The sequence below is a fragment of the Pseudoalteromonas sp. GW168-MNA-CIBAN-0100 genome (assembly GCF_040309225.1).
Taxonomy (GTDB): Bacteria; Pseudomonadota; Gammaproteobacteria; order Enterobacterales; family Alteromonadaceae; genus Pseudoalteromonas; species Pseudoalteromonas arctica.
The window spans coordinates 1-57671 of the sequence record NZ_JBEOOL010000004.1 but is presented as its reverse complement, the minus strand read 5'-3'; the positions used below and the strand labels follow the sequence as shown (position 1 = coordinate 57671).

Sequence of the window (57671 nt, the reverse complement as noted above, 5' to 3'; positions counted from 1 at the left end):
TAAAGTGCCGTCACTTAGTTCTGTACAACCATAAAACTGACAAGAGCCATGTAAACCTGCACGGTTAGTCGGTGCACGGTCACGGTAATTAATCGTTGTATTTAAATAACCGTCATCACCTAGCGCAAAGCCTTTATTAAAATCAAGGTTAATGGTTTCGCCATCGCCTTCAGAATATTGACCGTAGTTAATAGCCGCTTTGCCACCTTCGCTACCATCTTTAAGCACAATATTAATAACACCTGCAATTGCATCAGAACCATACTGAGCAGCAGCGCCATCACGTAATACTTCAATGCGTTTAATTGCAGAGGCTGGAATTGCATTCATGTCAGTACCTGCGGTACCACGCCCAACAGAGCCATTAATATGAATAATACTTGCTTGGTGACGACGTTTGCCGTTAATTAAAACCAATGTTTGATCGGGGCCCAAACCGCGAAGTGTCGCAGGTCTTAAAGCATCAGTACCGTCACTAATTGCAGAGCTTGAAAAGTTAAATGAAGGGGCGATAGACTGTAGCATACGACCAACTTCTGTTTGGCCTGTATTTTCAAGCGCTTCTGCACTTAAGATATCTACTGGAACGGGTAAATCTTCAACTGAACGTCCTGCTACACGGCTACCGACAATAGCAATTTTTTCAATTTTTTCTTGAGCGACTTCTTCTGCTGCGTTTACACCTTGCGAATTTACTGCAAGTAAAGCTGGTAATACTGCTGCACTGACCGCTGAAAGCTTCATCATGTTGTTATCATTCCTGTTGATTTGTTTGAGTTTTATACTCAGTAAACCATTTTGATCAACAACCGCATCGAGCTCAGTCCCACCTAATAATGCCTCTAGAGCATCTAGCTGAGTGTAAAATCCATAAACTGAATTTGCGTCATACTGCTTTGCCAACTCATAAGAAAACACCACGGTTTGCTCTGTTTGTTTAGCATATTCAATTAAGGCTTTGTCTGCTCGCTGCGCTTTTATATCAAATTGCACCATTTGCCCAGTGGTTTGAGTTGCTGCTTGCACACTCAAGCTAAAAATAGCCGGTACAAGCACACTAAATCCACTCAATAAATGCGTTTGGTTACTGCGCAACTTATATAAACAGCTGACAAACAAAAATCCTCTATGGTTTTGTTTCTTTTTTTTAATGTTTTTTTACGTTCAATCTTTATTGATGCAACTTTATCTAACATTAGTTTGATTTGCATAACGTCTACTTATGATTCTGTATGGTGTTTTAGCGTTACTACATGCTCACCTAAACGCTCATGATCAATCGAAAAATTAGTTTGTAAACTCTCAAGTAAACCTTCAACGTCACCCGCTTTAAATACCCCAGCTACTTTAATACTGGCAAGCTCGGCTGATGAAAGCTCAAAACGTGTGGCGGTATAGCGACTTACTTCATTTAAAGCATCGCTTAGCTCTTCTCCATTAAAAATAAGCATGCCATTTTGCCATGCCAAATCGCGTTGTACGTCGTTCATTGAAAGCTGGGTAATTGGCTTTGTAACACTCTGCTCTATAATTACTTTTTCGCCTGAGGTAACAATATTGGCATTAATTTGACGAATTTTTTGCGTGCTGTTATCTGCAAGCTGATAATCTTTAAAGTCATTTGCATCAACCGCTACACTAGGGTCGGTGATCATCACTTTGCCTTCGGTAACAACAAGCTCTAAATCTGATGAGGTATTACGCTGTACATTAAACACGGTACCGAGTGCGGTAAAGCTTTTGTCGCCGGCCATAACACTAAACGGACGCGTGGCATCTTTTGCTACATTAAAACGCCCTTCTCCACGACTAAGTAATAACTGCCTGCGGCCTTTGCTATAAGCAACTTCTAGCAAGCTATTAGTATTAAGCTGCACTATGGTGCCATCTGGCAACACATACGTTGCTTGCTCGCCTACTTTTGTTTTGTAAATTTTAGTGTAATTAACTTTTGCAAGCTCTTGGTTATAGCCATTTTCTAAATTAATTAATAAGTAGCTGCATACCATTAGTGCTGCAAATAAACTCGCTGCAATTGAGTAAGAAAACATCCACTTATTTTTTGATGCTTTAGTATTGTTACGCTGAGGAAATAAATGACTTAATTCATTTAATACCGAAAGCTCATCCCAAAGCTGAGCAAGCTCGTATATAGAGTCTTGATGGGCGATGCTTTGCATCATCCATAATTTAAATTGCTCTTTTTCATCATCAGTTAAACCACGATCAATCGCGCTTATCCAATCACATGACTTTTCTAAAATTAAATCTTTTGAATTAAATTGATGAACATTACTCATTCTGCGACCCTCTTAACTGAGATAGGGTGTGCTTGAGCTTTAGGGTTTGTTTGAGGGCTTTGCTCATGTTCACGCATGTACGACATGGTTTGTAACAACCCTTTGGCAATGTGTTTTTCAACAGTGCTTTGGCTTAACTGCATTTGGTCTGCGATCTCTTTTTGGCTCATGCCGTAAACTTTTTTTAATATAAAGCATTTACGAATCGATGAGCTTAGTTGCTCAGTAGCTCTACAAAAAAGTAAAAAGCGCTCTTTAGATGTGTATTCATCCTCAAGCTTCATTGATTTGAGTAATACCGGTAATTCGTTATCGTTTTCTAACGAATCATTAAATTTGTTGTCCCACTTAGCTATATGGTTAAGTGCTAAGTGTTTTGCTGTTTTAAGCATGTAACTGCGGGTAAACTGTATATCTTGCTTTAAATCAGCTTCGTAGCTTTTTACAAAGGTTTCTTGCACAATATCTTCTACATCGTCGGGTTGAACAATGCGCGATACAAAACGTTTGAGCTGTTTAGATATATCAACAAATGTTGACGTGAATTTTACTTTTTTCGTCATCCTTAACATCCACCTGTTGTTATTTTTATTACCGACAGGTTACGAGTTTTTGATATAAAAACAAGCTCAAATGTTAATTCTGGGTTATTTAAATGGATAGAAAGATAAATGAGTAAATTTTTAGATTACATCCGGCTTAGTTTCTTTGCATTCGGTTTACTACTTGGAGTGCAAATTCCTGCATTTGTAAGCGATTTTGGCCAAGCATTATCAGCCCAATTAATTGAAGCTAATAATGCTATTGCGCCTTTTAAAAGCGATGCAGCTAAGTATTTTAATAATGATTTAAATAAGCTAATTAAACACTATAAAAATATTGATGATGGGATTGTGAATAAAGGTGCAAGTAATATCAGTACACTTTACACACGACAACAAGACTTACAAATCGCTGTAAATAGGTTTGCGCAATCTCCATATATTTTTACTATGATCAGTGGCATGAGTGATGTAAAGCAACAAGTGTGGCAACGCTTCGAAGGTCAAATCATTTTAAAAAAAGACTCTATTATAGCCGCCATTGTTGCAGCTATTATAGTTGCCTTACTTGCCGAACTTACTGGTTATTTGTTTTTAACTGGAGTAAAACGCTCATTTAAACGCTTATTCGCAGCTCAAAAATAGTGATTTCATAAAGTCATAAAATACATCGGTTTTGCGGGTAGTTAAGCTATTTTGCGGACGCAAAAACCAAACTGGTGCATCATCTTGTGCCATGACACCGGGCATAACTTCAACTAAAATGCCATTTTTAATATCTTCATGAATAGCTATCATTGATTTAATTGCAATGCCATGACCTGCAATGGCTGCTTGAGTCATATTATCGGAATTAGAAATAGTAAAGCGTGTTCTTGCATTAAAAGTATGTGTTTTACCTTGTTCATCAAAAAGCTTTAATTGGCGCTGCCACGGCAGGCAAACCCAATAGTGTTCGCTCAATTGAGCTAAGCTTTTAGGCATGCCATATTTTTTTATGTAGCTAGGAGCTGCGCAAAGTATACGTTTGTTGTTTACTATTTTTCGTGACAGTAAACCGGAATCATTTAATTGTCCTACACGAATTGCCACATCTTGTGCGTCATCAACCACATTTACAAAATGATCAGTAATTAAAAAATCAAGTTTTAGTTCAGGATAGGCCTGCTCTAACTCATTAAGTCTTGGCATTACGTATTTTGAAAAAATCCAAGGGGGCATAGTCACGCGTAATAAACCACTCACAGATGAACTACGCGCACCAATACTATGCTCAGCGTCGTGCAGCGCCTCCATTATAGCGCCAACTCGCGTATAAAATATTTCACCTGCGGGAGATAACCGTACTCGTCGGCTATCTCTAAAAACAAGTACTGTTGCAAGCTCACGTTCTAATTTACTTAAGCGATGGCTTACCGTTGCAGGCGATAAACGCTGCTCGCGCGCAGCAGCAAGCACCCCTTTATTTTCAACTACTGCTATAAATGTTTCTAGGTCGCTTAAATTATACATAAAGATGCCATTGTGCACTTTTCAATGTTTAACATTTTCGAATGAAGCTTTCAGTTTTGCAATGTTTATTTAAATATGTAAAACACTATAATTGCAAATAGTCTAATTATTGAGGTTCAATCATGAGTTTAAAAGCGCAAATAGATGCCTATAACGTACAAAAAGATGCCAAGTTACCGGCTGACGTTTTAGCATTAATGAACACTACAAACGAAGAGCTTATTGCACAGCATATTAAAGACAATGCGTTGCAAATTGGTCAAAAGGTAGAAAACTTCAGCCTAGCCAACCATAACGGCGAAAACATTGAGCTTGCGGATTTATTAAAAAAAGGCCCGGTAATTATTAGCTTTTATCGTGGTGGCTGGTGCCCATATTGTAATTTAGAGCTAAAAGCACTTAATGACTACTTACCGCAATTTAAAACTCAAAATGCTCAGTTAGTCGCAATATCACCACAACTGCCTGATGAAACTCTCTCAACTGCACAAAAAAACGATCTTGAGTTTGACGTGCTTTCAGATGTTAGTAATAAAGTAGCTGAGCAATTTGGTTTATTGTTTACACTTGATGAGCGTATTCAAGCGTTATACACACAATTTGGTATTGATTTTGAACACTACTACGGCGATAAAAGCTTTAAATTGCCGCTACCGGCTACTTATGTGATAAACCAAGAAGGTGTTATTACATACGCATTTTTAAACGAAGACTACACCCTACGCGCAGAACCTACTGATATTATGGCAGCACTTGAATCGGAGAATAACTAATGTCTATTTTAAAATCGTTAAAAACACTTACTCTTTCACTACTTGTAGGCACAAGCCTTGTATCTGGTTATGCAGTCGCTGATGAACCAAAAGAACAAGTAAAGCCCAAAGTGCTTATTTTTGATGTAAACGAAACCCTACTTGATTTAACGTCAATGCGTACCTCTATTGGTAAAGCACTAGGCGGGCGTGAAGATTTATTACCACTATGGTTTTCGACTATGCTGCACCATTCATTAGTAGATACAGTAAGCGGTAGTTATCACGACTTTGGGCAAATTGGGGTGGCATCACTTCTTATGGTTGCTCAAAACAACAATATTGATATTACAAGTGAACAAGCTAAAACAGCTATTGTTACGCCTCTTTTAACGCTTCCTCCACACAGCGATGTTAAAGAAGGACTGGCAAAACTTAGAGCTCAGGGCTATAAATTAGTAAGCCTTACAAATTCTTCAAACAAAGGTGTAAAGGCACAGTTTGAAAGCGCTGGTTTAATGTCTTACTTTGATGCACGTTACAGCATTGAAGATATTAAAATTTACAAACCAGACTTACGTGCTTATGAATGGGTACTTAAAAAGCTAAATGTAGCACCAAATGAAGCTATGATGGTTGCAGCCCATGGCTGGGATGTTGCTGGCGCAAAAGAAGCAGGCTTACAAACCACTTTCATTGCACGCCCAGGTAAAGCACTTTACCCATTAGCTAAAAAACCAGATCACGTTGTGAAAGATTTACATGAATTAGCCGCTCTACTTAAATAAGTATGCGCTGATGAATCAATACCCAAGCGGCCAATGTTAGGATGACATTGGCCGCTTTTTTATAACTACCCCTAAATATGTCTTAGTGTATTTATTTTCATAATCAGTATGTTAAAAATTGAATGTAAACAAAGCATTTAGCCCACTATGAGTTATTTTATCTGCTAGCAATTTAGTACTCACAACGCTACTATTAAATAAATACGTGGTGGAGAACATAATGAATAGTGAAAGATTAGGTGAGTTTGAACAGTACTTTCAAATTAATGAAAGTATAAGAGTGAATTTATTCGCCGTATCGAACGGACAAGTTCCTAAATCGCAGCTTGAGCTAGAAGACGATATCCCCCCACTATTTAGATTAGCAAATGAAGTAAGTGAACTTGAGCAAAGCTCGTTACGACCACTGCGTAACTTGGGCGATATAGCACAAGAGCTAGCTACATTTTTACAAGCGCAGTCACGTAAAATAGATTTAATAATGAGCCATATTTTGGCCTCAGAACAAGCCCAAGATAATGCAATACAATGTGATAGCTACGGCGGTGGCGGTATTAGCTTTACATCACCCGAAGCACACTCAATTGGCCAAGCGTTTAGAACAAAACTGTTTTTGCACCACGAAGCCTCTGCGGTTTATTGTTACACCGAAGTTGTGGCAGTAGAAAAACAAGATAGCGAACATTATCAATACACCATGCTCTTTACTGCAATTAGAACCACTGACCAAGAACTTATTGTTAGAGCGAGTTTACATGCTCAAACCCGCCAACTTAAAAAACGTCAGGAACTTGATCAAAACCAAGCCAACCTAAACAGTGATAATTAGCTGACATCTTTATGTAAAATGCTAAACTAGCGTCATCTTAATTAGTATATAAACTTCATGAACTTTAGACTTTTACCAGAATGGGCCGAGCAAGACGCTGTTATGCTTACATGGCCTCATAAAGACACAGATTGGGCTGATAATTTAGCACGTGTAGAACCTGTATATATTGAGCTTGCTAAGCATATAACAATGCAGCAACAGCTTGTTATTGTGGCGCATAACAGTGCCTTAAAAATGCATATTACAGCATTGCTAAATAGCGCTAACATCTCTCTTAATCGTGTTCATTTTGTAGTAACGCCTACCAACGATACCTGGGCGCGCGATCATGGCCCGCTTACTTGCGCCGCTATTGATTCACCAGAACAACTAAAAGTATATGATTTTACTTTTAATGGTTGGGGCAATAAATTTGAAAGCGCATTAGACAATCAAATTAATCGTACTTTGGTAAAAGAGCTAAGTAGCATAAACAACCAATATCAAGCGCTCGATATGGTACTTGAAGGTGGCGGTATTGAAATAAACGAGCATGGTGTGTTGCTAACAACCAGCGAATGTTTGCTTAACAAAAACCGTAACCCAGATTTAAACCCTGCTGACATAGAAGTACTTTTAAAAGAGCACTTGGGCGCAACACGTTTTTTATGGGTTGATCATGGCTATTTAGCCGGTGATGACACCGACAGCCACATTGATACCTTAGTGCGCTTTGCTCCAAATAATACCCTTGTATATGTGCGGTGTGACGATAAAACTGATGAGCACTTTAGCGCACTTGATGCAATGGAAAAACAACTAAAAACCTTTAAAACTGCCGATAACACCCCATATAACTTAATTGAGTTACCGTGGCCAAAAGCCGCTTATGACGATGAGCAAACACGCTTACCGGCTACCTACGCTAACTACTTAATTATTAATAATGCTGTGCTTGTGCCAACGTATAATGATGCCAATGATGAACGTGCTCTTGCACAAGTTCAAAAAGCATACCCACAACACACTATTATTGGCGTTAATTGCCAACCAATAATTGAACAATTTGGCAGCCTGCACTGTATTACAATGCAATTACCTCGTGGATTTTTAGCTGGAGCAGCACAATGACAAGCCCTGCAAAATTAACCGTTGCGTTAGTGCAACAAAGCAATACCGATAACGCTCAGCACAATATGGCAAAATCAATGAGTGCCATTCGTGAAGCCGCTCAAAAAGGTGCAAAACTGGTTGTACTTCAAGAGCTACACCGAAGCCTCTATTTTTGCCAAACCGAAAATGTTGACGTATTTGATTTAGCCGAAACCATTCCAGGCCCTAGCAGTAACGCCTTAGGTGAGCTTGCTAAAGAGTTAAGCATTGTTATTGTGGCCTCTTTATTTGAAAAACGCGCTACGGGCCTTTATCACAACACCGCAGTTGTATTAGAACAAGATGGCAGTATTGCAGGTAAATACCGTAAAATGCATATTCCTGATGACCCAGGTTTTTACGAAAAATTTTACTTTACCCCAGGTGATATCGGTTTTGAGCCTATTCAAACCTCGGTGGGTAAATTAGGCGTGCTAGTATGTTGGGATCAATGGTTTCCTGAAGCTGCCCGCTTAATGGCAATGGCAGGCGCTGAAGTGTTAATTTACCCAACCGCTATTGGTTGGGATCCTAACGACGACATTGCTGAGCAAACTCGTCAAAAAGATGCGTGGGTTATTAGTCAGCGTGCCCATGCTGTTGCCAATGGTGTACCAGTAATTAGCTGTAACCGTGTCGGCCATGAAAGTGACCCAAGTGCGCAAAGCGATGGCATTGCGTTTTGGGGAAATTCGTTCATTGCAGGCCCACAAGGTGAATTATTAGCAGAGGCTAATAATACTGATGAGCAAATTTTAGTGGTAGATATTGATCAAAAACGCTCAGAAAACGTAAGACGTATCTGGCCGTTCTTGCGTGACCGTAGAATTGATCACTATAAAGACCTAACAAAAATATACCGAGACTAAGAAATCTTAACTCAAGATGGCTCTTACTTGCTAAGAGCCAACTATAAATGGAGTAATAAATGGCGTTTGAGCAATGGGCAGCCTTGCCTTGGGTAAAATCTCAAAAAGATAAAATTCAATGGGGCCAGCTAAGCGGAAGTGGTTTAAGTATTGCCATTGCTGAAGGCGTTAAACAACAAGACAACTTAGTCTTGATTGTTACTCCTGATACACCAAGCGCACTACGCCTTGAAACAGAATTAGAATATTTATTACCCGATAACCCAGTAATGGTATTTCCTGATTGGGAAACTCTGCCATACGATCACTTTTCTCCCCATCAAGATATTATTTCAGCCCGTTTAGCCACTTTAAACACCTTAAAAAAAGAACAACAAAGTGTGTTAATTGTGCCTGTATCTACCTTAATGTTGCGCACAGCCCCGGCCTCGTTTATTTACGGTTCAACAATAAACTTTAAAGTGGGCGACAAGCTAGACACACATAACTTTCGTGACAACTTAGAGCAAGCTGGTTATTTAAATGTTCAACAAGTAATGGAGCACGGCGAATACGCTATACGCGGCTCTATCGTTGACTTATATCCAATGGGTAGCCCGCATCCATTTAGACTCGATTTTTTTGATGACGAACTCGACACAATTCGCTTATTTGATGTAGAAACGCAGCGTTCTGATGAAAAAGTAGATAAAATTGAGCTACTTCCAGCGCATGAATTTCCTACTAACGACGCTGATATTGAACGTTTTAGAATAAGCTACCGCGAAAAATTTGGTGCAAGCTCGCAGCAAGACTCTGTATACATGCAAGTAAGCAAAGGTAACTGGCCTGCAGGTGTTGAATACTACATGCCGTTGTTTTTTGAAAAGCTAGCGACTATTTTTGACTACTTGCCAGATACGACAACTGTTATGCAGCTGGGTGATTTAGAGCACGCGGCAGACACCTTTTGGCACGATGTAAATGTACGCTATGAGAACCGCAGAGTTGACCCACTTCGTCCATTACTTGAACCCAATGCGCTTTATCAGCCTATTGAAGAGCTGTTTTCTAATTTAGGCAATTTTGCACGTATTCGTTTATCTCTTGCAAAGCTTGGTACTAAAGCGGGCAATAAAAACTTAAGCGTTAGCGAGCTACCAGCGATTAGAATTGATCATAAACAGCATGAACCTTATGCCGCGTTTATAAATTATGTAGCAGAGCAAAAAAAGAAAAAAGGCCGCATATTACTCAGTGTTGAATCCGATGGTCGTCGCGAATCATTACTGAGCATTCTAAAACCAAGCGGTTTAAAATTTAAAGAATTTGAAACACTCGAACAATTTACAAAAAGCGCGAGTGATGTAGGTTTAATAGTAAGCCCGCTTGAGCAAAGTGTAGTACTTGGTACTAAACCAAGCCTTTCTATTATTACCGAGCAAGAACTGCTAGGTATAAAAGTATCTCAGCGCAGACGCCGCAAGCACAAGTACGAAGCCAGCCAAGATGCGCTAATCCGTAATTTAGCTGAGCTTAAAGAAGGCCAACCTGTTGTGCATCTCGACCATGGTGTTGGGCGTTACCAAGGTTTGCAAACAATTGATGCCGCAGGTGTAATTACTGAGTTTGTTACGATTACTTACGCAAGTGAAGCTAAACTTTACGTGCCAGTGTCTGCACTGCATATGCTGAGTCGTTACTCTGGCGGTGAAGAAGCTAGCGCCCCTCTGCATAAGCTTGGCTCAGATGCATGGGAAAAAGCAAAAAAACGTGCGGCTGAAAAAGTTCGCGATGTAGCAGCCGAATTACTCGATATTTATGCTCAGCGCCAAGCAAAACCCGGTAATAAGTTTACTCTAGACGCCCCTGCATATCGCCAATTTAGCGATAGCTTCCCGTTTGAAGAAACTGACGATCAGCGCAACGCCATAGAAGCAGTGTTAGGCGATATGCAATCAAAACAAGCCATGGACCGCTTAGTGTGTGGTGACGTAGGCTTTGGTAAAACAGAAGTGGCCATGCGTGCTGCTTTTGTAGCGGTTAACGATGATAAACAGGTAGCCATTTTAGTGCCGACTACCTTGCTGGCTCAGCAGCACTATGAAAATTTTAAAGACCGTTTTGCTGATTTTCCTATTGAAGTTGGTGTACTTTCGCGCTTTAACTCCACTAAAGAGCAAAAAGACACACTTGAAAAAATGGCCAATGGTAAACTCGATATAGTTATTGGCACACATAAACTTATTCAGCATGACATTAAATTTAACGATTTAGGCTTACTCATTGTTGATGAAGAGCATCGCTTTGGTGTTCGTCAAAAAGAGAAAATTAAAGCCCTGCGTGCCGATGTAGACATACTCACACTAACTGCAACGCCAATACCGCGTACACTTAACATGGCCATGAGCGGCATGCGCGATTTATCAATAATCGCAACGCCACCGGCTAAACGTTTAGCGGTAAAAACCTTTGTACGCCAACGCGATGTAGAACTAATACGCGAAGCGGTACTGCGTGAAATTAAACGCGGTGGCCAAGTTTACTTTTTGCATAACAATGTGGAAACTATTGACCGTGTTGCGCAAGAAATTAGTGAATGGGTGCCTGAAGCAAGCGTCACCTCAGCCCATGGTCAAATGCGCGAGCAAGAGCTTGAGCAAATAATGACTGACTTTTATCATCAAAAATACAACGTGCTGGTATGTACCACGATTATCGAAACGGGTATTGATGTACCGACAGCCAACACCATTATTATGGATAGAGCAGATAAACTTGGCCTTGCGCAATTACACCAATTACGTGGACGAGTTGGTCGAAGCCATCATCAAGCGTATGCCTATTTACTCACAGGTGACCCTAAAGCACTGTCTAAAGACGCGAGTAAACGCTTACAAGCAATTGAATCGTTGGAAGATTTAGGCGCGGGTTTTGCCCTCGCTACACACGATTTAGAAATTCGTGGCGCTGGTGAGTTACTTGGCGACGATCAATCAGGTCAAATGCAAACTATAGGCTTTAGTTTGTACATGGAAATGCTTGAGCAAGCCGTAAATGCGCTACGTGAAGGAAAAGAGCCAACGCTTGAAAATCTACTTAAAAAACAAACCGAAGTAGATTTAAAACTGGCTGCACTATTACCTGATGATTACATACACGATGTCAATGCACGCTTAGGTATGTACAAGCGAGTTGCTAGTTGTGCTAACCTTGATGATATGGATGAACTACAGGTAGAACTTATAGACCGCTTTGGTTTACTGCCTGATGCCGCTAAAAACCTATTTAGCCTACAATTATTAAAAATGCAGGCAAGTAATTTAGGGATAACAAAAATTGAGGCAAATCCAAAAGGTGGTTACTTTGAGTTTAGCCAAGATACTAAGGTTAACCCTAGCTTCATCATTGGTTTGATACAAAGTGCGCCTAAGGTGTACAAAATGGATGGCGCAAATAAACTGCGCTTTGCAATTAGTGAAGCTAACGCTCGCGAACGCTTAAAAATGGTCACTGCAATGATTGCAGATTTCGAAAAAAAGGTTAGCCATTAATGTTGCTAAAAAAATCGCTAGTTATTTTATGCTGCTTGTTTAGCAGCACTGCATTTGCAGAACGCTGGTTTGAGGTTGAGGTGCTTGTATTTAAGCAGCGCCCTGCTCCGTATTTGCAAGAAGATTTTACACTTAAGCACAAAGCTATTGAGGATAAAAACTCTCTAGATTTAATGACCCCTCTTTATACAGAGCAAGCAATGCAAGCCTGTATAGATGGTGATGAGCGTTTTCAAAAACGCTCTTTTACCGATTCATTAGTTAATTCAAACCCGCAATCGGGTGTATGCGGTGACAGTACAAACTACCTACAAAGCTATGATGAGCTACCTGTAACACCTCTAGCACCCGCTAAAGATGATATGCAGCAAACTTATTTATTAGCGCCAGAACAACTGCAATTTAAAGCGCAGTACCGACAGCTAGATCGCAAAGGATTAACACCTATTCTACATACTGGGTGGCGCTTTGAAGGCGCAAGTAAGTCGCGTGCTCCAAGTATGCATTTAATAGCAGGTAAACACCTTAAAAGTGATTCCAACGTAACCCCTAGCTATTCAAATCCTGATCTTATGAGTTTATTAAATTCACAACCTGAATTATTTAACGACCCAAACCAATCAAAAGCAGAATGGGAACTAGACGGTTTATTCAAAATACACTTACGACATTATTTATACATTACAGCTAATTTTGATATTAGCCAAAAACTAGAAAATGGCGATATAGAGTCAGCCCGCTTTTCTCAGTTTAGACGTGTAATAAGTGGTGAAGTACATTACTTTGACCACCCACGAATGGGCATGATCGTCCAAATCAGAAAATTCAAACATTAATACTAAGTAGGATATAACAATGAAAAAACTCCTTATCATCGCAGCTACACTAAGCCTTGCGGCTTGTTCTAAGGTAAGTCTTGAGAGTTACGAAAAAATCAAAGTAGGTATGGACAAGACTGAAGTTGAAACCATTTTGGGAAGTGCAGATAATTGTGTTGAAAAAACACTGCATACTAATTGTGTGTGGGGCGACGAAGCAAAAAATATCGAGATCACGCTAGTATCAAACAAAGTAACTTTATATAGTAAACATGGTTTAGCTAATAAATAAATTTAAAAAAGGGACTGATTTTATCAGTCCCTTTTTTAATTACTAAAATTCATTTTTTGGAGTAGATAAGCTCAATATTAACGATTTTACTACGATTTAACGTTATTTTATAGCGTTGGTAGAGTGTTCTATCTTCCTCAGTTAGCACAAGCACCATGTTAAGTTGATAGCGCCGTTCAACCGCCTGCTTAGAAATTTTATTACTATCTAAATGATATAACTTCCCTTCACCACGCTTTAAATAACGCGCAAATGGTGCAAGACTAAATTGCAGTGTTTGTTGCAGTGTATCGTAACCGGGTAAAAATTCTTTTGCACTAACACGTGTCTCACTTGCAAAGTGTAACCACTGCGCGGCTTGTTTATTTTGCTGACGACGCTTTGAAAAAATAGATCTAACTTCTTTAGGTATTTTTTTAAAGCGTGTGTATTCAAGCCAAATTAGCTGACTCGCTATTTTGTCTTTGGTAATACTATTTTTAAAACTAAATCGCCACTTAGGTCGCCCTTGTACAATAGCTCGCCAGATCATACGTGTAATGTCTTCTTTGAATATTTCACGTAGCCCGTAAATGACCCCTAAAATTAAAATAAGCGTCGCGGTGACTTCAGTAAACGTTGAGCGGGCATTAAGTATCACAACCATCACAAATGCCATGATAACAGCTGTTACAGTGCCTTTAACTAATCGTTTAAGGTAGCTGTTAAGAAAACGCGTTTGGCGCTGTAATATAACGCCATGCTCAATTAAACGTTGTAACAAGCGCATTTTATTTGTTATTCGATTTGCGTCTTGCATGGTGGTTTCAGAATTGTAGCTTTTCTCTGCTCGGTACGTATTTTCGTTTTTACAAAACTGCAGTAAATCGTTACGCTCTTTTGCATAATCGCTACTACGTGGGCCTTCATCTAAAAGCTTTAAAAATGATTGCTCAACATGCCAACTTAAATAGTTGTCAGCATTGGTAAAAAATGGAAGTAGTTTTTCGTCATCTGGTGTGTAGCGACGCAGCTTTTTTAAAAGCCCTTCACTTTGTTCATATACTTCGTTAGCGCGTTTATAAAAGTCTTCTGCTTCATCAATTTTTAACGCGTCTTTAATGTCGGCATCAAGGGCTAAACGCACTTGGTAACAAAATAAATTAAGGTTTTGACGGTAATCTTGCTGCTCACCTTTGTTTTTACTAACAAAACGGCTTCGTACTAATGGCAAGTGTATATTGTTAGCGTTGTATGCTAAATGTGATTTAAAGTGGTTATTAAAGTAAGATTCTTCGGTAAGCGTTTGCGGATTAATCCCCATTTCATTAGGGATAGAAAAATACAGATCTATGCGCTGTTCAGAACGAGGAGTTAGCTCTGGTTCAATGACAAAAGATAAGTTTTCATCTTGTTTTAACAATCAGTTCTCCTTCTAAAATATCTTTTTAGTGTACTTGTCTCCTTTGTTTTGTTCAATAAAAAAGGCTCAGTAAATACTGAGCCTTAATACGATTAATGTGCTAGTTAAAACTTGTAGTTTACACTTGCAAAAACACGTGAACCAATTACATCATAAACTTCTGGAACAGTACCCATATCGTTACCACCTAATACTTTCTCAGGCTCTTTATCGAAAATGTTGTTCATGCCACCAGTAAATCGTAATGCATCATTCAAGTTGTAGCTCATTGAAATATCGTGGTAAATAACGTTGTCAGTACTAAAGTTTTCACCGTAGTAGTCACCATCCATTCCACGAAGGAATCTTGCGTTATAAAGGATATTTAATGAATCAGTTAGATCGTAATTAACTGAAAGGTTAGACTTTATTTTAGAGTAACCACCGATGTTGCCATCAATAGTACCTGTGTAATTAATGTCATCTTCTTCAAACTTAATTAAATAAGTTGTATCAAGGTTTATACGGTAGTTATCTGCAGAGTAGCTAATATTCCAATCAACACCTGACGTTTCTTGAGAACCTACGTTAGTTAGTGCTGAACTTAGGTTAGATAAGTCACCAGATTGTGTAATGTTTACTGATGAACATGATTCTGAGTCACCTGCAAAACAGCTATTCATTTCGTTTTGAACATCTAAGCGAGTAATCGCATTAGTAATATCAAACTTCCAGTAATCTAGAGTTGTTGATAAACCGTCAGCTACTTCCCAAACCATACCAAAAGTGAAAGAGCGACTTTCTTCGGCTTTAAGATCGTTATCACTTGTGTAGTTTACAAGTATTTGAGCATCTTGTTCGTTGCCCCATGGATCAGCTAGGTAATCGTACGAACCTGAGTTACCACCAAACAGTTCTGATACGTTTGGTGCTCTAAAGCCAGTAGCTAATACAGAACGAACCATAAACTCTTCAGTTACATTCCACGTTGCACCAAGTTTCCACGTTGTTTCGCCACCAAAGGTAGAGTAGTTATCGTAGCGAGCAGCACCTTCAAGGGTAACAGTCTCTAATACCGGCATAGATGTTTCAAAGTAGATAGACTGTACTGAGAAATCACCTTCAGTTGGATCTTGTTGTGCAGCTGTGCTCTCACCAAGCTGAGTAATTAGATCTGGTGTGTAGTAACCACTTTCAAAGCGGTTTTCTACACCGATTGCGTAACCAATATCACTTTCTGTTACTGCGCTGTAACCAGCTGAAAGAATAAATTGCTCGTTACCACCTTCGTTTGACTCAGTATAAATTGAATCGTTAGATGTTAATAAGCTACGATCTAAAGAATCACCGCTGAACCAAAGAGCTTGGTTTGCATAAATGCTTTCTTCAACTCGACTTGCATTAATTGAGTTTTGAACTTTATCTTTTGAGTCATTACGACCGTAAGTTGCACTTACATCCCAGCTTGCATCGTTATCTAATAAACCTTGTAATGCAACAGATACACGGTAAGTGTCAGTTTCTTGCTCATAAATACGAGGACCAGCATCAACCATTCTTCTTCTGTACTCTAAAGAGTCAGCAAGATCGCCTGTATCTGCGTCACGGAAGCTATCTGTGTAAGTTGAATCCAAGCTAGAAGTACTTAAATCAATACTTGCTGGTTGTGGTGCAAGTTGTTGATTAGATTCACGACGTGTATACATCAAATCAACATTAAATGTAGTGTCTGAGTCTAGCTCTTTGTCAAAACTAGTAAATAAGCTGTATAGCTCATTAGGTGTTTGAGCATAGCTTGATGTTGTGAAGTCGTATGAAGTAGTTCTATCTGCAAAAACACCATTACCCTGGTAAGTTCTGCCGCCCAGTGTTCCTTCAGGGATAAATGAAGACTCGCCAGGCTCTACAAAACGACGATCCGACTGAATTACTTCACCACGGTTTGAGTATTGAGCACCAACAACTAAGTTGCCATCGGCAATATTCATTCCGTGTAATAAACTAACACCGTAGTTATTGCCATCACCTTTTGTAGTGCGGCTTCCTTCAACGTTTAGCTCTGAACCTTCAAAATCTTTCTTTGTTATAATGTTAACAACACCAGCAATAGCATCAGAGCCATATACTGCAGACGCGCCGTCTTTTAAGATTTCGATAGATTTGATCATTGCTACAGGAATGGTATTTAAATCAACAGAAGAATCTGCGCCGGTACCTGAAGAAACCATACGACGACCATTTAATAATACCAGTGTACGTTGCGAACCCATACCACGTAAGTTAACTGTCGCAGAACCACCTGAACCATTATTACTTGAAGCGCCTAAGCTAATACCAGCAGCTGATGGCTGAGTAGAAAGTATGTCAGCAACAGATGTGAAACCACTTTTTGCAATGAAGTCATCACCGATAACTGTGATTGGGCTTGCTGTTTCCATATCAGTACGGTTAATACGAGAGCCCGTCACCTGAATTTTTTCAATTGATGTAGCTGCTTCGTCAGCCGCTAAAACTTGCACACTTGAGAACATTGGTATTGCTGCAATTACAGCTAAGCCAAGAGTTGATTTTTTCATGAAAGAACCCTACTTGTTGAAGTTTACCTTTATTGGTAATGCTCACTTGTTATAAGAATAGTGAGTCAGATGGGCAACTTAGGCGCTTTTAACTGAACGAAAACTTAACGCCAGTACGCTTTTTATCAACCAACAAAATAGAACAACTCTTTTGGGGACATACGTTACAACTTGTTTCATTGTTAACGAATAAATACACTTAAATATCAATAGCATAAACAATTTAAGATACTTAAATAACACAGTTGAAACCAAACTGGTCAACTTTGTAATTCAATGTAACTAATCGAATTGTGTACCAAATTCAGATAAATTAACAAGTTAATCACAGCAAATTATTAAAACCGCAAAACTAAATGTTAATTACTAACCGAATTTACGCATGTTTGGTGCTTAAATAGCTTTATCTGACTACTTTGCGGTTTTTTTGATTAGACTTTTTGTTCAGCCACAATTAAAACTGTGTCTTTATTGAATTAGTTTCATATTATAAAAACTTATATTGGCTACTTGATTCAAATAGCAGTTTTAGTGATCTTCTCGCTTAAATAATCGTATGGATAACAATGCAAATTGCTAATGGTAAATGGATTGCATGAAAGTTAGGTATTAAGCCTAATACGTTACATAAAAAGAGTAATTTAGTGTTTGTATTAAAGAGGTTGTATTATCTTTGACTGTTAGCTCTAAATTCCAGAGCATATTTTGCTCAGAACAAATGCCAACCATGGTATTACTCTGCCACAGGCCATTATGTTTTTTAAATTGCTGAGGAATGTAACCCATATACATAGTAATGCCTTTAAGCTTGGCATCTTCAATTGTAAGGTTTGTTGGCAAATCACTAAAAATAGTAAATGGAGTTTCGGGAGAAAGAGTTTTCTCGCTTAACCATACTTTAACATCATTTGAAAAAGTACAAGGCAAATTGGCTGTGCATGTGGCATTTTCTAGAAACTTTTCATCTGTATTTTTGGAAAAATCACATGCTGTTAATAAAAAAAATACCGCCGTGAATAAACTTAATCTATATATAAGCATAACAATTTCGCACTAAAGAAAAACAAATACTAATAATCGCGACTGCAAATAACAAGTGCGAGTGTTACTATTAAGCCAAATTAGGCACAAACTGTATCAAAAAATAAACAACAAGCTCACAAACATTGATTGATGTCATAATTTTATGTAATTGACCTATCTTTTTTAGGCCAAAAAATTTATCATTTCACCCGCAAAAAATAAGGGTTTCTCAAGTTTTTTTTCTGAAGCTTTCATGTATTGAAAGTTTTAGATAACACGCTTGAGAAAATAGTAGGCCCCACTTTTAAAGGTGGGTAATTCATTTCTAAACGCATTTATTGCAGCGGAAGCCAGAAAATGAGCCAAACAGTAGCATCACAAACTGAGTATAACTATAAGGTTGTACGCCAATTCGCTATTATGACAGTGATTTGGGGCATCGTTGGCATGAGTATTGGGGTTCTGATTGCTGCCCAATTAGCTTGGCCAGCACTTAACTTTGATACACCATGGTTAACTTACTCTCGACTACGTCCGTTACACACGAACGCAGTAATTTTCGCATTTGGTACCAGTGCACTTTTTGCGACGTCTTATTACGTCGTACAACGTACTTGTCAAACGCGTCTTTTCTCAGACAAACTCGCCGCCTTTTCTTTTTGGGGCTGGCAGCTAGTTATTGTATTAGCAGTAATTACATTACCACTTGGTATTACTAGCTCAAAAGAATACGCAGAACTTGAATGGCCAATCGATATTTTAATCGCTGTGGTTTGGATTGTTTACGCTATTGTATTCTTTGGTACTTTAATCAAGCGTAAAGTGTCGCACATTTATGTTGCTAACTGGTTCTATGCTGGCTTTATTATTACTGTTGCAGTACTACACATTGTAAACAGCATGGCAGTGCCTGTATCGTTAACTAAATCATATTCAATCTACGCTGGTGCGGTAGATGCTATGGTTCAGTGGTGGTACGGTCATAACGCTGTAGGTTTCCTACTTACTGCTGGTTTCTTGGGTATGATGTATTACTTTGTACCTAAACAAGCAGGTCGTCCAGTGTACTCATACCGTTTATCGGTAGTTCACTTTTGGGCTCTAATTTCATTATATATCTGGGCTGGTCCTCATCACCTTCACTACACAGCGCTTCCTGATTGGACGCAAAGTTTAGGTATGGTTATGTCTATTATCCTATTCGTACCGTCTTGGGGTGGTATGATTAACGGTATTATGACGCTATCTGGCGCGTGGCATAAACTACGTACTGATCCAGTACTACGCTTCTTAGTTGTTTCGTTGTCTTTCTACGGTATGTCTACGTTTGAAGGTCCAATGATGGCAATTAAATCTGTAAATGCGTTATCTCACTACACAGATTGGACAATCGGCCACGTACACTCAGGTGCACTAGGTTGGGTTGCTATGATTTCAATTGGTGCTATTTACCACTTAATTCCTGCGTTATTCGCGCAAGGTCGTATGTATAGCGTTAAATTGGTTAATACCCACTTCTGGTTACACACTGTAGGTGTTGTTTTATACATTGTTGCAATGTGGATTTCAGGTGTAATGCAAGGTCTAATGTGGCGTGCAGTAAATGCTGACGGTACATTAATGTACAGCTTTGTGCAGTCTTTAGAAGCGTCGCATCCTTTCTATATCATGCGCTTTGTAGGCGGTGTATTCATCGTAACGGGTATGTTAGTTATGGCTTATAACGTTTACCGCACTATTTCAGCTGAGAAAGAATCTCTGAAACTAGACGCGCAAGCACAATTAGCATAACGGAGTGAGATGATGAGCAAGAAAAATTCACAAAACAAACATGAGATAGTAGAAAAGAACGTTGGCCTTATGGCTATTCTGACTGTTTTTGCTATTAGCTTTGGCGCGTTAGTTGAGATCACTCCGCTAATGTTTCAAGACGATACAACTAAACCAGTGGAGGGTTTACGCCCTCTTAACGCTTTAGAAATGGAAGGCCGCGACCTTTACGTGCGTGAAGGTTGTTCTAACTGTCACTCACAAATGATTCGTCCTTTTCGTGATGAAGTTGAGCGTTATGGTCACTACTCTGTAGCAGGCGAATCAGTATGGGATCATCCGTTTTTATGGGGTTCTAAACGTACTGGTCCTGACTTGGCTCGTGTTGGTAAGCGCTACTCGGACGATTGGCATTATGCTCACTTAGTTGATCCACGTGCTGTGGTTCCTGAGTCAAACATGCCAGGCTTTCCTTGGTTAGCAGAGAATACGGTTGATACAAGCCTTACTCTGAAAAAACTACAACTTTTCCGTGATACTTTTGCTATTAACCCAGAAAACCCAAAACATCCGGGTTTAGGTTATGGCGATGATGCAGAGCTTCAAGCAGATGTTGATAAAGTTAATGCTATGAATGATGGCAAAGGCGCAACAGAAATCCAAGCTCTCATCGCGTATTTACAGCAACTTGGTACCCACTTGAAGTAAAAAATTATGGATTACGGAACATACAGAGGTATTTTGACTCTGGTAATTTTAGTATTGTTTATTGTGATTGTTGCATGGGCATATAGCAAGCGAAGCAAAACTCGTTTCGACAGCGCAGCTAATGCCATTTTTGAAGATGAAAAAAAACATGACAACACGCTCTCTAACGAGGAAAAGGAGTCTGAAAAATGACTAGCTTTTGGAGTATTTGGGTTATTGTATTAACCCTTGCATGCTTATGCATCATCTTTGGCTTATTAGTTTGGAACTTAAAAAACTATGCAGGCGTAGAAGAAGGTGAAAGCTGTGGACATGAATTTGACGGTATTGAAGAGCTAAATAATCCACTACCAAAATGGTGGACTTACATGTTTTTCGCAACTTTTGCTTGGTCGGTATATTACCTTGCAGCTTTCCCAGGTTTAGGTAACTGGGAAGGTTTTGGTAAATGGACTAGCTCTAACCAAGGTATTACGTCTTTAGCTGAATCTAAAAAAGCAGTTGCAGAGGCAAAAGCGGATGGTCGCTTTGTAAAACTTGATAAAGAGTACGAAGCTGCAGAAGAGCGCTTTGGTCCTATTTTTAATAAACTTGCACAAGTACCCGTTTTAGATTTAGTTAGTTCTAAATTTGAAGGTGATGCAGCGCAGCAAATAGCACTTGATAATGATAATAAACATGAGCAAACAGATGGCCAAGTCGCCATTGAAATTGGTCAGCGTTTATTCTCACAAAACTGCGCGCAATGCCATGGCTCTGATGCACGTGGTGGTACTGGCTTCCCTAACCTAACTGATAAAGATTGGTTATATGGCGGAACACCTGACAAAATTAAAGAAACACTTCTTTATGGTCGTATTGCAGCAATGCCAGCTTGGGGTCCTGCTCTTGGCGAACAAGGCGTTAAAGAAATGACAGCACATGTGCTGAGCCTTTCTGGTCGTACTGTTAACCAAAAAGACGCAGACGCAGGTGCCGCTAAGTTTGCAATGTGTGCCGCATGTCATGGTGCTGACGGTAAAGGGTCGGTTGCACATAACCTACCATTTGGCGCGCCTAACCTGACTGATAACATTTGGTTATATGGTGGTTCTCAACGTGCTGTTGAAGAAACTCTTAACCACGGCCGTGCCGGTGTAATGCCTGCATGGAAAGACATTTTAGGTGAAGATAAGATTCACTTATTAACTGCCTATGTTTACAGTTTATCGCAAGATAAATAAGCACGCGGTTAATAAAATGTTTATAAATTAATTTATTTAATTCAATAGATTAATCCAGATCAAAAAAGCCTCCACTGTGAGGCTTTTTTTTAGTCTTTTACGTATAATTCCTATAAAATAACGCTTCCTAAACTAATTTTAGAGACACTATGCAACCTACTCCGTGGTATAAAAATTTTTGGCCTTGGTTTTTAATCTTTTTTCCGTTAGTTGCCATTATTGGCTGTATTAGCTTATTTATTACGGCAATAGGTAACGGTCCAGATATGGTTGTTGACGACTACTACAAAAAAGGTAAAGCAATAAACTTAGAACTGACTAAGTTTGAAAAAGCAAAAGCACTTTATTTACATGGCGAATTGAATGTAACCAACGAGCGTGTAAGCTTTAAGTTTACAAAAGGCGACAGCAGTAACGTGCATGTATTAAAGCTCTCGTTTTACCATCGCACCATTAAAGCGCATGACTTTGAAGCAACACTTACTCCTAATGCCAATCAGGAATTTACTGCATTACTTAATGAGTATACACAAGGCGCCTACTCAGTATTTATTGAGCCAATAGATGGCAGTTGGAAAATGAAAGAAAATATAACGTTACCAACTGAACAAACCGTTTTAGTTACTCCTAATTATAAGTAGTAATAACTATGTCTAACTCTTGCTTTCATTGCCTTGAAAGTGTGCCAAACGGATTTAGCGCAAACGTTATAATTGACGATATTGCCCAGCCAATGTGTTGCATTGGCTGCCAAGCTGTTGCGCAAAATATTGTTGTTCAAGGTATGACCGATTATTATAAATACCGAACGGTTCGTGCTGGAAAGGTCGAACAGCTGGTACCTGAGCAACTCGCATTTATAAAAAGTTATGACAACGAAGACATTCAAGACGAATTTATAGCCACTAGCGATAATATCTCAGAGGTATTATTAAGCGTTGAAGGTATAACCTGCGCCGCTTGTGCATGGCTTATCGAAAAACAACTCTTAAATTTAACCTCAGTTAAGCGTGTTGATGTAAATACATCTACCAACCGCGCGATGATTCAATGGGATAAAACCAGCACCCCGTTGAGTGAGGTTATTACTTCCTTAGCTAAAATTGGTTATAAAGCCTACCCATTTCAATCAGATATTGAAGCTAAGCAAAAACAACAAACTGCCAAAGCCTATATTCGCCGTTTAGGTGTTGCAGGCTTAATGACCATGCAAGTAATGATGTTTGCGTTCGCCATGTACTTTGGCATGTTTTCAGGCATGGACAGTAACTTTGAGCAGTATTTTAGATGGATCAGCTTGGTACTGGCCTCTCCGGTTATTTTATATAGCGCACTGCCCTTTTTAACCAATGCTATAAATGGCTTAAAAGCAAAACAGCTCAATATGGATTTACCCGTATCGCTGGCTATTTTTGGTGCGTTTGGCGCAAGTTGTTACGCCACATTTATGCAAGTCGGCGAAGTGTATTTTGAATCTGTGTGCATGTTTACCTTTTTACTTTTATTAGGTAAGTACCTTGAATTTAGAGCGCGTTTAAAAGCGAGCGAATTTACTGCCAACTTACAAAAATTATTGCCATTAACAGCCCGCACTATTAACGAAAGTGGCGAAGAGCTTATAATAGCAGCCAAAAAACTAAAACTTAATGACGTAGTACTCATTAAAGCCGGCGAAACAATTCCTGCCGATGGCGAATTAATTAAAGGTAAAACTACGGTTGATGAATCAATGATGACGGGGGAACATCAACCCGTTACAAAATTTATTGGCCACAATGTCTACGCCGGCTGCGTTAACCACGACGGCGTTATTGAAATAAAAATTAATAAAATTGGCCAAAATACGCTTTTAAATCAAATTATACGCTTGCAACATAATGCATTAACTAAACGCCCTAAACTGGTTGAAATTACAGATAAAGTTGCGCAATGGTTTATAGCGTGCCTGCTTATATTTGCTTCACTTACAGCCATTGGCTGGTACCAAATTGATCCTGAACACGCATTTTGGATTACCATTTCGGTTTTAGTTGCTACCTGCCCGTGTGCCCTGAGCTTAGCTATACCTACCGCGCTTACATGTGCGGTGGCAACGCTTACTCGCAAAGGTGTATTGATAAAACAAGCGCATGTGCTCGAAACCCTCTCTCAAATTACTTTATTTGCATTTGATAAAACGGGCACGCTTACGCAAGGTAAATTTAGCCTTGATGAAGTAGATATAATCGATAAACAGTATACAAAAGCGCAAGTGCTAGATATGGCAGCCATGCTAGAGCGTTATTCTGAGCACCCTATCGCCAGTGCATTTGATGAGTTTACGCCAGCTCACCGCAGTCTTAATAACGTTGAAGTACATCCAGGGCTGGGAATTAGCGCACAAGATGCAACTAATCATTACGCAATTGGTAAAAGTGGTTGGTTTAATAGCAAAAAATCAAATGCACAAGCGAGCTTGTATATAAATAAGCAAGTTGTTGCACGTTTTTACTTTGTTGATAAAGTGAAAAGCGATGCTAAAAAGCTTATAGACTCACTTCAATCGCAAAACTTAACGTGTCACATGTTAACCGGTGACGCGTCAGATGCTGGGCAAAAAGTAGCTAAGCAACTTAAACTTGAAAGTGTGCAATTTGGATGTTCTCCACAAGATAAACAAACCGCCGTTGAGCAATGGTCTTCACAAAATGAAGTCGTTGCAATGGTAGGTGATGGTGTAAACGACAGCCCGGTATTTGCTAGTGCGCACTTATCTATTGCTATGGAAACCGGTGCAGACATATCAAAAAATAGCGCCGATGTAGTACTTCTTAATAGCGATTTAGCCTCCATTGGTCACTTACTTAATGTAGCAAAACAAACCAGACGTATTATTAAGCAAAATCTTGCGCTGTCTTTATTGTATAATGCTTCAATATTACCACTGGCAGCGTTGGGCTTAGTTGCTCCTTGGATGGCTGTTATTGGCATGTCTGCCAGCTCAATTATTGTGATTAGTAATTCACTAAGGCTATTAAAGTTATGAGCATAATTTACATTTTGATCCCTATCGCCATTTTGTTCGTCATTATTGCTATTGGTGTTTTCTTTTGGGCAGTGAAAAGCGAGCAGTTTTCTGACTTAAACAAGCAAGGTCATAGTATTTTGTTTGAAGATGACAAAGAGCAACATAACAAAAGTAATGATTGACCCTCTTTATACCAGCGCTTTTTTAATGGGGCTAATAGGTAGCGGTCATTGCATTGCTATGTGTGGCGGTATTGCAAGCTCATTACAACTAGCAAGTGACAAACGCAAAACATTTACCTATTCATTTGCTTATAATATTGGACGTGCTCTGAGCTACATGGCAGCAGGCGCACTTGTTGCTGGTATTAGCAGCCAATTTGCAAGGCAAAACACCTCCTTCTCTTTAGTACTTTCGTTCATTGCAGCTATTTTTATGCTCCTCGTTGGTGTGTATATAATGCGCTTGGGCCCTACTTTGCAATGGTTAGAGAAAATTGGTAAAACCTTGGTGTGGCAACATATTGTTAAGCTAAATAAATATTTAATGCCTATTAACTCTCCTTTTAAAGCCCTAGGTTACGGTGCGTTGTGGGGATGGCTACCTTGTGGGCTTGTATACTCAGCGCTTACATGGGCGATGACTAGCCCAAGTGCCCTAGACGGTGCCTTAGTTATGCTTTGCTTCGCTTTGGGTACTTTTCCCGCGATGATCACATTAGGCATTACCGCGCAAAAACTAAATACTATTATTAACCATCCATGGACCCGAATTGTATTAGGCAGTGTTATAATTTGGTATGGTATCTACTTATTGATTATTGCAACTGACAAACTGGTACATTAATCTATTCGCATTATTAACCTTTATGGTTATTTTGCAGTCGTGTATAAAAATTTAAACGGATTAAATTATGGATTTCTCTCAAAGTCGCGCTAAAGGTAATTGTGCTATTAGCTGTAATAACTGCAGTATTAGTCAATTGTGTTTGCCATTTTCACTTAATGGCCAAGAAATGGACAAGCTTGACGAAATTATTGAGCGAAAAAAACCACTCCATAAAGGCGACTATCTATTTGAATCAGGTGCACCTTTACAGGCTATTTATGCGGTTCGTTCTGGTTCATTTAAATCGTACACGCTATCGGAGCGAGGTGATGAGCAAATTACCGGCTTTCATTTAGCGGGCGACCTAGTTGGTTTTGACGCAATAAGTAAAATGACTCATCCCAGTTTTTCGCAAGCACTTGAAACGTCAATGGTGTGCGAAATCCCATTCGATACTCTTGATGAACTATCAGGAAAATTACCAAAGCTTCGCCAACAAATAATGCGCTTAATGAGCAGTGAAATTACATACGATCAAGAAATGCTGCTATTACTCAATAAAAAATCAGCAGAGGAACGCTTAGCTAGTTTCATTTATAACCTGTCAGAGCGTTTTGGTGAGCGTGGTTTTTCGCGTAAAGAATTTAGATTTACAATGACTCGTGGCGAAATAGGCAATTACTTAGGCCTAACAGTAGAAACCATTAGCCGTTTATTAAGTCGTTTTCAAAAAGCTGACTTAATTAAAGTAGAGGGTAAATTTATTACAATTTTAGATAATGATGCCTTGGCTAAAACCGCAGCAATAGTAAAACCTCGTTAGTACCTGCCTCGAATAACAATCCTTTACTCGTAATTGTTATGTAAATAAAGTGTAATTATTGCAATTACACTTACCTTCGACTAATACTTTAGAAGTGGGCTTAATTAAAGTTCTACAAATAAAGAACTTCATTTAACTCAGTACCATTATTTGGCGCAGCGCATTTTACAAAAGCAATAATGCAATTTTATCATCGTTAAAAACTTCTATTTTATTCACTAAATGAAAGGAAATATTATGCGTAATATTTTATGTCTCTTGTTTATTTTTTCTTTAGGTATATTCAGTGCTCAAGCATTAAGTTTCATGATTCCAGATGATGGGGCCGATGACTCTCAATCGTTAAAAGAATTAATTTTGAACACTGAGGAGAATGGTGAATTAATTATTGAACAACCAGGCGTTTATGATATTTGCTCAGCTATAATTTTTAAAAACATCAGTAATGTTGTTATCTCTGCAAAAAAGGGAGTAGTGCTGAGAAAGTGTGATAGATTTGAAGGTGAATATATTTTAGCTTTCTATAACTCACATTTTGTAACTATTGAAGGCTTCATCTTTGAAGGGCTAACAAAAGATAAGGTTAATTACGCTTGGGGCGAGCAAGGTTTACTTTTAGCTGGTTCTTCTGATATTTCAGTGCATCATAATCAATTTTTTAACTTCGGAGATGCAGCAATTAGAGCTACTTCTTCTCACTTATCTTCTTTCGAAGGACCTATTAATTCTTTCAGAATCAAGATTAGTAATAATTACTTTGAAAATATCACGCAAGTTACGACAACTCACCCTTGGAATAATAACTTTGGTGGTACGCATGATATTAGAGTTGAAAATAATACTTTCGAAGGCATGAAAGGCTCTTTAAAATTCGCCTCTGTAAAGCCAGTGTCTAAGGCTTTAGTAAGATATAATACGTTTAGAAATACAAAAGGTACTGCTATCGAGCTGACCTATTATTCAAATGTTAAAATCATTGCGAATACTTTTTTAGACACAAAAAAATTTATACTCAATGCTTATCCAAACAAGCCAAAAAGTGTGACAATTCCTTTTAATTGGGGGAGTATTTATTTTACGCATAACAGTATTATACGTTCGAAAGGGGGTATTAGAATACAATCTGATGTGACGGGAGAGCTCATTGACGATAATTACGTAAGAGGCATTTATATCAATAATAATCACTTTCTTGATATTGATATGACCGTTTACCCAGAAAAAAAATACTGGGATCTAATTAACTTATTTACTCGCGGTGGGAAAAATTATTTATTTTCTACAATTAAAGACAATACCTATAACCTACTCCCAGGGGTAAGCTTTGTAAAAGAAACTTACGGATTTTCCCAAGAAAATAATATATTACTGGAATCTAAGAATAATTAAAAAGTATAATTTTTTAGTTTAAAGTAACTTTTCAGTATATTTCACAGCCTTTGAGTTACTAAATTTTAGATATCCTTATGAGTTAAGGCTTCTTCAGTCTATTTTGGCCTTAGGTGAGACTGAGTCGATGCAACTTACGTACTACCAATGAATAGGAAATGGAAATCTATAAAAGGCAAACATGCACCGCAATTAAATCGCTATAAATTAAAAAAGAGCAAAAAAACATCAAGTATATTTAAAACTTGGAACGAAAATATTTTTTGATTTAGAACAACAATTTATATGCTACCCCTTTAACTGTTTTATATTTACGTTACACTAAATGTACACCCGTTAGGTAAATGGAGTAGCATATGAACACTATTAAACGCATTATTGCGGTTATTGACCCCACCAAAGATGATCAACACGGTTTAGCACGTTCAATAGATTTAGCTAAAAAATCTGGCGCAAGTATTACCGCCTTTATGACGGTTTACGACTTCTCTTACGAAATGACGACTATGCTATCTGGCGATGAACGCGAAGCAATGCGCGATGCCGTACTAAAAGATCGCCAGCTATGGCTAAACGATTTAGTTTCCCCTTACAAAGATATAAATATTGAAACCCAAGTGGTTTGGCATAACCGCCCTTACGAAGCCATAATCGATACTGTAATTGATGAAAAGTACGATTTAGTAATTAAAGGCACACATCAACATGGTGCACTTAAATCAGTTATTTTTACCCCGACCGATTGGCACTTAGTACGCAAATGCCCCGCTCCGGTATTATTTGTAAAAGAAATGGCATGGCCAGCAAACGGTAATATTTTAGCTGCTGTAAATGCGGTTAGTGAAAATGAAGAACATGTAGCACTTAATAAACGCGTTATTAAAGACGCACAATATTTATGTGAACTTGCCAACGCAAAACTTAATTTAGTTAATGCCTACCCTGCAACTCCTATTAATATTGCCATCGAAATTCCTGAGTTTAACCCAGGACTTTATAACGAATCAGTTAAAAAGCATCATCATGAATCAACCAATGCACTTGCTGCAGAGTTTAATTTAAACCCAGAGCAATGTTTTATTGAAGAAGGCCTGCCGGAGGATGTAATCCCTGATGTAGCGAAGCGGTTAAATAGCGAATTAGTTGTTATTGGTACTGTAGGCCGCACGGGCTTAAGTGCCGCTCTTGTAGGTAATACAGCAGAGCATGTAATTGATAGCCTAGACTGTGATGTACTGGCACTCAAACCCGATGGTTACGTGAGCCCTATGGCAAAGGATTAATTTTAAGCTTTATGTGCAAGTTATAAGCGAGTTATTTTTACGTGTTAATAAGGCACGTTTAAATCAATTTTAATTACATCCTAAACTCGCATATTCAGGTGGTTTGGGTATAATACGCCCCTTTATTTTTAGCAAATAACTTTGCTGTATTGTTTTACTAGGGGGCGTAATTGTCACACTCAGATCAAGCTAAAGCTCAATTTAACTTAAATAAGCTGCAAAAGCGTTTACGTCGCCAAACTGGTCAAGCCGTTATGGACTTCAATATGATTGAAGAAGGTGACCGTATAATGGTATGCCTTTCTGGCGGCAAAGATAGCTACACAATGCTTGAAATGCTTCAACATTTAAAACGTGTAGCACCTATAAAGTTTGACCTAGTTGTTGTAAATCTTGATCAAAAACAACCTGATTTTCCTGAGCATGTTTTACCCCAGTATCTTGATAAATTAAATGTTGAATACAAAATTGTAGAAGAAGATACTTACAGTATTGTTACCGATATTATCCCTGAAGGTAAAACAACGTGTTCACTTTGCTCACGCTTACGTCGTGGTATTTTATACCGCACAGCAAAAGAACTAGGCGCTACTAAAATAGCCCTTGGTCATCACCGTGACGACATGATTGAAACATTGTTTTTAAATATGTTTTACGGCGGAAAGCTAAAAAGTATGCCGGCTAAATTAATGAGTGATAACGGCGAGCATATGGTTATTCGCCCACTTGCATACTGTAAAGAAAGCGACATAAGCCAATACGCATTTGTACAAGGTTACCCTATCATTCCGTGTAACCTATGTGGCTCGCAAGAAAACTTACAGCGTAAACATACAAAAACAATGCTCGCTAAATGGGATGCGGAGCACCCAGGTCGTATTGAAAGCATTTTTACGGCAATGCAAAACATAGTGCCTTCACATTTAGCTGACGCCGACTTGTTTGATTTTAAAAACTTACAAACCGGTGAAGTAATTGATGGTGGCGATATAGCCCTTGATAAACCAGATATTCCTAAAGTGCCTGTTGCTAATGAGCTTGATGAACAAGAAGCGCCAAGTGTAGTTACTATAAATCTAAGCTAACAAATTTAAGGGGGTTGTATTTATGTACAACCCCCTTAAATTTACCAATTCAGCATTGCGTTCTATTTTTAACTCTCAGCTAAGCCTTGTAAAAATTCCAAACTTAACTTTTCTTGTGCATTAGCCTGATATGGTAATTGCTGCAAGCTATCGTACGAAAAATCGTTAATATCAAAGTGACTTATTTCACTATTCCCAAAGCTATTTCGCTCACCTGGGCTTGGCGACATTCTCTCAATAACAAAGTCGCTTAAGCGCATATCTGTAATGCCTTGTGGTAGCACCGACCAATGAGCTTTCAAATTAAGAGTTTGGCTTCCCTTCGTTAACCGCTCTTTAGATACTAAATGAGCAAGTGGTGTATCGCCACTGTATAAATTAGCCCTAACACGATACAAACCACTTTTTACTACCACTATGTTAGCTGGCAAAATCATGTTTTCGTTTTGTGCATAAGCAGTTTCAAAACCTGTTAAAGTTGCACTCGGCGGCATATATTGAATTTGCGCAACTACGGGAACTTTTTTACCCGCAACATCACCCTCTACAAACACTTGTAAGCTACGAGGGTAATCTTCATCCTCTTCAAATGTAATAATTGCTTCACCGTCACGCGCATTGCCTGTATGGGTATTTAACACTTCTTTTGTATCAGTATTTGCAAGCTCAACGACCACTTTTCCAAGCCCTTGGGCGCTTATCTTTATTGTTATTTCTTCTGGGTATACAAAACGATATTGTTTAAGACTTAACGTTAAAGCATCGCCACTTTCATCAATAGGGCTCGATACCGGGTAGAATTGATTTGGCTTTAATCGATCTTCATCTAATGGACTCAATGGCTGAGAATAAGGAGGAAATTTAAGTGCACTTTCATATTGCATAACCACTTGCTGCGCTGCTTTTGTTAAGTCTTCATTAAACGCGATTTGTTTTTTTGATTGTGTTTTTTTTGCTGTAGGTACGTCTATAGGGATCACTTTTACAGGCGATAAATCAGCTACGCTCGCACTGTGTTTAACCTGAGGTGTTATTGGCTCAACAACTTTATGAGCATCATTTTTACCTGTAAACCATAGCGAGAATAAAATAGTGCTAATAATTAAAGCAACGGCATAAAATTTTTTCATTTTTATATTTCAATCTTTTATAAGGCGTATAGTTTTTAACTACACGCCTTGTATGTTATGGAATCACATTATAAATAAGTGCTGATGCGCTTAAATTATTTGAATCCTTAATATAACGATATTGTTTTTTCCAAAACCAACTACCTGTAGTTTTATCAAACGTATTAAAACCTACATTGTCACCTTCCACATTTACGTTATTCATGGCTATTGTTACATTACCTTTTCGCTGCGCGTTATGTATTTCGTTATGGCTATAACTGTCACTCATCATCATTGGATAATGGTTTGGCATAAAGCTACTTACTGCATCACCTTGCGATTTTAAATGGCCATTTGTATCAATACTGCTGCTACAACTTCCAAACGAGCCAGCCGAACTGGCACCACATGAAGAGTGCGATGCAACAACCGAATCATCATTGCCTTTTAAAAAACCACCCGTTAAACCCAAATATGCATTTCCATCGGCAACAAAGCGTAAACGAGGTGTACGTGCATCAGGAAATGGAGATATTTTACGTGCATTATTCACTTTTAAATCGTGTAATACACCAACGGCCTCGGTTACATCACTTCCTAGCCACCATTTGAGTGCTGCATCGACCGCAAAGTTCCATGATGCGCCAGTTAAAGCACTAACAGCTACGTCAGCCAGCTCACTTCCACCACCCGCGCCTGCTAAATCAAACGTAGCAACAATATTAAGCGGCTCTAAGCCTTCGTTTTCTAACCAGTTTTCTTGATTATCAATAATATGGCGTGCAACTAAGTCTCCTGTTGAATGTGTTACAAATACACAGCCATCACTGCATAAATTAGAGCGTGAAATTTGCTTTAGCTTTGGCCACACCCAATCGGTAGCAATTTTACCTTCAATACGCTCATAAGCAGGCCAATCAATTCGCTCATCTGCACGATTATTCCAGTACGATTGCCAATATGTTTCACCATCATTGATTACATCACTACCCGACTTATTTGTTATTTGCGAAGTTTGTAACCCATGAATTAATATAATTTTGTAGTCTTTACTCGCTGCAGAAAAGCTCATTAACATAGCTAACCCCGCACCAATTAGGTGGCTTGGCTTAATTAATTTGTGTGTACGCTTTGTGTTGTTCATACAATTCCTTAATGTTGTGTACTTAATATTTTATTATCATTTAAGGTATTCATGTTGGTTTACATAAGCTTGTCAGCTTAGGTGTTCACTAGGGTCTGTTGTTCTTTGCGGATTAAAATTTGTTCAAACTAGAGGCTATTTAATCACGGCGCGAGATTTGTAACCTAGTGGGCTAAGTAAAAACCGAGCAACAAAGAGTAAATAGCCTCTAGGAAGTATCCTTTGGGCAGCGTCTGTTTGGCATTAATGCTACGTTATCGCCTATTTATGGGGAACAACCACACTACTTAGGCTCTGCCTTGCCTAAATACCAAACAGACTGCTGCAAATTTAACCTTGAAAGATCAACAGACTCTAGTATTAGGAACAACGAACAAAAATGCAACAACTTATTATCATTTAGGGAAGAGAAGAAACTTATTTCATACTGATTAATGAGTTAATAGAGGTATAGTTGTTATATTTGAAATTATTAGATGGGTTTCAAGGGGTATATTGAGGGTAGTAAGATTAAAGCGGATACCATTGAAAGTGCCCGCTTTAGAATAAGGACGAAGCTAATCTAACCGTTAGCTTTAAGTTCACTGGTAAATTGCCCAATTGCATTTACAACTTCTTGTGCACCTTGTTGGATCTCTTGCATCACTTCACCAGATTCTTTAGATAACGCCAAGCCTTGCTCTGCCTTCTCTTTACCTTTTTCTATTACAGCCACCGTATTTTGGGTTTGTGATTGGTTGCGCTGTACAACTTCTACAATTTCTTCTGTTGCTTTTGAGGTACGCGATGCAAGCAATCGCACTTCATCTGCAACCACAGCAAAGCCTCGCCCCTGCTCGCCAGCTCTTGCCGCTTCAATTGCGGCATTTAATGCTAATAAATTTGTTTGCTCAGCAATACTACTAATGCTTTGTACAATACTCGATATTTGTTGCGACTGCTGATCAAGCGCTGAAATTTCATTTGCAGCTTGCTCCATGTTAATAGCCAGCTCAGTCATTACTGCGACTGTATCTTGTATAACGCTCGCGCCTTGCTCTGCTTTTTTATCAGTTTGGGTTGAGGTGCTATAAGCAATTTCGGCAGCTTGTGATATCGCAATTTCTTGATTTACTTGATCAGTGATAACAGTTGCAAACTTCATTACTTTATAAAGCTCATTCGCGTCATTTGAGATTGGGTTATATGACGCTTCTAGCCAAACAATGTTGCCATGTTTATCTACGCGCTTAAAGCGCTCAGCAATAAACTTACCTTCTCTTAATTTAGCCCAAAATTGCAGATATTCTTGGGAGTTGTACTCTGAAGCCTCACAAAATGTGCGATGGTGCTTTCCTATTAATTCACTTTCTTGATAACCCATTGCAGCTAAAAACTGATCATTTGCTTTTAACACATGGCCCTCTAAATCAAATTCAATTACCGCCATAGAGCGATATATCGCTTTAATAGTGTCGCTTTGCTCGCGAGAAGCCGTAATTGTTTTTGTAAGCACACTCCCGAATATAGAAAAATAGAGCAACTGATCTTGCTCCCCTTTTACAGGATGTACTATTAAACGTAACCATTCAGCTTTGCCATCGCTGCGCATAACTTGTAATGCACCGCCCCAATGCCCTTCTTTTTTTATAGCTTGCTGTAGGCTTTTAAATTCTGAAGATTGACGAGACGAATCTGTAATAAAATCATCAAAAGAATTATTAGTTAGATCGTCTTCACTGTAGCCTAGGTTTTCTAAAAATCTATCGTTGGCGTGCGAAATTCGGCCATCATAAAGAATGTTCAGTACTAACATCTCTCGGTAAAGCCCTTCCCACACTTGTTGTAATGGGTAAAGTTCAGCTTTTAGAGAAGCTATTTCGTTTTGTTTATTTTTAGAAAAAAACATTAATATCCCTACCAATACATTCGATATGAAATGAAATTAATTTTATTATAGAAGATATTATTTATAACGCGATAAATAATAAGAGCTTTAATTACTAGATTCAGAAAGTTTTAAAATAGCCAATACATAAACACTGGTATCTACAAATATGTGGATACATCAATAAAATAACTTCTATGCCCCAGCAGAACCTTTAATTCTCAAACTTTAATCTTTCATACAATCCAGACGCTCTCGATACGCTTTTATTCATTGCTAATTGCAGTACTTTTTTGTCAGCCACCAGCTCAAACTTATTTTTAGCGCGGGTTATTCCCGTATACACTAATTGCCTGTTAATACCCATGCGCGCTTGTTTTAGCGGTGGCAGTACCATGGCTGTGTAGCTAAACTCTGAACCTTGTGATTTATGAATAGTCATTACATAGACTTTATCGTGCGCAGGGAGTCGTGCTGGCGAAAATGCTCGTTGATTACCTTGCTCATCAATAAATATGGCTTTGAGCTGCCCACTTTCATCGGGCATTAAAATACCAATATCGCCGTTAAATAACTTAAGCTGGTAGTCGTTTTGGCTCACCATAATAGGCATGCCCGTATAGTGATGAGTATTAGGGCTAACTGTTATTAAACCTTGCTGTTGCAACACACGCTCTATTCGTTGATTTAGGCTATTAACGCCATAATCGCCCTCTCGTACTGCTGCTAAAAGCTGATAACTAGCAAAAGCGGCATGTACCTGTGCAACACTTGCACCTTGGGCTATTAAGTTGAGGTATTTTGCATAATGACTCGCTGCACTTTTAACGAGCTTTTCAATTGATTTTGCTACAAAGTCGTAATCTAAAATCACATCGTTAAAACGCCCTTCACTACTTTCTTGCTCTACGTAATTTAAAATACCGGTGTTATTAGTGTTTACCGCAAGTGCGAGTTGACCAATACCGCTTTGTGCGTCAAATCGATAACTGTGCTGTAAAAAAGCAATGCAATCTGCGAGTTTAAATTCACTCGCGCTTTGCGCTGCGAGCTTTGGCTCATTATTAAAACATAAATTATTTAGCTCATCGCAACGCGATGGCGAATAGCGTGGCGTTTGCCCAAGTGTTAAACCTTGGCATAAATCGCTCATTACGCTGCCGGTATCCACCGAGGCAAGTTGGTCTTTGTCACCTAAAAGTATTAATCGCGCGTGCGCAGGCAGCGCTTCTATTAATTTAGCCATCAGCGATAAATCGACCATACTGGCTTCATCAATAATCAGCACATCTAAATGCAGCGGATTGCTTTTGTTATGCCTAAATTTATTAGTAAACGGTTTTACGCCCAATAAGCGATGAATAGTTTGAGCGTTTTGTGGTATCAGCGTTTTAATATTATCAGGAATAATTGTTAGTTTATTTTTAGCACCCAAGACTGACTCACTCAAGCGTGCAGCGGCTTTACCTGTAGGGGCCACAAGTTTAATGCTAAGGGGTGCTGTTTCATAAAGTGACTGTAAAATAGCCAACAACTTAGTCACTGTAGTGGTTTTACCTGTGCCAGGCCCACCCGTGATCACACTAAAGCCTTTGGTTGCAGCAATCGCGCACGCCACTTTTTGCCAATCAGTTTCAATTGTTGAATCAGCAGGAAAATAGGTATTTAAAAGTTCAGCCAATACTTCATTATTAATATTGAGCTTTCGCTCGCTCATGCTTAATAATCTATCTGCGAGTGTTTGCTCATAACCTGCAAGGCGCGCAAAATAAAGTCGCTCGTTAAACAATTGTAGTGGTTTACTCTCGCCTACGCTTTCATGGCTTTGTAAATAACTAAGCGCTGTGCGCACATTAAAATTATCACTAAACGGGCTTAGCGTACTGGGTACATTGCCATCGAGTTTATTAAAGTCACTTTTGCGCAAGTTAAAAGGATTACTCCAATCAACTTCATTTAAGGTTAGGCAGCTATGTTGGCTTTGCTGCGATAAGCACAGCAATAAAATAATATAAAACAGTTCATTGTGAGTTTGCTCAATGTCATTAGCACACAGTAATTCGGCAAGCTTTACATCAACCACACGTAGTCGATTTTGCGCTAATAAATACTCAAGTAACGGGACCTCTGTAATCGTATTGTTTAACACAATGTCCTCTAATGGGGCATCTTGTGCTACATTTTTTGAGGTAATAGGCTCTGCTGCTTCATTATTAAGTGTCTCGTCTATATCGTCAAACAAGCCAGGTTGCTCATTTAAATCGCTCATAGCATAGCTCCTTGGCTAAATAAGCCATCTAAAATAGTTACTTGCTCTACAGTTAGCTTTTTAAAGTACACGCCTTGCCCTGCCGGCATCCCACGTAAAAACGTGTAATACACGCCGCCTAAATGGGTTTCTATTGAGTAATCAGCTATACGTTGTTTTAATAAACGATGCAGTGCTACGGTGTAAATTAAATACTGTAAATGGTACTGATGACTGCTCATCGCTTGCTCAAGCATGTCGCTCTCGTAATCAGCTGGCGTGCTACCTAAATAATTAGACTTATAATCTAAAATATAATACTTACCTTGGTAGCAAAATATTAAATCGACAAAGCCTTTTAACAAGCCTTTTACTTGTGAAAATTCAAGCTTACTTTGCGTAAAGCCAAAATGTTTAACCAACATTTCGTTTAGCTTAGGTGCACTTAAGCTCTCAAGTGGTAAATTAAATTCCATTTCGACTAGGCAATCATTGGGTGTAAGCACACCCAATGAAAGAAGGCTGTTTTCTTGAGAGCTGTTATCTAGGGGACACGCAAGAACATCAAGTACCCACTTTTCAGCCACTTCTCGCCATTGCTCACCTATGTGGTACTTTTCAAGGCTGCGCTTAACTACCTCAGATAAGTTTTGCTCGGTATTAGTTGGGTGAACTATTGGGCTAGTAAAATCTATTTGTTCAAATATTTCGTGTAAACAGCTACCAGGCTTTGGCCCTTTAGGAAAACTATAAGGTGATGGTAGTTCGTCCTCTTGCACTGCAAACTCGTCTTTTTCGTGATCTTCATCACTTCGCCCTGGTGCTAATTGGTCGCTGTGCTTTTTAAAGCTCAACGCACTAAAGCTGGTTGCTCGCCAGTTACGCTCAATATTTACTGTTACTCTATTAACACTTAATGTTTGCTGGGCAATTTTGCTATTACTAAAACAAAGTGTTCCCTGCTCTAATAACGTTTGTGAGGTAAATTGCTGATAGCTCATCGCGCTGTTAGCGTCGCAAAACTCACTTAAATGCGTGCGCCATGTTTGGCTACTGGCAAGTTCAAGCCCTGCAAATAACACGTGTCCTAGTGCACTACTTTGCATAGCTAAGCGGCTACTTTGCCCTTGCCCAATGTTATAAACACCAAGCGCACAAAAATGCACAGCGCGAGTAAGTGCTACATACAGCAGGCGTAAATCTTCAGCTAGGCGCTCTTGCTCTGCTTTTTGCAGTGCATCTTCGTCTTTACTTAAATCGTAAACTAGCTTGCCATTATTATGATAAAGCGCTTCTTTTGTTTCGCGATAGCCACTGGCAAACGGCATAAATACCAAAGGGTATTCAAGCCCCTTTGAGGCATGCATAGTGACAATTTTAACCAAGTTGGCGTCACTTTCTAGGCGCACTTGTACTGTTTCACCGTCTTGTTGGCTTACCTTTTGTGCAAACCAGCGCAGTAAACGTAGCGTGCCTTCAAGCTCTATTTGTTTTTGCTGAAGTATTTCGCCCAAGTGCCTAAAGTCTGTCAGCCAACGCTCAACGTTATATCCCAATCCCTGCCATTTAGCGCTAAGCTGGTTATGGCTCATTAAGCGCTCAAGCATTGCCATAGCGCCTTGCTTGTTCCAAATGTGGCTAAGTTGTGCAAAAAAGTTTAAGTAGTCTTGCCATTTATTTTCATCATCGGCGAGTGCATGTATTTCGTTATAACTTAAACAAAATAGTGGACCAGCTAAAACACCGCGCAGCAATGACTCGTCATATTGACCATGTAGCGCCGTTAAAAAGTTAAGTAGGTGATGGCTAAGCTCTTGGCTAAAAACGCTTTCTCGCGATAAATACACGCTGGAAATTTTGGCATCATCTAGCGCTTTTTTCATTATTTGCGCTTCAACACGGTCGCGCACTAATATACAAATATCAGCGGCACTTACTGGGTTATTGCCAATACACGCGTCCCCCTGTTTAGCTTTTTCAAGCAGGGTCACTATTTTATTAGCAAAGTGAGTGGCTAAATGCGCTTGCCCTACACCTTTGTTAGTTGGTTTGTTCTTTTCATCGGCGGCTTCATCTACAAATACATTAAATTCGAATGCGGTAGCGGGTTTGCCATCAATTAAAAAAGAATCATCTGCTTTTTTGCCTTTAGCAGCCACTGCGTTAAAGGGTATGGCGTCGTTATAAATAAAGCTGTTAGCGTGTTTGCCAAATAAACTATTAACGCTATTGACTATATCGGTGCTTGAGCGAAAGTTAGTCCCCAGCGTAAATTGCTGATCAGTCTGCACTGCCTCTTTTGCGCCAATATACGTAAAAATATCCGCCCCCCTAAAGCCATAAATAGCCTGTTTGGGGTCGCCTATCATGGCAAGCGTGGTATTTTGTTGCCCATAAATTTTACTAAAAATACCGTACTGAATCGGATCGGTATCTTGGAATTCATCAATCATGGCAACCGGAAACAACTGCGCAATTTTTTGCGCTAGTACGTCGCCTTGCTCGTTATTAAGCGCACTGTGTAAATTGGTCAGTAAGTCATCTGGGGTGATCACGCTTTGCTCTTGCTTGCGCTTAACTATTGCGGCTTTTACCCAGCGTGCTGCATGTTGTATAACTGCTATTTTAAGCCCTTGGTCTATGGTGTTGTTAAGGGCGGCAAGCTCGTCAAATTGACTCAGTAATGGATGCACAAATAATGGCTGATTCTTTTTATAGTTGCCTGCATCGCTTAAGTTTTCTGTACTCCACACTTCAAACGAATACTTGTTAGTGCCAAATTCAAAAAACAAATCGCCGCCTAAACAAAATGCTTCAAGCGCACTCAGGCTGCCTTTTCGTGCTGGCGTTTTAGACCCGCTCAAACCCGAGCTTTTAATAGCACCTATAAACTCTTGCTCTAACACCGCTTTTTTAAATGCAGGCACACGGGTTATGTACTCGTCACGCGCCTTCCACACATCGTCTAAATTTATTTGTGGCGTAATGTGCGCATTGGCTTTATTTAAAATGCTCGCCACTTGAGCGAATAAAGCCTCTGGTGCGGCAAATACATCTAAAATAGCATCGGTGCGCTCTTTGTTAAGTGGGTATACAAACGCACGCCAAAAATCTTTAATGGTTTCGAGTAATATGTCGCGCTCATCTAAAATAAATTCGAGATTAAACGCCACTCCCGACTCAAACGCATGTTGTTTTAGCATCCGCTGACAAAAGCCATGAATAGTAAAAATAGCCGCTTCGTCCATTGATTTAGCAGCTGCATCGAGTAAATCAAAGGCGCGGTGCTTATCATCAATTTTGGCAATTACGCCTTCAATGAGTTCGTCGTTTGGGTCTTGCCCAAGCAATGCGTCGCGCGCAGCAATAATTCGGCTGCGTACGCGGTCTTTAATTTCTTGGGTGGCAGCGTCGGTAAAGGTTACTACCAAAATTTGCTCAACACTGAGCGGCGTATTTAACTCACCCTCTATTTGCATACCTAGTAAGTAACGTAAATACAGCCCCGTAATTGTATAAGTTTTACCAGTACCCGCACTGGCTTCTATTAAACTTTGACCAATGAGCGGCATAGTAAGAGGATTAAGCGCTTGCATGGTCACTCTCCTTTGCGTGTTCAAATAAAGGCGTGAGCAATTTATCACTCCATTTTATAAATTCGTCTTGGCAATCGTTTAGCGATTGCACCGTTAAGCGAATATACGGATTTTCGCCCTCGCCTCGCCCTATGTATTGCGGGCTAAATTTGCTCATTGCTTTTGTTATATCGCCGCCGCTTTTAACGTACTCATAACCACTTACCGGAAAAAACGGCACAGGCTCTGCGCGCAGCGCTTTGTATAACTCAAACCAATCGGCTAATAGTGCATCGGCATCAGCTTTATTAATTGGCGCAAAGGTAATTTGCTTATCAAGCCCAAGTAACAATGTTTCTACTTGTTGATCCATACTTTGCGCTGCGAGGTGATAAATAAAGCCTTTAATTAAATCTTTCGCTTTAATACTCGCACTGCGATAAAACACTTGTTTTTGCAAATAAACATGATTGAGCCAGCCCTCTATTTTGGTGCCTTCAATAGTAAGTAAAACTTCTATTGGCTCACTTTTCCCACCTTTAATGTGCTCTTTTACTTGCCCTGCAAGCGCATCAACTCGGTGCTCCATACTTTCAAATATGAGGCTGCCTACATTGGCTTGAGGTAACTCACCTCGTTGCAGTATTTGCTCGGTACTCAGTGGTTGCTCGTTTATATTGGCTTTAAGTATTTCATCAAGGTAAAAATAACGGCGCAGCGCATCTAGGCTAAAGGGTTCTTCGTCTTTTGCTACTTCGTTAAATTGTGGCAGGCGTAAACCTAATGTTTGTTGATAAAAGCTCTCTTGTGCGCTGCACACACTTCTAATAAACACATCAAGATCTAACTGATCTGGCACAGTCACATCAAGTGCAATAACTGGCTCTGGTTTAATTGACTCACTTGGCAGCCAAATTGGATTGTAACTGTGGTTGCTCAGCACAGTATTGGCTTGCTCATCGGCTAAATAATAATGGCTATTAAAAGGCTGTAAATGCTGCTGATTAATTAGACATGCGGGCAGCGTTTTTTCGCTTTTATCGCTTAATTCAAAACTACGCCCAATATATTCTAACAGCTCGCTTACAAGGGTTGATGGCATACGCGGTTGGTTATCAAAACACGAGCGACCAATGTAACTCATGTATAAATTGTCGCGGGCACTCAGTAGCGCTTCTAAAAATAAGTAACGGTCATCTAATTTACGTGATCGGTCACCTTTTTGCTTTTTAGAATAAGGCACTAAATCAAAACCAATAGGTTGTACGTTACGCGGGTAGTCGGCATCGTTTAAGCCCAGCATGCATACCACTTTGAATGGTACGGCGCGCATGGGCATAAGCGTACAAAAGTTTACTTGCCCAACCAAAAATCGCTGCCCTACGCCTTTTTCTTGAATGCCTTGTTTAACTAAGTAACTAACAATACGCTGCGAAACCGCTTTGCTGTAATCGCCGTTGTCGTGGTGCTTTTGTAACTCTTCGAGCACGTTTTGAAGTACTAATAAATCCCAGCTGTCGTCACTTTCACTTTCGTATATGGCGTTTAATAGCTCGCTTAAAATATGCGCTTTATTAGTGAGCGTGTCATCAGGCGTTAGCTGCTCTTTAAAGCTTTGCAGTACATCAATAAAGTGCACGAGCTTATTGAGTGTATCAAGCGCCATGCCTTCTACTTCGTCAGCGCTGTAAATACCGTTAAACGGGCATTGTTCGTCGCGCATAGCAATACCAAGCAGTAAACGGTTAAGCCCATGTTGCCAGGTATTTAAATCGATAGCGGGTAAATCAAAGCTTCTTTTATGCGCTGCGTTTATACCCCATTTAACCCCAACACGTTCAAGCCAGTATTGAATTTGCTCGTATTCGTGTGCTTCAAGCCCAAATTTTTCGGCTATTTGCGTCACTTGTAATAAATCGAGAATATCCGACACACCAAAGCGCGAAAACGGTAAGTTAGCTAAACTCGCAAATGAACTAAGGACAGGCTTTTCTTGCTCTATGGCTAAATCGGCCAATGCGTAAGGAATAAAGCGGCTGCCTTGTGCCCCGCCAAATACGGCTTCAATATAAGGGCTGTAAGTGCCTACATCGGGCATCATGACAATTATGTCTTTGGGGGTAAGCGTTGGGTTTTGATTAAACAAGTTAAGTAAGTAGTCGTGCAAGCGCTCAACTTCTCTGAGCGGTGTATGGCAATCGCTGAGCGTAATACTGGTGTCGGTTGCGCTGATTGGTAATTTACCTTCGTCGTTTATAAACCACTCTTTGTTATCGGTCAGTGATTCGCCTTTAAACGCAAGCTGATAAATCTCGCTTTGTACTTGCCCTAGTAAGGTGTCGTCAAACACATCAATAAAACCATCAATCCAACGGGCATCTAACTGTACAAGTTGTTCAAAATAGTCGCGACCTAATTTACCCCACGACGATAACAACGGATTACCTATAAAGTAGTATTCTTCATCTGGGTTGGTTTGTTTTTTTTGTTGCGCTTCCACCAGCGGCATTTTGGCGTATTTAGCGCTTATTTTAGCTGCTGTTTTTTCATCTATAATATCGCCCCAGTAATGCTCACTCGGGTTAAAAAAGAATAATATAACCTCAGTTTTTTTACTCAGCGCTTCAAACACCTCTAGCTGGGAACTGGCAATCGCCGATATACCAAATAAGCTAATGCGTTGTGGCAGTAAGCTATTATCCATCGTCTCAAGGGCTGCAAGTAGCTGCCCTTGCATGTTAGCGCGATGAAATTGGCTTTGCCCAAGATCTTGACTTAGCTTTACAATGCGTCGCCATAAGTCAGGTTGCCATGGGGCAATGGTTACATCTACGTCATCAAGCTCATCTTTGCCACTACCCCATGTGGCTATCCAGTGCGGTCGGTACATTAAATATTGGTCGTACACATCGGCTATTTTTTCGCACAGCGCAAAGGTTTTTTGCCCGTCGATATCGCCTTCTAAATAGGTTTTTAGCGGCAAATATAATGGCTCATCAATACAGTTAGGTAAAATTGCAAACAGTTTCCAAGCAAGGTTAGGTTTATTAAATGCCGACTCTTTAGGGACATTTGGCAGTAATTGCTGATACAACTGCCAAATAAAGCTCGACGGCAGCGGAAAATCTACCTGCGCCGCAACCCCTAAGTTTTCGCTCAAACCTATTTTTAACCACTGCGACATACCCGGCGATTGCACTAGCACTACTTCTTTGTCGAACGGGCTTTGCAATGGGTTTACTTTTAACAGCTGGTGGAACTGCGCTTGCAGGGCTTCCATCCGGTTTGATTGAATAATATTTAGCATATAACACTGACCTTGCTTGAGATAAAACCAGTGTAAGATATTTTCAATATTAGGGGTAGCGCAAACGGGTAATTGGCTTTAATAAATCAGAGGGTTAAGAACTAACTTACAGATTTTATACGCACAGCATCTATTTTATATACTGTGCGTAGTAGTGAGTTTATTTATAAGGGCTAATACTTGATAAACTAAAGTCACTTTGCATTATTACTTCGCCATCAATGCCTTTTAATTTAAGTGAAATAGTGGGGTCAATTTGCTGCCAGTCTATGCTTAAATCACCATAATTTACGTTATGAGTAAAATTCCCTACTCGGTGTTTGTTAGGGCTTACATCTTTCCACTTTTCAGTTAAGCCAGAGCTGGTCATCTCAATTAATGGGTAATCAAGGTTTTGCTGATACTTTGATATTTCACCCCAGTGCGTATCGCCGCTGATGATCACTACCCCATTTACCTTATGCTTTTTAATCAATGCAAATAAACGGTTTCTATCTTCAGGAAAGTTTGCCCATGACTCCCAACCTGTAAAATTGGGTAAAAGCTGTAAGCTTGAGGCAATCAATTTTATTGCAGCAGGCTTTTTAAGCTCTTGTTCAAGCCATTGCCACTGGGCTTCACCTAGCATTGATGCGCCCTTCACTTCACTAGGACTATACGGTCCTTGGTTATTAAATTTGCGCTTAGTGTAGTATTCAAGCTCACCTACATGGTTTAGCGCATCACGGTTCCAACGTAAATCAGGCATTATTACTTGTATGGTTTGCTCATTTTCACCATACATGTACGAGGTATAAATTCCATCAGGACGAGTGCGACGCGCTGAGTTTACAGGTTCATCCCAAAAATTAAGCATAATTTGGCGTGATTGCTCTTTATGCGAATACTCTTTACCTGCATCGTTTTGGCCATAATCGTGGTCATCCCACATGGCAATGATAGGCGTTTGCGCTTTTAACGTTTTAAAACCAGGCTTTGCCCCTAAACGTTGGTATTTTTCGGCAAGTACATCCATATCGTTGGTATCGCCGTAAATATTGTCACCCAAAAATATAAACAAATCCCCCTGCTCTTTGTTAATTGTATTAAATATGGGTATGTTTTTATCTTGATGCCCACACGAACCAAATAGAATTTTAGATGGCGCGGCAGTAACACTTGCGCTAATAACCAAACTCAGCGCCAAGGCAGATAGGTTTAATGGTTTTAATAGGTTCTTCATTTTAAAATCTCGCTAATAGCTGGCGCCATATTTGAATTTATTTCATTTGGATTCTGCCCAAGAGCCTTTAAAACGGTCGCTGCTATTTGTACTTGTTTAAGCTCATTTTCAGTTTTAATTAAGCCCCGTCCTTTTATTGCGGGGCCGATGGCTGCAAGCCAAATATGTTCAGAGCCGACAATTCCTTCTGGGTAGGTATTTTCACCTAACTCTAGCTCAGCAAGTGCACGTTTAGAGCTGTGATGTTGCCAATCATTGGCATTATTGCCACGGCCGTGATCAGTAGTAATAATTAGTGTGGTGTTATTTTTATAACCCGCTGTAGTTTGAATAGTTGCCCATAAGTCTTTTATAAAAGCGTCACTTTGCCTTGCCGATTTAAGGTATTGATCGTAATGACCATCATGCGCAAAGTCATCGGTTTCGCCTAAACTTATCACTAACAACTTAGGCTTTTTAGCCAACATATACGCTTTAGCAAAGCGATATGTAAAACTGTCTAGTCGTACGTTATACCAAGGACTGGGGATTTCACTTTGTAGCGCATTTAAGAGTGGCGCATCAGTGAATAAATTCTCTTCAATTGACATAAAACCTGCATTTACATACACGTTACTGCGCTTAGTATTTACAATGTATGGGAATACATCCCAACTACCAAATAAGGCTGTGCTACCTTTAAACTCAGGTAACTTATCTAAACGCTCTAAAATAGTTTTATTTGGGTTGAGCACTTTGTTGTTACTATTTATACTTTCGTCAACTTCACCGGTGAGTATTTCGTTGTAACCAGGGTATGAAAAATACCACGGGTTACTTACCGACATAGTAGAGCCGTTAGCTCTATCGCCAATAATTACGCCTTGTTTAGCCACTACTTGCGTTAAAAAAGGCATAAGTAATTGCTGGCGCTCATTTGCTGTTTTTGCCCAAAATTGTCTCTTTAATTGCTCAGGCTTTTTAACAAAATCAGTATTATTAATTAAGCTATTATCAGCCCCGTTAAATACTTCTTGCCAGCGTACTCCATCAAGCGTTATCAGCACTACATTTTGCGCTGCTGTTGCAAAGTTGCTCGCTAATACACTTAAGCTAAATAGTGTTACTTTTATAATTGTTTTCATCGCGTTTGCGCCCTTTCATATAATAAAGCCCATCAATGATGGGCTTTATTTTAATTCAATTACTAAAACCTAATTAAAAGTCAGCGGTAAATGTAACTGCTGCGGTGCGAGGCGCACCAATGTAATAAGTAGCGCCGTTACCGGTACCACCTGCTAAGTAGCTTTTGTCAGTAACATTATAAACAACAAACGATACGTCAATGGCTTTAACCGGGCCGGCATCTACGTCAGTTGAATAACCTGCATTAAAATCAAGTACTGTGTAGCCGTCTACTTTATTGCGCGTGCGAGTGTCTTCGTCTTGCCATGCGCCTAAGCGCTCACCGGTGTATTTAGCCGATAAACCAACACGAAAGCCATCGCTAAAGTAATCGGTAGATACCACAAATAAATCCTCTGATGAATCTATTATGCTGTCGCCTTCTCTAAAGCTTGGTGCTACCTCATTACCACTTTCATCTCTTAATATTACGCCTTGTGAATCGTATGCATTTGGATCATCGGATGAATACTCAGAACTGCTATTCGTATACGACGAGTACACGCTCCAGCTTGGTGTTAGCATATAGCTTGCTGCAAGCTCGAGCCCATTTGAGTCAATACCCCCTACATTTACGTACGAGCCATTTGTACCAATCGTGTAATCAATGCCGTCTGTGCCACTACCAGGGGCAATAAAGGTAATGCGATTATCAAACTTAACACTGTAAGCCGTTGCTGTAAGAGTTAGTCTGTCAGCTTGATAACGTACACCAAAGTCGATGTTGTCGGCAGTTTCTGGCTCTATGTTTGTAAGCGTTGAGCTGTCTCGCTCAAGTACACCGTCTTTTATTGCTGAAAAATTCTCGCTGTAACTGGCAAATAATTCTGTGCTGTTATTTAGCTGATACAATACACCCCCGCTAAATAACACGTCTGAGTCGCTATCTACTTTATCTGATCTTTCGTTAGCAAAGTGGTCGTACTTTTGTAATTCAACTAAATATTGTTTTGCACCAATATTTAATGTTAAGTCACCAAAATTAATCGAGTCTTGTAGGTACCATTTGAATGTATCGGTATCAAAAGTGTTTTTGTATTGTGTCCAGTAAGGTGTGCTATCAAAGTGATGATAAATACGCGCGTCAATTACTTTGTGCCAATCACGCGACTCGTCACGCTCGCTTTGCTCATACCAAAAGCCCGCTTCTATATCGTGATCACCAAATGTAGCTTGGTAATTTGCCGTTACACCTAAGCGATCTTTGTTGTAATGCGTATGGCGGTAAGACATAACCGGCGTTGCTGTTGCATCGTAACACGCAGGATTTAAACCAGGACCCGACTCCCATGGCCAGCTCAAACTTTGCGTACAATCGGCATTTGGTGCAAGCGGATTGCCTTCACTATCAGCAAAACCATAAGAGCCTGCATTAGTACCGCCCTCGGTTGTTGGGTCGCCATTTTCATCAACGGGCGTTGTTAAGTAAGGTGGGATCCAATCGCCACGACCTGAATTTTTATGGTAATAAGGACTAACGGTTAATAATGAAGTTGGCGAAATCGCGTATTCAAATTTTAAATAGCCTAAGGTATTTTCACGAAGCGTTCCCCAACCTTCTGCAAACATTTGGTCAAAGTGCGGAACTCCTGTCCAATTCCATGTTAGCTGATCCCAATCGGTCGTTTGTTCAAACTGCTCAAGGCTTACGCTGTTATAGTTTGTCTCGCTTACATCGTCGTAAGATAAACGTCCGGTAAGTGTTAAGTCGTCAAAATTAGATACAAACTTAAGCTCTGCGTGTTGGTTGTCTTTACCCCCATTACTGCCAGAACCAATCCAGCGGCTTGTATCTGTTTGCGAGTAACTTACGTACGCTTGTGTGTTATTAAAAACAGTGCCTGTTTCGTGTTTAATATAATAACGCGTGGCATCGTGGCTGCCTGATGTATAAGCAAAGGTAGTGCCTTTTTCAAGGCTTGGGTCTTTACTTACAAAGTTAAATGTCCCGCCTAGTGCTTCAAGTGAAGCCGACTTAATATCAGACGTACCTTGACCTACTTCAACCGTTGCAAGGTTTTCGCTATCTAGGTAACGGTTAGCTTTAGCACCACCGCCATAATTAGAGCCACCATTGGGAATGCCATCAACGGTCATACCTAATTGTTGTTGGTTTCCATCAATACTAAAACCACGCATGGTGATTGTAGTAGACCAATCGTCGCCACCAAATGCATCACCTTCATTTATGCTAATACCCGGTAAATTATCAATAACCGATAATATGCTCGATACCGAACTTTGTTGCTCAAGCATTGCAGGCTCAATAACATTGTTAGCGTAGCTCGTTGGTTTAGCAACCACGGTTACTTCTTCTATGGTGTTGTCGTTAGCATAACTAGATGTTGATACAGCCATAGCAATTGCCATGCTCAAAAGCGATTTGTTTTTTAAAGCGTACATTGTTGTCCCGTTTGATTTTAATTATGAAATATGAAAACGCGGACAGTATGAATTTTAAATATGACAACGAGGATGAACTTTATTTACATAAAAATTAAACAAATATGGAAGATTTATGGCGGGAATATGTACAAAAAAAGACACCCAAAGGTTTAACTTTGGGTGTCTTAATTATTTTCTAGAACTTATTACAAATAGTAATTTATTTCAATTCAGCTAGCATTTCCTCGCTGTATGGTACTAACTCTTCACCGTTTGCAACCTTGCTAATATAATCTGGATTTGCAATAAGTGGACGACCAATAGCGATTAAGTCAAACTTAGCATCGTTAATAGCCTCTTTTGCTGACTCAAAACTATAACTACCTACACCTACTAATGTACCTTTGTAGCCTGCACGTAAAAATTCAGAGATGCTTTTGCCTTCAAGCGAGTCAAAGCGCATGCCGTCGTCAAAAATACCGCCGTGTAAGTACGCTAAATCTCTCTTCTCAAGCTCTGGTAATAAGTAATCAAATACCGCTTTATCGCGGCTATCTTCGCTCATATTAAAGTAAGCACCCGGTGTTAATCTAAGTGCAGTACGATCACTGCCTACAGCTGCAATAACCGCATCGGTTACTTCTAGTGCAAAACGCGACATATTTTCAGGCGTTTGCCCGTACTCATCGCTGCGTGTATTTGCAGCGTAATGTAAAAATTGGTCAACTAAATAACCGTTAGCACCGTGAATCTCTACCCCATCAAAACCCGCTTCAATTGCGTTTTCAGCAGCTTTTGCGAAATCAGCAACTAGACTTTTAATATCATCAGTAGTGGCTGCTTTTGGTGTGATGTATGTAAGCTCACGCATACGAGGGACAGAGCCTTCAACGCCAATTGCCGATGGAGCAAGTACATCGCCATCAAAAAAGTGAGGGTGTGCAACACGGCCAACATGCCAAAGTTGTGCAAACATTTTGCCGCCATTAGCGTGCACAGCGTCAGTTACTTTTTTCCAACCTTGAATTTGCTCGCTGGTAAATAAACCCGGAGTATTTGGGTAACCTTGTCCATCTGGACGAATAATAGTTGCTTCGCTAATAATTAAACCGGTTTCGGCACGGCGAGCATAATATTCGACCATATCTTGTGTTGGCACTAAGTTATCATCAGCCATACAACGCGTTAATGGTGCCATAAGTACGCGGTTTTTAAGCTCAATCGTGTTATTTAATTTAAACGGAGCAAGTAGATCAGTTGTCATTTTTCAATCCTTCATTAAGTATATGCTTACTACAATGTGGCCTTTTTACAAACATTCAAGCTTATTTTTGAATGATCGCTCAAATTAGTGAGAAATTATACTGATCAATCTACAAATTAGATCTGCATTGCTGAAATTAAATAGCAACTTTTCAACACTCTGTCATATAACTCGATATACTTGTGTGCATATAATTTAGATATAGTAATTAAAAGTGAGCTAATTATGACAACGCCAAATTTAAGCGAAGAACACGCAGTAATTTTAGGACTTGGAGCAAAAAAACGCCTAGCCTATATGTTCGAAACCGTACAACAGTTCAAGCAAGTATGGATTTTAAACGATGATGATGGCTGCGTTATGCTTGCCAACGAAGATGACGACTGTGTGCCAGTTTGGCCAACTCGTGAATTTGCAGAAGCATGGGCAACTGGAGAATGGGCTGGCTGCAGCGCTAAAGCAATCCCACTTGCTGACTGGTTTAGTCGCTGGACACCAGGCCTTGAGGAAGATGACTTACTTATTGCTGCCTTCCCTACAGAGGAAGATGATGGCACGATATTGTTTTCAGATGAGTTTGAAAAACAATTAAAAGCACCAAAGCAAAAATATTAAGGTTCAAAGCCTAAATACTCAGAGTTCTAAAATTTATAAACGCGGCACTTAATTTAGTAGCCGCGTTTTTATTGGCAATATCTAAAATTCAAATAAGCCTGCGTAATTGCATCTGGATTTTCTACTTGCGGATAATGCCCAAGCTCTACAAACTCTTGTACGCGCGCATTGGGGATCAGCTTTTTATAATGCTCAATCATATGCTTACCAGAGATGGGGTCTTCTGCGCCTGCTATAAACGTAAGTGGTATATTGTTATTTATGATGGCACCAACCCAGCGTTCTCTGTTTTGCTGCCTCTGCTTTATATAACTAATGAGTTTAGGCATAACGGCTAAACCATCTTTATAAATTAGCAACTCCCAAAGGGTGTCTACCACTTGTTTTGAAGGCGGTGTACTTTTACCAAAAATAGTAACTAGATTATTGGCAAATTTTTGTTTATTCATTAATTTTGGCACTATCCAACCTAGCTTTGAAAGTAAAAGCTTTTGTATAAATAAGGGTTTATGCACCTCAGGAAATAACCCACCATTTAAAAAGCACACACTGTTTATTTTAAAGTCACTTTGGCTAACGACTTGCCTTGCTAATAACTCTTGAGCCACAGTATCGCCATAGTCATGAGCTAAAATATGTATATCATTAATATTTAACGTTTTTAAAAATTGAGTATATAAGTCGGCTTGTTCAGTAATTTTATAGCCTGCATTTTTAGGTTTATCTGACAAACCAAAACCTAGCATATCGAGTGTAATTACAAAATAATGTTCACTAAGCGTTTGCCACATACCTTCCCAGTCCCAACTAGCACTTGGAAAGCCATGTATTAAAAGCAGCGCAGGCTTAGTTATATCGCCAGCTGTTTTAGTAAAAATTTGATGGCCACTAATTTGAGTAAATTGACCCTGTGATTGCCACTGTTGAAGAGAAAACATATATTAGCTTAATTTTTATTATTGATTTGTTAGTTTTATCATAAAGGTAATTAAAAAAGGAAACAAAACCAATGCATAAAATTTGCATTGGCTTATTAAAAGTCATGTTAAAATTTAATAGTGTAATCTACATAAACTCGATGGTCAGCTCTATCGCCTTTAACACCATCAACACTGCCTGATTTTTCGGTTGTATAATCTACAAATAGCCAGCGTAAGCTTAAGCCTTTTATTTTTTCAACTTTATAGCGGGTATCTATAGCCCAATATTTTTCGTCGGCTGTGCCGCCTAACTTACCCAACGCAGAGTTTTCAGCATCGCTGCCGTCTGTGTAGTAAAATTTAGTTGTTAAGCCAGGCGATACTGCTTTCAAATCAATTCCTAAACGAGCTTGCCATGATGTTTCATTTTGGTTTGTTAAATCAGCACCAATTAATGAGCGAGTTGGAAATGGGTTTGTACCATGGTCGCCACTGAAATTATCTTCAATCCAAGCATCACTTACTTTAGTAAATGCCGCACCTACACTCCAAATATCTTTTTTCCAATCAGCATCTAGGTAATAGGCAAACCCATCGTTTTCACTTTTGGTTAAACCTGTTAATGCACCAGGTGCATCTTCATCATCTAAATCACCACCCTCTGCGCCTGTTACAAATAAATCGCCATCATCTTGTAAGGTAAATATGCCAGTTGAAAGGGTTAACTTACTTTGCTCAAGCTTAATGTCGTAACTGATTTTTAACCCGATTTTACTTAAATAATTGTGCGAATTTAAATATTCAGCCTCTAATATTAGATTGTCTTTTTTATGCGTAGCACCTACGCCCCAAATTACGCTAATAGCACCAGTTGCCGATTGATCGGTAGAAAAGTCTTCCCATCTATCATCGTGTCGACGGCTCCATTTATCGTAAACGTAACCGTATAATTTAGTGTTACCAATTTTGTAATCGCCAAAAACGCCTCTAAAAGTATTAGGAATAGCCCGACTCCCAGAGCTTTTAAGCAACATACTTTTGGTTTTTTGCCCGCCCACTTTAACGTGACCGTTGTTGCCCAATTTAAAATCTAAAAAATATTGCCCAAATTTAGAAAAGCTATCGTCAACTCCACCGCTCTCATTACCTGCTGGCAAAATATTACCTGCGGCTGAACCCGTAGAATTAATATCCACAACGGTGTAAGTCGATACACCCACACTCACTAAATCGTTTATATAACCCGATGTGTAATTGAGCTCTATACCTTGAGCAAAAGTTGAATCGTCACTTGCGTCGTTATCGTAGTCACGGTCAAAATAAATTGATCTAAGTTTTATATTAAATTCATCTTGTTCTGTCAGCCCATTAACAGCGGCATACGAAGGAATAGAAATACATGTTAATACTGCGCCTGTTGCCGCAAGTAATTTAGATACTCGGTGAGCCATAGTTATCTCCGTTACCTTGTTTTGTTTAAGTTTTAACTGTGCAGTGCATAGCAGCGTGTATTTTTTCGACCTACACGGTAAACATGTCATAAGGTAATTACATTTTAAGTAATCACCTTTTCTTTCACGCTACTAAAATATAGAACAATATAAGTTTTTAATGTTTTAATTTTCATATTATAAAATATTAAGTGTTTGTTTTGTTTCGGATGAATTATAAAAGTAAGGTGAGCATCGTCTCTTGCTCGCTCGTACCTATAGCGATAGTTCCCTTTAAAAGCGTCATAATATTGGTTAAATTTTACTTTATTTAAACTTACCAAAGTAAAGTTATAAGCAAAAACTAAAAGCTATCCGTTGTTTTTTGAGCACCTAATATTCACTAAAAAATCGATAAATATAAAAATCAGCACCTTTAGCTAATACTTTTGTTGTTCGCTATAAAGTAGCGAAGAACATAAAAATTATTATATTTATATGCATTTTAATTTTATCTTGATGCTTAAAATCAACTTTTTACACTCCTCCTACTCTAAATCTCTATAAAATATATACATTCTAATTAATAACAAAGTTGTGTCTTGAATAATAGGTGCTATATTTATCACGTTATTAAAATAGAAACACACCTACTGCGACTCATGAAAAAGGATTAATTAATGATTCAAGCACGGCCGGTTAATAAAGGGTTATTAATCTCACTGCTTCCTCACGTCATTTTATTAGTCACGGGAATTATACTTACCTACTTTGCTCATATTAAACACCAAGAATCTATAGACAATAAAATAATCAGTTCGCTTAATAACCGCCTCTCCTCGATTTCTACAGGTATTAACAGTAGGCTAGATTTGTATCAATATGGGCTATTTGGTTTAAAGGGCTTTGTACATGGGATAGGTGCAAGTAACTTAAACTATCAAGCCATATCTAACTACTCTGGGAGCCGTAACTACGCTAAAGAATTCCCTGGAGCTAATGGTATTGGCTATATAAAAAAAGTTGGCGTTGAGCAATTAAATAATTTTTTGAATGATGCAAAAAACGATAGACCCGATCAGACATTTAATTTGAATACACTCGTAGCGACTAGTGATGAGCATTTTATAATTCAATATATTTTTCCTGAGCAAAAAAACTTACAAGCAATTGGATTAGATATTGGATCAGAGAGCATGCGCAAACAGGCAGCACTAAATGCTGCCATAAATAATACAACCCAATTAACGGCGCCACTGACTTTAGTGCAAGCGAGTAAACTCTCGCATCAAGGCTTTTTAATATTAGTGCCAATATATAAAACCATTACTATTTCTGATAATAAAAAACAGCGCCTTAATGAGCTTTTAGGTTGGGCATATTCGCCGTTATTAATCGATAAAATTTTAGACTCACTTTCACACATTGATGAAAATCAACTAACGATAAGTGATTTAAATAACAGTACTGAGACTGACTTTTTTAGTTATGGCATAAAAAGCACAACTAACGATTATCAATTAACTAAAATTATAAAATTAATGGGTAGAACGTGGAAAATTACCATTAATGCCTCAGACGCCTTTATTTACAACCTTCATCTTCCTAGTCAGTATCAAGCCATTGTTAATGGCTCTTTCGCCACTATTGGCTGTATGTTTATAGCTTTTTTAATGCAATTGTTTATTTTTAGAAGAAGCCAAAGAATTAAGAGAAAAACACTTCAGGCTAAAAAAAATAAACTCGCATTACAGCAAACAAATTTAAAATTAGAAAAAGAAGTAAAATTACGTACTAAAGAAATTGCCGATATAAGTATGCTTCAACAAAGTATTTTAAACAGTGCCAGTTACTCTATTATTGCGACCGACATAAATGGCTTAATTACTTTGTTTAATCCCGCCTCTGAAAAGTTATTAGGCTATAAAGCGCAAGACGTTATTGGAATTGAAAATCCGGGTATTTTTCATTTAAAAGAAGAAATTATAAAAAAAGCCAAACAGCTTAGTGCAGAGTTAAATGAACCTGTTTTCCCTGGTTTTGAAGTGTTTATCTTAAAAGCAACGGCTACAGAGCCTGATATCAATCAGTGGACATACATTTCTTCTACAGGCGAGCACATACAAGTTAATATAAGTGTCACCTCTTTATTAAATAACGAAAATGAAATTGTTGGCTATTTGGGTGTAGCATACGATTTGACCGAACAAATTAATCACGAACAAGCTCTCGGACATGCTAAAGAATTAGCTGAACAGGCATCACAAGCTAAATCTGAATTTTTAGCAAATATGAGTCACGAAATACGCACACCTATGAACGGCATACTAGGTACATTACAGTTACTGCAAGAGCAGCCATTGAATGAAAAATCAAAAGAGTATTTAAAAAAATCACTTTATTCGACCCGCTCACTCACCACTATTATTAATGATATCCTCGACTTTTCTAAAATTGAAGCTGGGAAGCTTTCATTAGAATATAAATCATTCGACCTTTTTGAACTTATTCACCACTTAGAGTCTGATCTTGGCCTGCAAGCCAGTGATAAAAATATATATCTCAAATTTATAATTAATATTGAGCATAAGTATTGGGTAGGCGACCCCGTTAGACTCAGACAGATATTTTTAAACCTAATATCTAATGCGATTAAGTTTACCTCGCAAGGTGGCGTTACAGTAACGTTTAGGCTAACCGACGAAAACAAAATATGTTGTTGTATATCAGACACCGGAATTGGAATTTCTGAGCAGGCTATAGAGCGATTGTTTGAGCGCTTTGAACAAGCAGAGCAATCAACTACGCGTGAATATGGCGGTACAGGTCTTGGTTTACCTATTACTAAATCATTAATAGGTTTAATGAATGGCGAAATTAAAGTAACAAGCCAATTAGATTCAGGTAGTCAGTTTTATGTGTACTTACCATTAAAACAAGCACAGATTGATGAAAGCACATTAATAACAAAAAATGTTGAGCTTCCTGACCTATCTGGAAAAACTATTTTATTAGCTGAAGATAATAAAATAAATCAGCTTGTTGCATCTGCGATGCTTGAGCCTACAAAAGCCACCATTATTATTGCTAACAATGGTTTAGAAGCAATCTCATTATACGAGTCACACAAGCCAGACATTATTTTTATGGACATTCAAATGCCTAAAATGGATGGTCTTCAGGCATGTAAAAAAATTAAGGCGCTTAATAACGAACAAATTGTTATCGCGTTAACCGCTAATGTTTTTACAGAGCAAAAAGAAATATACAGGCAGTTATTTGATGGCTACGTTTCAAAGCCAATTGAAAAACATGAGCTTGTCGGCATGTTATCAACACTCTATTTAGTTAATAGTTAGTCATTGCGAAGGCATTAAAAAACCCAGTTACTAATACCTTTCGATATTAGTAACTGGGCTCTAAGAATAATGGTGGAGGGAGAGGGATTCGAACCCTCGTTAGGGATAAACCTAAACACACTTTCCAGGCGTGCGCCTTCAGCCACTCAGCCATCCCTCCACAGTGCTGCAATTGTGTAATGCAACAGCGCGCTATAGTATGAAATAGACCCTTAAGGTGCAAGGCATTTTTAAATATGAGCCTTTAAATGCTTACTTATCAAGCAATAGCTTATCTATAGGCACAAAAAACGGCTAAATCTAAGACCTAACCGTTTTAATTTATACTTTTAAAATTACTTAGCCATGCTCGCAGTAAATTCAAGCATGCGATTAAGCGACTTAAGTGCGCCTTCGCGTAAATCCATATCAACGAATACTTCTTTACCTTTAGGGCTTATGAGGGCTTCCTCAATCGCTTTTAAGCCATTCATTGCCATCCAAGGGCAATGTGCGCAACTTTTACATGAAGCGCCCTCACCTGCCGTTGGAGCCGCAAAAAACTCTTTATCTGGACATAGTTGCTGCATTTTATAAAAGATGCCGCGATCGGTTGCTACAATAAACTTTTTATTGTCCATTGTTTGCGCAGCTTTAATTAATTGGCTCGTAGATCCAACCGAATCGGCAAGTGCAACAATTTCTGCTGGTGACTCAGGATGAACTAATACGCCTGCATCTGGGTGTAGCGCCTTCATATCTTTTAGGGCTTTAGTTTTAAATTCGTCATGTACAATACATGCGCCATTCCACATAAGCATATCAGCACCGGTATTTTTTTGAATATAACTACCAAGGTGCTTATCTGGGCCCCAAATGATTTTTTCGCCTTGCTCATCAAGGTGCTCTACTATTTCAAGTGCACATGATGAGGTTACAATCCAATCTGCACGCGCCTTAACTGCGGTAGAGGTGTTTGCATACACAACCACTTTACGGTCAGGGTGCTCATCACAAAACGCTGAGAACTCGTCTATCGGGCAACCAATATCTAGCGAACACGTCGCTTCAAGCGTTGGCATAACAACCGTTTTATTTGGCGTTAAAATTTTGGCTGTTTCACCCATAAATTTCACGCCCGCGACGATGATCATATCTGCATCGTGACGTGCACCAAAACGCGCCATTTCTAGCGAATCGGCAACGCAGCCGCCGGTTTCTTCAGCAAGTGCTTGAATTTCAGGATCGGTATAATAATGTGCAACAAGTACTGCATTTTTATCTTTTAGTAATTGTTTTATACGCGCTTTATATTCGCCTTGCTCGTCATTTGTTAACGGTGCTGGCTTAGGGGGGAAAATATAACCTTCAGGCATAATAGTTTGAGCTAGACTCATGTTCTCGACCACTTATCTACAGTGCATTAATTAGGGCGAATTATACGAGAATATAAACACAAATAACAGCAAACTAGTAAAGCTGTTTATAAAAATTAGAATAGGAATTTAAAAAAGAATATAAAGGAAAGTATTAGAGGGTGGTGGGTCATGATGGATTTGAACCATCGACCAATTGATTAAAAGTCAACTGCTCTACCAACTGAGCTAATGACCCG

At 39.1% G+C, this 57671-nt stretch carries 43 protein-coding genes and 2 tRNA genes (1 of these 45 running past the window's edge); 23 read left to right on the top strand and 22 right to left on the bottom strand.

All coding sequences use genetic code 11. The annotated features are described in order from the left end of the window. The 3 genes from AAEY62_RS03250 to AAEY62_RS03240 all read right to left on the bottom strand — a co-directional run. Window positions 1–1095 carry the 5' end (the start) of a TonB-dependent receptor plug domain-containing protein gene (locus tag AAEY62_RS03250; RefSeq protein ID WP_350634612.1) on the bottom strand. The gene continues 1824 nt to the left of window position 1, outside the view, so 1095 of the gene's 2919 nt are visible here — the first part of the coding sequence; its start codon is at window positions 1093–1095; the stop codon falls past the left edge of the window. Window positions 1096–1220: 125 nt separating this feature from the next. Beyond that, window positions 1221–2300: a FecR family protein gene (locus tag AAEY62_RS03245; protein WP_007585689.1), complete on the bottom strand. Its 1080-nt coding sequence runs from the start codon at window positions 2298–2300 to the stop codon at window positions 1221–1223. Further along, on the bottom strand, window positions 2297–2863 hold the full coding sequence (locus tag AAEY62_RS03240; protein WP_007585687.1) for an RNA polymerase sigma factor: 567 nt from the start codon (window positions 2861–2863) through the stop codon (window positions 2297–2299). Before AAEY62_RS03240 ends, AAEY62_RS03245 begins: the two co-directional genes overlap by 4 nt. Before the next feature lie 108 nt (window positions 2864–2971). Between AAEY62_RS03240 and AAEY62_RS03235 the strand changes: the two genes are divergently transcribed. Further along, a complete protein-coding gene (locus AAEY62_RS03235; RefSeq protein WP_024590457.1) occupies window positions 2972–3487 on the top strand; it encodes a DUF2937 family protein in 516 nt (171 codons plus the stop codon). Here the strand turns inward: AAEY62_RS03235 and AAEY62_RS03230 are convergent. Continuing rightward, window positions 3467–4354, bottom strand: coding sequence for a LysR family transcriptional regulator (locus AAEY62_RS03230; protein WP_007585683.1), 888 nt, complete (start codon window positions 4352–4354; stop codon window positions 3467–3469). The two genes, AAEY62_RS03235 and AAEY62_RS03230, sit on opposite strands and share 21 nt — an antisense overlap. 122 nt (window positions 4355–4476) lie before the next feature. Between AAEY62_RS03230 and AAEY62_RS03225 the strand changes: the two genes are divergently transcribed. The 8 genes from AAEY62_RS03225 (at window position 4477) to AAEY62_RS03190 (ending at window position 13369) form a co-directional block, all read left to right on the top strand. Further along, window positions 4477–5127: a peroxiredoxin-like family protein gene (locus AAEY62_RS03225; protein WP_007585680.1), complete on the top strand. Its 651-nt coding sequence runs from the start codon at window positions 4477–4479 to the stop codon at window positions 5125–5127. Beyond that, window positions 5127–5894 carry a haloacid dehalogenase type II gene (locus AAEY62_RS03220; RefSeq protein WP_024590458.1) on the top strand — a complete coding sequence of 256 codons (768 nt, stop codon included), beginning with the start codon at window positions 5127–5129 and terminating at the stop codon, window positions 5892–5894. The genes AAEY62_RS03225 and AAEY62_RS03220 overlap by 1 nt, the downstream gene beginning before the upstream one ends. Window positions 5895–6114: 220 nt before the next feature. After that, the gene (locus tag AAEY62_RS03215; protein ID WP_024590459.1) at window positions 6115–6723 is read left to right on the top strand and encodes a PilZ domain-containing protein; all 609 of its coding nucleotides are present in this window, start codon (window positions 6115–6117) and stop codon (window positions 6721–6723) included. A 57-nt stretch (window positions 6724–6780) separates the two neighbouring features. Continuing rightward, window positions 6781–7836: an agmatine deiminase family protein gene (locus AAEY62_RS03210; protein WP_024590460.1), complete on the top strand. Its 1056-nt coding sequence runs from the start codon at window positions 6781–6783 to the stop codon at window positions 7834–7836. Then, window positions 7833–8726 carry a carbon-nitrogen hydrolase gene (locus AAEY62_RS03205; protein ID WP_024590461.1) on the top strand — a complete coding sequence of 298 codons (894 nt, stop codon included), beginning with the start codon at window positions 7833–7835 and terminating at the stop codon, window positions 8724–8726. Before AAEY62_RS03210 ends, AAEY62_RS03205 begins: the two co-directional genes overlap by 4 nt. 59 nt (window positions 8727–8785) lie before the next feature. Then, entirely contained in the window at window positions 8786–12259 is a 3474-nt protein-coding gene (mfd, locus tag AAEY62_RS03200) for a transcription-repair coupling factor (protein WP_024590462.1), read from the top strand. Next, window positions 12259–13095 (top strand): peptidoglycan binding protein CsiV, encoded by an 837-nt coding sequence (locus AAEY62_RS03195; RefSeq protein WP_024590463.1) that lies wholly within the window; start codon window positions 12259–12261, stop codon window positions 13093–13095. Before mfd ends, AAEY62_RS03195 begins: the two co-directional genes overlap by 1 nt. 19 nt (window positions 13096–13114) lie before the next feature. Next, window positions 13115–13369 (top strand): hypothetical protein, encoded by a 255-nt coding sequence (locus AAEY62_RS03190; RefSeq protein ID WP_007585664.1) that lies wholly within the window; start codon window positions 13115–13117, stop codon window positions 13367–13369. A gap of 49 nt (window positions 13370–13418) precedes the next feature. On the opposite strand, the gene AAEY62_RS03185 is transcribed toward AAEY62_RS03190, so the two are convergent. The 3 genes from AAEY62_RS03185 to AAEY62_RS03175 form a co-directional block, all read right to left on the bottom strand. Further along, the gene (locus AAEY62_RS03185) at window positions 13419–14771 is read right to left on the bottom strand and encodes a hypothetical protein (RefSeq protein WP_007585662.1); all 1353 of its coding nucleotides are present in this window, start codon (window positions 14769–14771) and stop codon (window positions 13419–13421) included. A 104-nt stretch (window positions 14772–14875) separates the two neighbouring features. Next, window positions 14876–17326: a TonB-dependent receptor gene (locus tag AAEY62_RS03180; protein ID WP_007585660.1), complete on the bottom strand. Its 2451-nt coding sequence runs from the start codon at window positions 17324–17326 to the stop codon at window positions 14876–14878. Window positions 17327–17941: 615 nt separating this feature from the next. Continuing rightward, window positions 17942–18367, bottom strand: coding sequence for a hypothetical protein (locus AAEY62_RS03175; RefSeq protein WP_007585651.1), 426 nt, complete (start codon window positions 18365–18367; stop codon window positions 17942–17944). Window positions 18368–18706: 339 nt separating this feature from the next. Here AAEY62_RS03175 and ccoN point away from each other — a divergent pair, with 339 nt between their 5' ends. The 12 genes from ccoN to ttcA all read left to right on the top strand — a co-directional run bounded on the left by ccoN (window position 18707) and on the right by ttcA (window position 30465). Beyond that, window positions 18707–20140: a cytochrome-c oxidase, cbb3-type subunit I gene (ccoN, locus tag AAEY62_RS03170; protein ID WP_007585649.1), complete on the top strand. Its 1434-nt coding sequence runs from the start codon at window positions 18707–18709 to the stop codon at window positions 20138–20140. Window positions 20141–20152: 12 nt separating this feature from the next. Continuing rightward, window positions 20153–20827, top strand: a complete 675-nt coding sequence (gene ccoO, locus AAEY62_RS03165; RefSeq protein ID WP_010554062.1) for a cytochrome-c oxidase, cbb3-type subunit II — start codon at window positions 20153–20155, stop codon at window positions 20825–20827. 6 nt (window positions 20828–20833) lie between these two features. After that, window positions 20834–21019 carry a cbb3-type cytochrome oxidase subunit 3 gene (locus AAEY62_RS03160; protein ID WP_010554061.1) on the top strand — a complete coding sequence of 62 codons (186 nt, stop codon included), beginning with the start codon at window positions 20834–20836 and terminating at the stop codon, window positions 21017–21019. Continuing rightward, on the top strand, window positions 21016–22050 hold the full coding sequence (ccoP, locus tag AAEY62_RS03155) for a cytochrome-c oxidase, cbb3-type subunit III (RefSeq protein WP_024590464.1): 1035 nt from the start codon (window positions 21016–21018) through the stop codon (window positions 22048–22050). Before AAEY62_RS03160 ends, ccoP begins: the two co-directional genes overlap by 4 nt. Window positions 22051–22199: 149 nt before the next feature. After that, window positions 22200–22691, top strand: a complete 492-nt coding sequence (locus AAEY62_RS03150) for a FixH family protein (RefSeq protein WP_010554059.1) — start codon at window positions 22200–22202, stop codon at window positions 22689–22691. Between the two features lie 8 nt (window positions 22692–22699). Further along, the gene (locus AAEY62_RS03145; RefSeq protein ID WP_024590465.1) at window positions 22700–25075 is read left to right on the top strand and encodes a heavy metal translocating P-type ATPase; all 2376 of its coding nucleotides are present in this window, start codon (window positions 22700–22702) and stop codon (window positions 25073–25075) included. Next, a complete protein-coding gene (gene ccoS / locus AAEY62_RS03140; protein ID WP_002963071.1) occupies window positions 25072–25239 on the top strand; it encodes a cbb3-type cytochrome oxidase assembly protein CcoS in 168 nt (55 codons plus the stop codon). Before AAEY62_RS03145 ends, ccoS begins: the two co-directional genes overlap by 4 nt. Then, complete coding sequence (locus AAEY62_RS03135; protein WP_007585638.1) at window positions 25232–25903, top strand: sulfite exporter TauE/SafE family protein; 672 nt, start codon at window positions 25232–25234, stop codon at window positions 25901–25903. The genes ccoS and AAEY62_RS03135 overlap by 8 nt, the downstream gene beginning before the upstream one ends. A gap of 67 nt (window positions 25904–25970) precedes the next feature. Beyond that, window positions 25971–26708: an FNR family transcription factor gene (locus AAEY62_RS03130; protein ID WP_007585636.1), complete on the top strand. Its 738-nt coding sequence runs from the start codon at window positions 25971–25973 to the stop codon at window positions 26706–26708. 237 nt (window positions 26709–26945) lie between these two features. Beyond that, entirely contained in the window at window positions 26946–28097 is a 1152-nt protein-coding gene (locus tag AAEY62_RS03125; protein WP_024590466.1) for a right-handed parallel beta-helix repeat-containing protein, read from the top strand. Window positions 28098–28453: 356 nt separating this feature from the next. Then, the gene (gene uspE / locus AAEY62_RS03120) at window positions 28454–29380 is read left to right on the top strand and encodes a universal stress protein UspE (RefSeq protein ID WP_007585634.1); all 927 of its coding nucleotides are present in this window, start codon (window positions 28454–28456) and stop codon (window positions 29378–29380) included. 170 nt (window positions 29381–29550) lie between these two features. Next, window positions 29551–30465: a tRNA 2-thiocytidine(32) synthetase TtcA gene (gene ttcA / locus AAEY62_RS03115; protein ID WP_007585631.1), complete on the top strand. Its 915-nt coding sequence runs from the start codon at window positions 29551–29553 to the stop codon at window positions 30463–30465. 68 nt (window positions 30466–30533) lie between these two features. On the opposite strand, the gene AAEY62_RS03110 is transcribed toward ttcA, so the two are convergent. From AAEY62_RS03110 to AAEY62_RS03065, 10 genes are all read right to left on the bottom strand, one after another. Continuing rightward, complete coding sequence (locus tag AAEY62_RS03110) at window positions 30534–31595, bottom strand: hypothetical protein (protein ID WP_024590467.1); 1062 nt, start codon at window positions 31593–31595, stop codon at window positions 30534–30536. Between the two features lie 55 nt (window positions 31596–31650). Then, window positions 31651–32721: a hypothetical protein gene (locus AAEY62_RS03105; RefSeq protein ID WP_024590468.1), complete on the bottom strand. Its 1071-nt coding sequence runs from the start codon at window positions 32719–32721 to the stop codon at window positions 31651–31653. A gap of 562 nt (window positions 32722–33283) precedes the next feature. Beyond that, window positions 33284–34609: a methyl-accepting chemotaxis protein gene (locus AAEY62_RS03100; protein WP_101163322.1), complete on the bottom strand. Its 1326-nt coding sequence runs from the start codon at window positions 34607–34609 to the stop codon at window positions 33284–33286. 193 nt (window positions 34610–34802) lie between these two features. Beyond that, window positions 34803–36857: an exodeoxyribonuclease V subunit alpha gene (recD, locus tag AAEY62_RS03095; RefSeq protein WP_350634591.1), complete on the bottom strand. Its 2055-nt coding sequence runs from the start codon at window positions 36855–36857 to the stop codon at window positions 34803–34805. After that, window positions 36854–40432: an exodeoxyribonuclease V subunit beta gene (recB, locus tag AAEY62_RS03090; protein WP_350634590.1), complete on the bottom strand. Its 3579-nt coding sequence runs from the start codon at window positions 40430–40432 to the stop codon at window positions 36854–36856. The genes recD and recB overlap by 4 nt, the downstream gene beginning before the upstream one ends. Continuing rightward, window positions 40419–43718, bottom strand: coding sequence for an exodeoxyribonuclease V subunit gamma (gene recC, locus AAEY62_RS03085; RefSeq protein WP_350634589.1), 3300 nt, complete (start codon window positions 43716–43718; stop codon window positions 40419–40421). The genes recB and recC overlap by 14 nt, the downstream gene beginning before the upstream one ends. Before the next feature lie 160 nt (window positions 43719–43878). Beyond that, entirely contained in the window at window positions 43879–44940 is a 1062-nt protein-coding gene (locus AAEY62_RS03080; protein ID WP_350634588.1) for an alkaline phosphatase D family protein, read from the bottom strand. After that, window positions 44937–46064 carry an alkaline phosphatase family protein gene (locus tag AAEY62_RS03075; RefSeq protein WP_197189204.1) on the bottom strand — a complete coding sequence of 376 codons (1128 nt, stop codon included), beginning with the start codon at window positions 46062–46064 and terminating at the stop codon, window positions 44937–44939. Before AAEY62_RS03075 ends, AAEY62_RS03080 begins: the two co-directional genes overlap by 4 nt. A 73-nt stretch (window positions 46065–46137) precedes the next feature. Then, window positions 46138–48507 (bottom strand): TonB-dependent receptor domain-containing protein, encoded by a 2370-nt coding sequence (locus AAEY62_RS03070; RefSeq protein WP_350634587.1) that lies wholly within the window; start codon window positions 48505–48507, stop codon window positions 46138–46140. Between the two features lie 202 nt (window positions 48508–48709). Beyond that, the gene (locus tag AAEY62_RS03065; RefSeq protein ID WP_350634586.1) at window positions 48710–49753 is read right to left on the bottom strand and encodes an alkene reductase; all 1044 of its coding nucleotides are present in this window, start codon (window positions 49751–49753) and stop codon (window positions 48710–48712) included. Window positions 49754–49978: 225 nt separating this feature from the next. Here AAEY62_RS03065 and AAEY62_RS03060 point away from each other — a divergent pair, with 225 nt between their 5' ends. Then, the gene (locus AAEY62_RS03060) at window positions 49979–50368 is read left to right on the top strand and encodes a DUF2750 domain-containing protein (RefSeq protein WP_007585609.1); all 390 of its coding nucleotides are present in this window, start codon (window positions 49979–49981) and stop codon (window positions 50366–50368) included. Between the two features lie 68 nt (window positions 50369–50436). On the opposite strand, the gene AAEY62_RS03055 is transcribed toward AAEY62_RS03060, so the two are convergent. Next, window positions 50437–51306 (bottom strand): alpha/beta fold hydrolase, encoded by an 870-nt coding sequence (locus AAEY62_RS03055; RefSeq protein ID WP_007585607.1) that lies wholly within the window; start codon window positions 51304–51306, stop codon window positions 50437–50439. Between the two features lie 107 nt (window positions 51307–51413). Next, window positions 51414–52739 (bottom strand): OprD family outer membrane porin, encoded by a 1326-nt coding sequence (locus tag AAEY62_RS03050; protein WP_350634585.1) that lies wholly within the window; start codon window positions 52737–52739, stop codon window positions 51414–51416. Between the two features lie 659 nt (window positions 52740–53398). On the opposite strand from AAEY62_RS03050, the gene AAEY62_RS03045 reads away from it, so the two are divergent. Then, window positions 53399–56077 carry a CHASE domain-containing protein gene (locus AAEY62_RS03045; protein WP_350634584.1) on the top strand — a complete coding sequence of 893 codons (2679 nt, stop codon included), beginning with the start codon at window positions 53399–53401 and terminating at the stop codon, window positions 56075–56077. 70 nt (window positions 56078–56147) lie between these two features. Here AAEY62_RS03045 and AAEY62_RS03040 read toward each other — a convergent pair. The 3 genes from AAEY62_RS03040 to AAEY62_RS03030 all read right to left on the bottom strand — a co-directional run bounded on the left by AAEY62_RS03040 (window position 56148) and on the right by AAEY62_RS03030 (window position 57670). Then, window positions 56148–56237 (bottom strand) — tRNA-Ser (locus AAEY62_RS03040). 175 nt (window positions 56238–56412) lie between these two features. After that, window positions 56413–57453: a quinolinate synthase NadA gene (gene nadA, locus AAEY62_RS03035; protein WP_007580396.1), complete on the bottom strand. Its 1041-nt coding sequence runs from the start codon at window positions 57451–57453 to the stop codon at window positions 56413–56415. A gap of 141 nt (window positions 57454–57594) precedes the next feature. Continuing rightward, window positions 57595–57670: transfer RNA gene (locus AAEY62_RS03030), tRNA-Lys, on the bottom strand. Window position 57671: the final 1 nt, after the last annotated feature.

Coding starts and splice junctions, on each gene's coding strand:
- AAEY62_RS03245 (WP_007585689.1), bottom strand. CDS start 2,300: ATGAGTAATGTTCATCAATTTAATTCAAAAGATTTAATTTTAGAAAAG.
- AAEY62_RS03240 (WP_007585687.1), bottom strand. CDS start 2,863: ATGACGAAAAAAGTAAAATTCACGTCAACATTTGTTGATATATCTAAA.
- AAEY62_RS03235 (WP_024590457.1), top strand. CDS start 2,972: ATGAGTAAATTTTTAGATTACATCCGGCTTAGTTTCTTTGCATTCGGT.
- AAEY62_RS03230 (WP_007585683.1), bottom strand. CDS start 4,354: ATGTATAATTTAAGCGACCTAGAAACATTTATAGCAGTAGTTGAAAAT.
- AAEY62_RS03225 (WP_007585680.1), top strand. CDS start 4,477: ATGAGTTTAAAAGCGCAAATAGATGCCTATAACGTACAAAAAGATGCC.
- AAEY62_RS03220 (WP_024590458.1), top strand. CDS start 5,127: ATGTCTATTTTAAAATCGTTAAAAACACTTACTCTTTCACTACTTGTA.
- AAEY62_RS03215 (WP_024590459.1), top strand. CDS start 6,115: ATGAATAGTGAAAGATTAGGTGAGTTTGAACAGTACTTTCAAATTAAT.
- AAEY62_RS03210 (WP_024590460.1), top strand. CDS start 6,781: ATGAACTTTAGACTTTTACCAGAATGGGCCGAGCAAGACGCTGTTATG.
- AAEY62_RS03205 (WP_024590461.1), top strand. CDS start 7,833: ATGACAAGCCCTGCAAAATTAACCGTTGCGTTAGTGCAACAAAGCAAT.
- mfd (WP_024590462.1), top strand. CDS start 8,786: ATGGCGTTTGAGCAATGGGCAGCCTTGCCTTGGGTAAAATCTCAAAAA.
- AAEY62_RS03195 (WP_024590463.1), top strand. CDS start 12,259: ATGTTGCTAAAAAAATCGCTAGTTATTTTATGCTGCTTGTTTAGCAGC.
- AAEY62_RS03190 (WP_007585664.1), top strand. CDS start 13,115: ATGAAAAAACTCCTTATCATCGCAGCTACACTAAGCCTTGCGGCTTGT.
- AAEY62_RS03180 (WP_007585660.1), bottom strand. CDS start 17,326: ATGAAAAAATCAACTCTTGGCTTAGCTGTAATTGCAGCAATACCAATG.
- AAEY62_RS03175 (WP_007585651.1), bottom strand. CDS start 18,367: ATGCTTATATATAGATTAAGTTTATTCACGGCGGTATTTTTTTTATTA.
- ccoN (WP_007585649.1), top strand. CDS start 18,707: ATGAGCCAAACAGTAGCATCACAAACTGAGTATAACTATAAGGTTGTA.
- ccoO (WP_010554062.1), top strand. CDS start 20,153: ATGAGCAAGAAAAATTCACAAAACAAACATGAGATAGTAGAAAAGAAC.
- AAEY62_RS03160 (WP_010554061.1), top strand. CDS start 20,834: ATGGATTACGGAACATACAGAGGTATTTTGACTCTGGTAATTTTAGTA.
- ccoP (WP_024590464.1), top strand. CDS start 21,016: ATGACTAGCTTTTGGAGTATTTGGGTTATTGTATTAACCCTTGCATGC.
- AAEY62_RS03150 (WP_010554059.1), top strand. CDS start 22,200: ATGCAACCTACTCCGTGGTATAAAAATTTTTGGCCTTGGTTTTTAATC.
- AAEY62_RS03145 (WP_024590465.1), top strand. CDS start 22,700: ATGTCTAACTCTTGCTTTCATTGCCTTGAAAGTGTGCCAAACGGATTT.
- ccoS (WP_002963071.1), top strand. CDS start 25,072: ATGAGCATAATTTACATTTTGATCCCTATCGCCATTTTGTTCGTCATT.
- AAEY62_RS03135 (WP_007585638.1), top strand. CDS start 25,232: ATGATTGACCCTCTTTATACCAGCGCTTTTTTAATGGGGCTAATAGGT.
- AAEY62_RS03130 (WP_007585636.1), top strand. CDS start 25,971: ATGGATTTCTCTCAAAGTCGCGCTAAAGGTAATTGTGCTATTAGCTGT.
- AAEY62_RS03125 (WP_024590466.1), top strand. CDS start 26,946: ATGCGTAATATTTTATGTCTCTTGTTTATTTTTTCTTTAGGTATATTC.
- uspE (WP_007585634.1), top strand. CDS start 28,454: ATGAACACTATTAAACGCATTATTGCGGTTATTGACCCCACCAAAGAT.
- AAEY62_RS03110 (WP_024590467.1), bottom strand. CDS start 31,595: ATGAAAAAATTTTATGCCGTTGCTTTAATTATTAGCACTATTTTATTC.
- AAEY62_RS03105 (WP_024590468.1), bottom strand. CDS start 32,721: ATGAACAACACAAAGCGTACACACAAATTAATTAAGCCAAGCCACCTA.
- AAEY62_RS03100 (WP_101163322.1), bottom strand. CDS start 34,609: ATGTTTTTTTCTAAAAATAAACAAAACGAAATAGCTTCTCTAAAAGCT.
- recD (WP_350634591.1), bottom strand. CDS start 36,857: ATGAGCGATTTAAATGAGCAACCTGGCTTGTTTGACGATATAGACGAG.
- recB (WP_350634590.1), bottom strand. CDS start 40,432: ATGCAAGCGCTTAATCCTCTTACTATGCCGCTCATTGGTCAAAGTTTA.
- recC (WP_350634589.1), bottom strand. CDS start 43,718: ATGCTAAATATTATTCAATCAAACCGGATGGAAGCCCTGCAAGCGCAG.
- AAEY62_RS03080 (WP_350634588.1), bottom strand. CDS start 44,940: ATGAAGAACCTATTAAAACCATTAAACCTATCTGCCTTGGCGCTGAGT.
- AAEY62_RS03075 (WP_197189204.1), bottom strand. CDS start 46,064: ATGAAAACAATTATAAAAGTAACACTATTTAGCTTAAGTGTATTAGCG.
- AAEY62_RS03070 (WP_350634587.1), bottom strand. CDS start 48,507: ATGTACGCTTTAAAAAACAAATCGCTTTTGAGCATGGCAATTGCTATG.
- AAEY62_RS03065 (WP_350634586.1), bottom strand. CDS start 49,753: ATGACAACTGATCTACTTGCTCCGTTTAAATTAAATAACACGATTGAG.
- AAEY62_RS03060 (WP_007585609.1), top strand. CDS start 49,979: ATGACAACGCCAAATTTAAGCGAAGAACACGCAGTAATTTTAGGACTT.
- AAEY62_RS03055 (WP_007585607.1), bottom strand. CDS start 51,306: ATGTTTTCTCTTCAACAGTGGCAATCACAGGGTCAATTTACTCAAATT.
- AAEY62_RS03050 (WP_350634585.1), bottom strand. CDS start 52,739: ATGGCTCACCGAGTATCTAAATTACTTGCGGCAACAGGCGCAGTATTA.
- AAEY62_RS03045 (WP_350634584.1), top strand. CDS start 53,399: ATGATTCAAGCACGGCCGGTTAATAAAGGGTTATTAATCTCACTGCTT.
- nadA (WP_007580396.1), bottom strand. CDS start 57,453: ATGAGTCTAGCTCAAACTATTATGCCTGAAGGTTATATTTTCCCCCCT.